Annotated in this window: 50 protein-coding genes; 12 read left to right on the top strand and 38 right to left on the bottom strand. The window is 71.8% G+C overall.

Annotated features, from left to right (window positions below; all coding sequences use genetic code 11):
* Positions 1–64 precede the first annotated feature (64 nt).
* Complete coding sequence (locus KHA85_RS08110) at positions 65–1,261, top strand: glycosyltransferase family 87 protein (protein WP_308936893.1); 1,197 nt, start codon at positions 65–67, stop codon at positions 1,259–1,261.
* A gap of 9 nt (positions 1,262–1,270) precedes the next feature.
* Complete coding sequence (msrB, locus tag KHA85_RS08105; protein WP_061227702.1) at positions 1,271–1,705, top strand: peptide-methionine (R)-S-oxide reductase MsrB; 435 nt, start codon at positions 1,271–1,273, stop codon at positions 1,703–1,705.
* Between the two features lie 82 nt (positions 1,706–1,787).
* Here the strand turns inward: msrB and hemQ are convergent, their stop codons facing one another.
* Genes hemQ through hemE form a run of 3 tightly spaced genes read right to left on the bottom strand, consistent with a single transcriptional unit; the run spans position 1,788 to position 5,017 of the window.
* Positions 1,788–2,483 carry a hydrogen peroxide-dependent heme synthase gene (hemQ, locus tag KHA85_RS08100; RefSeq protein ID WP_063973526.1) on the bottom strand — a complete coding sequence of 232 codons (696 nt, stop codon included), beginning with the start codon at positions 2,481–2,483 and terminating at the stop codon, positions 1,788–1,790.
* Positions 2,484–2,486: 3 nt separating this feature from the next.
* The gene (gene hemG / locus KHA85_RS08095) at positions 2,487–3,878 is read right to left on the bottom strand and encodes a protoporphyrinogen oxidase (RefSeq protein WP_213185409.1); all 1,392 of its coding nucleotides are present in this window, start codon (positions 3,876–3,878) and stop codon (positions 2,487–2,489) included.
* Complete coding sequence (gene hemE, locus KHA85_RS08090; RefSeq protein ID WP_213185408.1) at positions 3,875–5,017, bottom strand: uroporphyrinogen decarboxylase; 1,143 nt, start codon at positions 5,015–5,017, stop codon at positions 3,875–3,877. Before hemE ends, hemG begins: the two co-directional genes overlap by 4 nt.
* 98 nt (positions 5,018–5,115) lie before the next feature.
* Here hemE and KHA85_RS08085 point away from each other — a divergent pair, with 98 nt between their 5' ends.
* Both KHA85_RS08085 and KHA85_RS08080 read left to right on the top strand, forming a co-directional pair.
* A complete protein-coding gene (locus tag KHA85_RS08085) occupies positions 5,116–5,703 on the top strand; it encodes a DUF3000 domain-containing protein (RefSeq protein ID WP_007627671.1) in 588 nt (195 codons plus the stop codon).
* Positions 5,700–6,938: an HRDC domain-containing protein gene (locus KHA85_RS08080; protein ID WP_213185407.1), complete on the top strand. Its 1,239-nt coding sequence runs from the start codon at positions 5,700–5,702 to the stop codon at positions 6,936–6,938. Before KHA85_RS08085 ends, KHA85_RS08080 begins: the two co-directional genes overlap by 4 nt.
* A gap of 90 nt (positions 6,939–7,028) precedes the next feature.
* Here KHA85_RS08080 and dxs read toward each other — a convergent pair whose 3' ends face one another.
* The 3 genes from dxs to KHA85_RS08065 all read right to left on the bottom strand — a co-directional run bounded on the left by dxs (position 7,029) and on the right by KHA85_RS08065 (position 12,365).
* Positions 7,029–8,906, bottom strand: a complete 1,878-nt coding sequence (gene dxs, locus KHA85_RS08075) for a 1-deoxy-D-xylulose-5-phosphate synthase (protein ID WP_213185406.1) — start codon at positions 8,904–8,906, stop codon at positions 7,029–7,031.
* Between the two features lie 118 nt (positions 8,907–9,024).
* Positions 9,025–10,377 (bottom strand): class I SAM-dependent RNA methyltransferase, encoded by a 1,353-nt coding sequence (locus KHA85_RS08070; RefSeq protein WP_213185405.1) that lies wholly within the window; start codon positions 10,375–10,377, stop codon positions 9,025–9,027.
* Complete coding sequence (locus KHA85_RS08065; protein WP_213185412.1) at positions 10,374–12,365, bottom strand: APC family permease; 1,992 nt, start codon at positions 12,363–12,365, stop codon at positions 10,374–10,376. Before KHA85_RS08065 ends, KHA85_RS08070 begins: the two co-directional genes overlap by 4 nt.
* A gap of 113 nt (positions 12,366–12,478) precedes the next feature.
* Between KHA85_RS08065 and KHA85_RS08060 the strand changes: the two genes are divergently transcribed.
* A complete protein-coding gene (locus KHA85_RS08060) occupies positions 12,479–13,141 on the top strand; it encodes a potassium channel family protein (protein WP_213185404.1) in 663 nt (220 codons plus the stop codon).
* 88 nt (positions 13,142–13,229) lie between these two features.
* Complete coding sequence (locus KHA85_RS08055) at positions 13,230–13,889, top strand: potassium channel family protein (RefSeq protein ID WP_213185411.1); 660 nt, start codon at positions 13,230–13,232, stop codon at positions 13,887–13,889.
* Here KHA85_RS08055 and KHA85_RS08050 read toward each other — a convergent pair.
* Positions 13,864–14,625 (bottom strand): hypothetical protein, encoded by a 762-nt coding sequence (locus tag KHA85_RS08050; protein ID WP_213185403.1) that lies wholly within the window; start codon positions 14,623–14,625, stop codon positions 13,864–13,866. The two genes, KHA85_RS08055 and KHA85_RS08050, sit on opposite strands and share 26 nt — an antisense overlap.
* A 49-nt stretch (positions 14,626–14,674) precedes the next feature.
* Here KHA85_RS08050 and KHA85_RS08045 point away from each other — a divergent pair, with 49 nt between their 5' ends.
* Together KHA85_RS08045 and hrpA are read left to right on the top strand one after the other, a co-directional pair.
* Positions 14,675–14,863: a hypothetical protein gene (locus KHA85_RS08045; RefSeq protein ID WP_213185402.1), complete on the top strand. Its 189-nt coding sequence runs from the start codon at positions 14,675–14,677 to the stop codon at positions 14,861–14,863.
* A gap of 69 nt (positions 14,864–14,932) precedes the next feature.
* On the top strand, positions 14,933–18,847 hold the full coding sequence (gene hrpA, locus KHA85_RS08040; RefSeq protein WP_213185401.1) for an ATP-dependent RNA helicase HrpA: 3,915 nt from the start codon (positions 14,933–14,935) through the stop codon (positions 18,845–18,847).
* Between the two features lie 32 nt (positions 18,848–18,879).
* Here the strand turns inward: hrpA and nrdR are convergent, their stop codons facing one another.
* Entirely contained in the window at positions 18,880–19,335 is a 456-nt protein-coding gene (nrdR, locus tag KHA85_RS08035; RefSeq protein ID WP_007626979.1) for a transcriptional regulator NrdR, read from the bottom strand.
* 111 nt (positions 19,336–19,446) lie between these two features.
* Positions 19,447–19,896, bottom strand: coding sequence for a hypothetical protein (locus KHA85_RS08030; RefSeq protein WP_146193821.1), 450 nt, complete (start codon positions 19,894–19,896; stop codon positions 19,447–19,449).
* A 228-nt stretch (positions 19,897–20,124) separates the two neighbouring features.
* Between KHA85_RS08030 and lexA the strand changes: the two genes are divergently transcribed.
* Positions 20,125–20,793 carry a transcriptional repressor LexA gene (lexA, locus tag KHA85_RS08025; protein WP_043566147.1) on the top strand — a complete coding sequence of 223 codons (669 nt, stop codon included), beginning with the start codon at positions 20,125–20,127 and terminating at the stop codon, positions 20,791–20,793.
* A gap of 74 nt (positions 20,794–20,867) precedes the next feature.
* Here the strand turns inward: lexA and hflX are convergent, their stop codons facing one another.
* Positions 20,868–22,319, bottom strand: coding sequence for a GTPase HflX (gene hflX, locus KHA85_RS08020; protein WP_213185400.1), 1,452 nt, complete (start codon positions 22,317–22,319; stop codon positions 20,868–20,870).
* 14 nt (positions 22,320–22,333) lie between these two features.
* Positions 22,334–23,263, bottom strand: a complete 930-nt coding sequence (dapF, locus tag KHA85_RS08015) for a diaminopimelate epimerase (protein WP_213185399.1) — start codon at positions 23,261–23,263, stop codon at positions 22,334–22,336.
* A 118-nt stretch (positions 23,264–23,381) separates the two neighbouring features.
* On the opposite strand from dapF, the gene KHA85_RS08010 reads away from it, so the two are divergent.
* Complete coding sequence (locus KHA85_RS08010; RefSeq protein ID WP_213185398.1) at positions 23,382–25,562, top strand: malate synthase G; 2,181 nt, start codon at positions 23,382–23,384, stop codon at positions 25,560–25,562.
* 115 nt (positions 25,563–25,677) lie between these two features.
* On the opposite strand, the gene KHA85_RS08005 is transcribed toward KHA85_RS08010, so the two are convergent.
* Genes KHA85_RS08005 through KHA85_RS07995 form a run of 3 tightly spaced genes read right to left on the bottom strand, consistent with a single transcriptional unit; the run spans position 25,678 to position 28,027 of the window.
* The gene (locus KHA85_RS08005; protein WP_213185397.1) at positions 25,678–26,424 is read right to left on the bottom strand and encodes an IclR family transcriptional regulator; all 747 of its coding nucleotides are present in this window, start codon (positions 26,422–26,424) and stop codon (positions 25,678–25,680) included.
* Positions 26,421–27,374 carry a tRNA (adenosine(37)-N6)-dimethylallyltransferase MiaA gene (miaA, locus tag KHA85_RS08000; RefSeq protein WP_213185396.1) on the bottom strand — a complete coding sequence of 318 codons (954 nt, stop codon included), beginning with the start codon at positions 27,372–27,374 and terminating at the stop codon, positions 26,421–26,423. Before miaA ends, KHA85_RS08005 begins: the two co-directional genes overlap by 4 nt.
* A complete protein-coding gene (locus tag KHA85_RS07995; RefSeq protein ID WP_213185395.1) occupies positions 27,371–28,027 on the bottom strand; it encodes a class III extradiol ring-cleavage dioxygenase family protein in 657 nt (218 codons plus the stop codon). Before KHA85_RS07995 ends, miaA begins: the two co-directional genes overlap by 4 nt.
* A gap of 222 nt (positions 28,028–28,249) precedes the next feature.
* On the opposite strand from KHA85_RS07995, the gene KHA85_RS07990 reads away from it, so the two are divergent.
* On the top strand, positions 28,250–29,635 hold the full coding sequence (locus KHA85_RS07990; protein WP_213185394.1) for a DUF349 domain-containing protein: 1,386 nt from the start codon (positions 28,250–28,252) through the stop codon (positions 29,633–29,635).
* A 72-nt stretch (positions 29,636–29,707) separates the two neighbouring features.
* Here the strand turns inward: KHA85_RS07990 and KHA85_RS07985 are convergent, their stop codons facing one another.
* The 9 genes from KHA85_RS07985 to pgsA all read right to left on the bottom strand — a co-directional run bounded on the left by KHA85_RS07985 (position 29,708) and on the right by pgsA (position 36,482).
* The gene (locus tag KHA85_RS07985) at positions 29,708–30,292 is read right to left on the bottom strand and encodes an Rv2732c family membrane protein (RefSeq protein ID WP_213185393.1); all 585 of its coding nucleotides are present in this window, start codon (positions 30,290–30,292) and stop codon (positions 29,708–29,710) included.
* A complete protein-coding gene (miaB, locus tag KHA85_RS07980) occupies positions 30,280–31,848 on the bottom strand; it encodes a tRNA (N6-isopentenyl adenosine(37)-C2)-methylthiotransferase MiaB (protein WP_007627538.1) in 1,569 nt (522 codons plus the stop codon). The genes KHA85_RS07985 and miaB overlap by 13 nt, the downstream gene beginning before the upstream one ends.
* Before the next feature lie 26 nt (positions 31,849–31,874).
* Entirely contained in the window at positions 31,875–32,501 is a 627-nt protein-coding gene (locus KHA85_RS07975) for a regulatory protein RecX (RefSeq protein ID WP_204649353.1), read from the bottom strand.
* Complete coding sequence (gene recA, locus KHA85_RS07970; protein WP_007627535.1) at positions 32,501–33,604, bottom strand: recombinase RecA; 1,104 nt, start codon at positions 33,602–33,604, stop codon at positions 32,501–32,503. Before recA ends, KHA85_RS07975 begins: the two co-directional genes overlap by 1 nt.
* Positions 33,605–33,839: 235 nt before the next feature.
* Positions 33,840–34,034: a DUF3046 domain-containing protein gene (locus KHA85_RS07965; RefSeq protein WP_007627533.1), complete on the bottom strand. Its 195-nt coding sequence runs from the start codon at positions 34,032–34,034 to the stop codon at positions 33,840–33,842.
* Positions 34,035–34,101: 67 nt separating this feature from the next.
* A complete protein-coding gene (locus KHA85_RS07960) occupies positions 34,102–34,929 on the bottom strand; it encodes a PspA/IM30 family protein (RefSeq protein WP_213185392.1) in 828 nt (275 codons plus the stop codon).
* Between the two features lie 96 nt (positions 34,930–35,025).
* Positions 35,026–35,340 carry a helix-turn-helix domain-containing protein gene (locus KHA85_RS07955; protein ID WP_213185391.1) on the bottom strand — a complete coding sequence of 105 codons (315 nt, stop codon included), beginning with the start codon at positions 35,338–35,340 and terminating at the stop codon, positions 35,026–35,028.
* Positions 35,341–35,356: 16 nt separating this feature from the next.
* The gene (locus KHA85_RS07950) at positions 35,357–35,887 is read right to left on the bottom strand and encodes a CinA family protein (RefSeq protein WP_213185390.1); all 531 of its coding nucleotides are present in this window, start codon (positions 35,885–35,887) and stop codon (positions 35,357–35,359) included.
* Between the two features lie 7 nt (positions 35,888–35,894).
* On the bottom strand, positions 35,895–36,482 hold the full coding sequence (pgsA, locus tag KHA85_RS07945) for a CDP-diacylglycerol--glycerol-3-phosphate 3-phosphatidyltransferase (RefSeq protein ID WP_213185389.1): 588 nt from the start codon (positions 36,480–36,482) through the stop codon (positions 35,895–35,897).
* An 88-nt stretch (positions 36,483–36,570) separates the two neighbouring features.
* Between pgsA and KHA85_RS07940 the strand changes: the two genes are divergently transcribed.
* Positions 36,571–36,852, top strand: a complete 282-nt coding sequence (locus tag KHA85_RS07940; RefSeq protein WP_213185388.1) for a YciI family protein — start codon at positions 36,571–36,573, stop codon at positions 36,850–36,852.
* A gap of 3 nt (positions 36,853–36,855) precedes the next feature.
* Here the strand turns inward: KHA85_RS07940 and KHA85_RS07935 are convergent, their stop codons facing one another.
* The 15 genes from KHA85_RS07935 to KHA85_RS07865 all read right to left on the bottom strand — a co-directional run bounded on the left by KHA85_RS07935 (position 36,856) and on the right by KHA85_RS07865 (position 54,303).
* Positions 36,856–39,777: a DNA translocase FtsK gene (locus tag KHA85_RS07935; RefSeq protein ID WP_236885358.1), complete on the bottom strand. Its 2,922-nt coding sequence runs from the start codon at positions 39,775–39,777 to the stop codon at positions 36,856–36,858.
* A 61-nt stretch (positions 39,778–39,838) separates the two neighbouring features.
* Complete coding sequence (locus tag KHA85_RS07930) at positions 39,839–40,495, bottom strand: TIGR03085 family metal-binding protein (protein WP_213185386.1); 657 nt, start codon at positions 40,493–40,495, stop codon at positions 39,839–39,841.
* 4 nt (positions 40,496–40,499) lie between these two features.
* Entirely contained in the window at positions 40,500–42,734 is a 2,235-nt protein-coding gene (locus tag KHA85_RS07925; protein ID WP_236885357.1) for a ribonuclease J, read from the bottom strand.
* On the bottom strand, positions 42,731–43,678 hold the full coding sequence (gene dapA / locus KHA85_RS07920; RefSeq protein ID WP_043567479.1) for a 4-hydroxy-tetrahydrodipicolinate synthase: 948 nt from the start codon (positions 43,676–43,678) through the stop codon (positions 42,731–42,733). Before dapA ends, KHA85_RS07925 begins: the two co-directional genes overlap by 4 nt.
* 58 nt (positions 43,679–43,736) lie before the next feature.
* Positions 43,737–44,489 carry an FAD-dependent thymidylate synthase gene (thyX, locus tag KHA85_RS07915; protein WP_007629931.1) on the bottom strand — a complete coding sequence of 251 codons (753 nt, stop codon included), beginning with the start codon at positions 44,487–44,489 and terminating at the stop codon, positions 43,737–43,739.
* Positions 44,490–44,527: 38 nt separating this feature from the next.
* Positions 44,528–44,980 carry a flavodoxin family protein gene (locus KHA85_RS07910; RefSeq protein WP_007629933.1) on the bottom strand — a complete coding sequence of 151 codons (453 nt, stop codon included), beginning with the start codon at positions 44,978–44,980 and terminating at the stop codon, positions 44,528–44,530.
* Entirely contained in the window at positions 44,977–45,456 is a 480-nt protein-coding gene (locus KHA85_RS07905; RefSeq protein ID WP_007629934.1) for a hypothetical protein, read from the bottom strand. Before KHA85_RS07905 ends, KHA85_RS07910 begins: the two co-directional genes overlap by 4 nt.
* A gap of 10 nt (positions 45,457–45,466) precedes the next feature.
* On the bottom strand, positions 45,467–46,216 hold the full coding sequence (dapB, locus tag KHA85_RS07900; protein ID WP_043567482.1) for a 4-hydroxy-tetrahydrodipicolinate reductase: 750 nt from the start codon (positions 46,214–46,216) through the stop codon (positions 45,467–45,469).
* A gap of 34 nt (positions 46,217–46,250) precedes the next feature.
* A complete protein-coding gene (locus KHA85_RS18460) occupies positions 46,251–47,597 on the bottom strand; it encodes a M16 family metallopeptidase (RefSeq protein ID WP_213185385.1) in 1,347 nt (448 codons plus the stop codon).
* Between the two features lie 112 nt (positions 47,598–47,709).
* Positions 47,710–49,971, bottom strand: a complete 2,262-nt coding sequence (locus KHA85_RS07890) for a polyribonucleotide nucleotidyltransferase (RefSeq protein ID WP_213185384.1) — start codon at positions 49,969–49,971, stop codon at positions 47,710–47,712.
* 377 nt (positions 49,972–50,348) lie between these two features.
* Positions 50,349–50,618, bottom strand: coding sequence for a 30S ribosomal protein S15 (gene rpsO, locus KHA85_RS07885; protein ID WP_007632724.1), 270 nt, complete (start codon positions 50,616–50,618; stop codon positions 50,349–50,351).
* A gap of 115 nt (positions 50,619–50,733) precedes the next feature.
* Complete coding sequence (locus KHA85_RS07880) at positions 50,734–51,696, bottom strand: bifunctional riboflavin kinase/FAD synthetase (protein WP_213185383.1); 963 nt, start codon at positions 51,694–51,696, stop codon at positions 50,734–50,736.
* Between the two features lie 23 nt (positions 51,697–51,719).
* Positions 51,720–52,631 carry a tRNA pseudouridine(55) synthase TruB gene (truB, locus tag KHA85_RS07875; RefSeq protein WP_213185382.1) on the bottom strand — a complete coding sequence of 304 codons (912 nt, stop codon included), beginning with the start codon at positions 52,629–52,631 and terminating at the stop codon, positions 51,720–51,722.
* Positions 52,628–53,359, bottom strand: a complete 732-nt coding sequence (locus KHA85_RS07870) for a 4'-phosphopantetheinyl transferase family protein (protein WP_213185381.1) — start codon at positions 53,357–53,359, stop codon at positions 52,628–52,630. The genes truB and KHA85_RS07870 overlap by 4 nt, the downstream gene beginning before the upstream one ends.
* Positions 53,359–54,303 carry a metallophosphoesterase family protein gene (locus tag KHA85_RS07865; RefSeq protein WP_213185380.1) on the bottom strand — a complete coding sequence of 315 codons (945 nt, stop codon included), beginning with the start codon at positions 54,301–54,303 and terminating at the stop codon, positions 53,359–53,361. Before KHA85_RS07865 ends, KHA85_RS07870 begins: the two co-directional genes overlap by 1 nt.
* Between the last annotated feature and the right edge of the window lie 103 nt (positions 54,304–54,406).

Genomic DNA, 54,406 nt, shown 5'->3' with positions numbered 1-54,406 from the left:
GCCCGTCCTGACCGACCGGAGCGCCTCGCCCGACCCCGGACGGCCAGGCGGTACCCTGCGTGACGTGCCGTTGCCCACCCGAAACACGATGACCGTGCCCCGCGTCCTCGCCCACGTGTTGTGGCCGCTGGCGATCATGACCGTCATCCACCGCGTCCTGATCCGGGCCGTCAACGGCTCCATCACCAACGACTTCGGCACGGTCTACGCCGCCACCAGGCGATTCCTCGCCGGCGAGCCGGTGTACGCCGAGAACCTGCTGACCGTCCAGCCGCACTACCTCTACGCGCCCAGCGGGACGTTCATGCTGGCCCCGTTCGGGATGATCGACAACTACACGCTCGCCCGCTGGCTGTTCATCGGCCTCAACACCGCCGCGATCATCGCCGCACTGTGGCTGCTCATGCGGCTGTTCGACCTCGACGTGCGGTCGTTCGCCGCCCCCGCGATCCTGCTGGCCGCGTTCTGCACGGAGGCCGTCACCAACACGCTGGTGTTCACCAACGTCAACGGCGTGATCTTCCTCTGCCAGGTCGCGTTCCTGTACCTCCTGCACCGCCGACGCCTATGGTGGGCCGGCGTGGCCATCGGCCTGTCGCTGGCCGTCAAACCGATGCTCGCGCCCCTGCTCGTGCTGCCGCTCATCCGCAGGCAGTGGCAACCGTTCGTCACGGCCGCCGCGATCCCCGCCGTCGCCATGGCCGCCGGCTGGGCGCTGACCGTCGACGCCCGCAGCTACGTCGACACCACACTGGCCTACATGGGCGAGGTGCGTGACTACTACAACAGCTCGCTCGCCGGGCTCGGGCTGTACTACGGGGTCCCGGAGCCGCTCATCCTGGTCGCGCGGATCCTCGTGGTGGTCGCGACGCTGTCGGCGGTGTGGCTGCTGCTCGAGTACCGCCACAACCACGAGGTCCTGTGGCTCGCCACCACCTCCGGCGTCGTCCTCTCCGGTGTGTTCCTCGTCTCCACCCTCGGCCAGATGTACTACTCCATGATGCTCATCCCCATCATGCTCACGGTGGTGCTCGACAGGTCGCTGGTGCGCAACTGGCCGGCGTGGCTCGCGGCCTACGGCTTCTTCACGCTCGACTTCTGGGAGTCGACGCGCTGGCCGTACTACGGGCGGCTGCTCGAGTTCGCGCACCCGACCCTCGGCTGGCTGCTGCTGCTGGCCACCGTCCTGGTGGTGCTCCTGTGGCGCCGCTCGGACCCCCGCCGCCACGAGCGGATCGCACCGGCCGCCGCGGCGGCGTAGCCTGCGGGCATGAGCAAGCCCACCGACAGCCACACCCCCCAGCCCGACTTCACCCTCGACGACGCCGAGTGGCGCCGCCGCCTCACCCCGGCGGAGTACCAGGTCCTGCGGCAGGCCGGGACCGAGCGGCCCTTCACGGGCGAGTACAACGACACCAAGACCGAGGGCGTGTACCGCTGCCGCGGCTGCGGCGCGGAGCTGTTCCGCAGCGACGCCAAGTTCGAGTCGAACTGCGGCTGGCCCTCGTTCTTCACCCCGCTGGCCGGCGACGCGGTCATCGAGCGCGAGGACACCTCGCTCGGCATGACCCGCACGGAGGTCATCTGCGCCAACTGCCACGGTCACCTGGGCCACGTGTTCGCCGGCGAGGGTTACGGCACGCCCACCGACCTGCGGTACTGCATCAACTCGGTGAGCCTGACGCTCGAGCCCGCCGAGGGCTGAGCACGGCACACGCGCGAAAGGGGCCGACCGGATCCGTTCCGGTCGGCCCCTTCTCCCGCGCGCCATCGGGTGAGCGCGAACCCTACGGCAGGGACGCGGTGAGCTGCGCGGCGGTGACGCGCGGCCCCGTGAAGAACGGGATCTCCTCGCGCACGTGGCGACGGGCCTCGGTCGAGCGCATGATCCGCATGAGATCGACGATGCGGTCGAGCTGCGGCGCCTCGAAGGCGAGGATCCACTCGTAGTCACCGAGCGAGAACGCGGGCACGGTGTTGGCGCGCACGTCCGGGTACTCACGGGCGGCGCGGCCGTGCTCGGCGAGGATCTGGCGCCGCTCCTCGTCGGGCAGCAGGTACCACTCGTAGGAACGCACGAACGGGTACACGGAGATGTACGCGCCCGGCTCCTCCTCGGCGAGGAACGCGGGGATGTGGCTCTTGTTGAACTCGGCGGGCCGGTGCAGGGCGGTGTTGGACCAGTACGCGGTGCTCGCCCGGCCGAGCAGGGTGGTGCGCCGGAACTCGTTGTAGAACCGCTGCAGGTCCTCGATGTGCTCGGCGTGGGTCCAGAACATGAAGTCGGCCTCGGCGCGCAGGCCGGAGACGTCATACAAGCCGCGGACCACGACGTCCGTGCCCTCGTAGCGGGCGAGGAAGGTCTCGAGATCCGCGGCGACCGCGTCCCGGTCCTCGCCGAGCTGCCCGGGCGTCACGGTGAAGACCGAGAACATGAGGTAGCGCAGGGTGGAGTTGAGCTTCTTGTAGTCGAGGCGTGCCATGGCTCAATCCTGCCACTTCGCGGCCAGCCGCCGGGCCGCGGCCCGTGCCGACCCGATGCAGGCGGGCACCCCCACGCCCTCGGTCACCCCGCCGACGAGCCCCACGCCGGGCAGCCGCTCGGCCAGCTCGGCCCGCACCCCGGCGATCCGGGCGTCGTGTCCGGGGCCGATCTCGGCGAGGGCGTCCGTCCAGCGGCGCACCCGCGAGTGCAGGATCGTCGGCACCGACCCGCACAGTTCCCCCAGCGCGGATCCGGCCATCCGGGTGAGGGCGTCGTCGTCGGAGGCGAGCACCTCGTCGTCGTCGAGTCGTCCGAACGACACCCGCACCAGGTGACCGGGGCGGGTGTCGAGGTGGGGCCACTTGTGGCTCGTGAAGGTCATGGCCTTGAACGGCACCGGCTCGTCGGTGGCGACGAGGATCCCGGACCGCTCGGGGAGGTCGACGGAGCGGTCGACCTCGAGCGCGACAACGGCCGAGGAGGCCGTGCGGATCCCGGACAGGGCCCGTTCCCCGGCGTCGAGGCCGCCGGCGGCGGTGAGCAGCGGCGCGGCGTGGGGAACGGGGACGGCGACGACGACGAGGTCTGCGCTCTCGACCCACGACCCGCGGTCACCGACGACCGCCAGCGTGTATTCGTCGCCCTCGCGCCGGAGGGAGGTGCACCTCGCGCCGGTGCGGATCAGCGCGCCGGAGGCGGCGGCGAGTGCGTTGACGAGGACCCGATAGCCGCCGTCGAGGGTGGCGAACACCGGGCCGGGCGTGCGGATCCCGGTGAGCTCGCGGGCGGCGGCGGTGAGGCTGGGCGCGCCACGATCGAGCGCCTCGGCGAGCCCGGGCACGACCTGGCGCAGTCCGAGCCCGCTGCTGGGGGCGGCGTACACCCCGCCGAGCATCGGATCGACGAGCCGGGCGACGACCGCGTGGCCGAACCGCTCGGCGACCAGCGCGCCCAGGGACACGTCAGAGCCCGGTTCCCAGGCGAGCGGCAGGTCCGCCTCGCGCGCGGCGACCGCCCGCTCGGCGGGGTCGAGCACCTCCGACAAGGCGTCGACGTCCGACGGCAGGCCCATGAGGGTCCCGCGCGGCATGGGGACCGCGCGCCCGCCGGTGAGGATCGCCGGCCCGAGGGCGCCCGGGTGACGCAGCGAGTCGGTGAGGCCTAGCTCGGCGACGAGCTGTGAGGCCTCCGGGCGGCGGGCGATGAACGCCTCCGCGCCGAGCTCCATGGGCCCCGACGGGAAGTCGACCGTGTGCAGCGCTCCCCCGGGCGCCGCCGACGCCTCGAGGACGGTCACGTGGGCGTCGGGGAGGTCCAGGGAGAGCTGGTAGGCGGCCGTCAGCCCGCTGAGGCCGCCCCCCACCACGACGACGCGCGGTGACGTCTCCGTCACTTGCCGGTGAGCTCGTGGACGAGGTCCACCACGTGGGTCACGGCGCCCGCGTCGGTCGCGGGCAGGACCCCGTGGCCGAGGTTGAACACGTGCCCGGCGGCGCCGGCCTCGCGGGCACGGCGGCCCTCCTCGAGAATGCGCCGGACCTCGCCGTCCAGGGCCGAGCGGTCGGCGAAGAGCATCGCCGGGTCGAGGTTGCCCTGCAGGACCTTCCCGGGCACCCGGGTGGCGGCGTCGTCGAGCGGGATGCGCCAGTCCACGCCCACCACCTCGGGGCCGGCCTCACCCATGGCGCCTAGCAGCTCGCCCGTGCCCACGCCGAAATGGGTGCGCGGTACCGAGGAGATGACCTCGTCGGAGAAGATCCGCGTGGAATGCGGCAGGACCAGGGAGCGGTAGTCCCGCTCGGTCAGCGCCCCGGCCCACGAGTCGAAGAGCTGGATCGCGTCGACGCCGGCCCCGACCTGCGCGCGGAGGAACACGGTCGTGAGGTCGGCGAGCTTGGCCATCAGCTCGTTCCACACCTCGGGCCGCGAGTACATGAGCGACTTGGTGTGCTCGTGGTTGCGGCTGGGGCCGCCCTCGATGAGGTAGGACGCCAGGGTGAAGGGCGCGCCCGCGAAGCCGATGAGCGCCACGGCCGGGTCGAGCTCGGCCGTGATGAGCCGGACCGCCTCCTCGATGGCCTCCAGGCGGTCCGGGGTGAGCTCGGGCAACGCGGCCACGTCGGATTCGTCGCGGATCGGCTCGGCCACCACGGGGCCGGTCCCCGGGACGATGTCGATGTCCACGCCGGCCGCGGCCAGCGGGATGACGATGTCGGAGAAGAAGATCGCCGCGTCCACGCCGTGACGGCGCACCGGCTGCAGCGTGATCTCGCAGGTCATCTCCGGGTCGAAGCACGCCTCGAGCATGGTCGAGTCGCCCCGGACCTCCTTGTACTCGGGCAGCGACCGTCCCGCCTGGCGCATGAACCACACCGGCGTGTGCGAACCGCCCCTGCCCGTCACCTCGTCGAGGTAGGGGCCGGTGCCGGCGCGACGGCCCGGGGCCGCGGCCACCCTCTCGGTGGTTCCGGCACCGGAGGCGCCGCCGGGAAGGGGGGACGAGGACGCATCAGAGTTCAACACGCCCCCCATCGTCCCATGAAGTGGCCGCCGGGGCCGGTCAGCCCACCCGGCCAGGTGACGGCGCGCCTCTTCCACGCACGTGGCGGTGGTCGCTAGCGTGACGACCTGTGAGCACATCGGTCAATGACGGCGAGCCCGAGGTCTTCCGGGCGGCGGTCGAGTCGCTGTCGCGGCTCGAGGTCCGCCCCGAGATCTCGGTCGGCCCGATCCGCCCGCCGCAGCGACTGGCGCCCTACAGTCACGCCCTCGGTGTGGAGATACTTCCGCCCCGGGGCGACGACGTGCCGGAGTTCTCCGACGGCGACGCGTTCGGCCGCCTTATCCTGCTGCACGACCCGTCCGGGGACGACGCCTGGAACGGCACCCTGCGGTTGGTCGCGTACATCCAGGCGGACATGGAGGCCTCGTTGGCGGGCGATCCGCTCCTGCCGCAGGTGGCGTGGAGCTGGCTGACCGAGGCGCTCGACGAGGAGGCCGGCCCGTACACGGCCCTCGGCGGCACCGTCACCAGCACGGCCTCCGTCCGCTACGGCGACATCGCCGGGCCACCGCAGGCCCATCAGCTGGAGCTGCGCGCGTCGTGGACGGCCCTCGAGCCGGACCTCACCGGCCATGCGTCGGCGTTCTGCAAGACCCTGGCGCAGGCCGCCGGCCTGCCGCCCGTCGGGGTCACGTCCCTTCACGGACGGGCGTGAGCGGGCGCCGCCGCGGCGAGACCCCGCCCGGGGCGGCGCCTCCCCCTGCCGAGTACGAGTTCGTCGACGACCTCGCCGGGATCGGTGCGGCCGTCGACGCCCTGGACGCGTCTTCAGAGCCGATCGCGGTGGACGTCGAACGCGCCTCCGGGATCCGCTACTCCGAGCGCGCCTTCCTCCTCCAGCTCCGCGTCCCCGGCGAGCCCGCCCTGCTCGTGGACCCGGAGACCCCGGGCCGCACCGTCGGACCGCTCGCCACCGTCCTCTCGCAGCGGCCGCTGCTGTTCCACGCCGCGAGCCAGGACCTGCCGTCCCTACGGGAGCTCGGCATCCGGCCCACCGCGCTGGTGGACACCGAGCTCGCCGGGCGGTTTCTCGGGATCGAGCGGGTGAACCTCGGCGCCATGATCTCCGAGCACCTCGGGATCGGGCTGGCCAAGGCGCACTCGGCCGCGGACTGGTCCCGCCGGCCCCTGCCCGCCGCGTGGCTCGACTACGCGGCCTACGACGTGCTGTTCCTCCACGAGCTGGCGGACGAGGTGCTCCCCCGGCTCGATGCCCTCGGCCGCCGTGAGTGGTTCGAGGCGGAGTGTCGCCACCTCGTCGACTCCGTCCCGGCCCCGGCCGCCGCCGACCCCTGGCGACGTCTGTCTCGCCTGTCGAGCCTGCGCGACGGCCGGCAGCTGGCCCGCGCGCGAGAACTGTGGATGGCCCGCGACCGCGTGGCCGCCGAGCGGGACATCGCCCCCAAGCGACTACTGGCCGACGCCGCCGTCGTCGAGGCCGCACGGGTCGGCCCGACCAGTCGATCCGCGCTACTGGCGATCGACGGTTTCGACGGCCCGCAACGCAGACGCCTGGTCGGCGAATGGCTGGCCGCACTGGAATGGGCCGACGGGCTCGGCCGCGAGGACCTGCCGTCACGTCAGGGGCCGCCCGCCGAGCATCCCCCGCACGCGTCCTGGAAGCGCAACGAGCCGGAGGCCGCCGCGCTCCTGGACGTCGCTCGGGAGGCGATCTCCGCTCTCGCCGACGACCTGGGCATCGACCAGGGGCTGCTCCTCAAGCCGTCGACACTGCGGCTGTGGGTCTGGCGTGCGGCAACCACCACTCCCGCCGACGACGCCGAACTGCTCCATGAGGTTCTGCGTGAGGAAGAAGCACGCGAGTGGCAGATCGAGTTGACGACCGGTCCCCTGCTCGAGGCGGTTCACCGGTTCCGGGCGGAGAGCTGACCCGCCGGGGCGGCCGGCGACGCGACCGCGTCTGTAGGTGACGAGGTCACGCCCGTATGCGACACGCCGGGTCGGCTCGAGGTGCGCGGTCTACAGTGCCAGGCGGGTCCTGATGCTCTCGGCGATCCCCTCCGCGGTCAGCCCGGCCTCGGCGAGGATCTCGCCGCGGGAGCCGTGGTCGAGGAACTCCTGCGGGATGCCCAGTGCGATGCGGTCGCCCCGCACGGCGGCAGCGTCCAGGCAGGCCGAGACCGCGGAACCGACTCCGCCGTGCAGGCCGTTGTCCTCGACCGTCACCACCAGGCGGCGCCCACGGGCGGACTCGACGATCGACGCCGGCACGGGGTAGACCCACCTCGGGTCGACCACGTCCACGGAGATCCCCTCCGCCTCGAGCGCGTGGGCCGCGGCCGCGGCGGGCGCGACCATGGGGCCCACGGCCACCACCAGCACCTCGGCATCACCCGGGCCGTGGACCCGGTCCACGCCGTCCTCGGAGGTGTCCAGTGCCGGGACGGGCTCGCCCACGGAGCCCTTGGGGAAGCGCACGACGGTGGGGCCGTCGTCGACGGCCACGGCCTCGCGGAGCTCCTGGCGCAGGGTCAGCGCGTCGCGCGGCGCGGCCACCCGCACGCCGGGGACGATGCCGGTGAGCGACAGATCCCACATCCCGTTGTGGCTGGCGCCGTCGGGGCCCGTCACCCCGGAACGGTCCAGCACCAGGGTCACGGGCTGACGGAGGAGGGCGACGTCCATGAGGAGCTGGTCGAAGGCCCGGTTGAGGAAGGTCGAGTAGACGGCCACCACGGGATGCATCCCGCCTAGGGCCAGCCCGGACGCGGAGGCCACGGCGTGCTGCTCGGCGATGCCGACGTCGAACATCCGGTCGGGGAACCGCTCGCCGAACGCCGCGAGCCCGGTGGGCCCGGCCATCGCGGCGGTGATCGCCACGACGTCGTCACGCTCGGTGCCGATCGCGCAGAGCTCCTCGGAGAACACCGAGGTCCAGTCGACGGACGACGAGGTCGACAGCGGCTTGCCCGTCTCGGGGTCGATCACCCCGGTGGCGTGCATCTGATCGGCCTCGTTGTTCTCCGCGTGGACGTAGCCCATGCCCTTGCGGGTGACCACGTGGACCACCACGGGGCCCCCGAAGTCTTTGGCGAGCCGGAGCGCCGCCTCGGTGGCGGCGAGGTTGTGCCCGTCGACCGGGCCCATGTATTTGAGGCCGAGGTCGGCGAACAGTTCCTGCGGCGACACGACGTCCTTGACGCCGGCCTTGATCCCGTGCAGTACCGAGTAGACCGCCTTGCCGACGACGTCCCTGCGAGCGGTCAGGGCGCTCTTCGTCCGGTCCATCGCCTTCTCGTACGCGGGCTGCAGACGCAGCGCGCCCAGCCGCTCGGCGAGACCGCCGATCGTCGGCGAGTACGAGCGGCCGTTGTCGTTGACGACGATCACCATTGGCCGGTCCTTCGCGGCCGCGATGTTGTTGAGCGCCTCCCACGCCATACCGCCGGTCATCGCCCCGTCACCGATCACGGTGACGACGGTCCGGTCGCGCTCGCCACGGAGCGCGAAGGCCTTGGCGAGCCCGTCCGCGTACGACAGCGACGCGGTGGCGTGCGAGGACTCGACGATGTCGTGCTCGCTCTCCGCCCGGCACGGGTATCCGGATAGGCCGCCGCGGGTGCGCAGCCCGTCGAAGCGGTCCCGCCGCCCCGTGAGCATCTTGTGGACGTACGACTGGTGTCCGGTGTCGAAGACGATCGGGTCACGCGGCGAGTCGAACACGCGGTGCAGGGCGACCGTCAGCTCGACGACGCCCAGGTTGGGTCCGAGGTGCCCGCCCGTGGCCGCGACCTTGCGGATGAGGAACTCACGGATCTCGCCGCACAACCGGCCCAACTCGTCGGGTCCGAGCCCCCTGAGGTCGGAGGGGCCGTTCACCTGATCGAGCACGCTCATTGCTGTCGACTGCCCCTTCCCTGTCCGACACCCCGATGGGTCGAATCGCCAGTCTACGGGCTGAGGGCCCGCGGGCTCGCCCTCGGTCGGTGGGTCGGCCGCCGACCAGCGTGGCGGTTCAGCGTCCGCCCGGGGCATCCAGCACCGCGATCCCCTCGACATGGTGAGTACCGGGGAACGCGGCGACGCCCCGCAGGTCCGTCAGCGTCCACCCGGCCGCCACGAGCGCGCCGACGTCCCGGGCCAGACTCGCGGCGTCGCAGCCGACGTGGACGATCCGCGACCGGGTCACCTCCGCCAGGCGCTGCATCACCGGGACGCCGGCCCCCCCGCGCGGCGGGTCGAGCACCACGACGTCGGGGGCCGGGTGGGCGGCGGCGTCCGCCGCGTGGTCCTCGAGGAACGTCTCCACCCTCGAGCGCACCGTGTGCACTCGAGGGGCGGGCGCCGACCCAGGGTCCGGGTCGCCGGATCCGGGGATGGTCGACACCGCCCCCAGCGACGCCGAGGACGACTCCACCACCGTCACCCGCGCGCCCGGAACGGCCTCCCGCACGGCAGCGGCGAACAGTCCGGCGCCCCCGTAGAGGTCCCAGACGACGGGCTCGTCCGGAAGCCCCGGGGCCTGCGCCACCACCGTGCGGACCGCCGACGCGTAGTGGGTCGCCGCGCTGCGGTGGGCCTGCCAGAACGCCTCGGGGGGCAACCGCCACTCCCGCTCCCCCACGCGCCGCACGACGTCGGGTCCCCCGGCGACGAACTCCCAGCCCGCCGCCCGGGAGTGCCGAGCCCGCGCCCGCGTCGCCGCGGAGCGCCGCGCGCGCGAGCCCTGCCCGCGGGGCGCGTCACGCACAGCCGGCCGGTGGGCGACGTGGACGGTCGCGTCGTCACCGAGCAGCCCGAGGACCTCTCGTCCGGGGCCCACGTCCGCGGCGGTCACCGCGGAGAGGATGCGCGGATCGGGCTGGACGCAGGGCTCGGTCACGAGGTCCCGGGACCGCGCTCGGCGCACACCGGGGCGGCCGTCCGGGCCGGTGACCCACCGGGCGACCGTGCGCCAGCCGGCCGCCGCGGCGTCGCCGGCGGGGACCTCGACAGGGACCGCGTCGGTGCGCGTGTCGATCCGGCCGATCCTGGCGGCCTGCTCTGCGAGGATCCGGCCCGCGAAACCGCGGGCGGCGGCGGGCGCGATGTGGCTCCAGTCGCAGCACCCGGCTCCGGCGGCGGCCGCGGGACAGGCGGTCTCCACCCGGTCCGGGGACGCGACGATCACCGACTGCACGGTGCCGCGGCAGAATGCGCGGCCCGGATCGTCCTCGACCAGGACGTCGACCGTTTCCCCGGTGATCCCGCCGCGGCAGAACACCACTCGTCCCTCGTGCCGGGCGACGAACTCACCGCCGTGTGCCGGGCCGGCCACCTCCAGCCGCAGGACGCGGCCCGTCCAGTCGGTCGTGTGCTCGTGTGTCATCTCGCCTCCGGTCCGCCCAAACGCCCGACGATCGGTTCGTCGCGGGCCTGCTCCGCCCGGCCGCGCGAGGACGACAGCTGCCACGGCACGCTCGTGACCATGACCCCCCGCTCGTAGAGCAGGCGTGTCTTGAGGCGCAGCGCGCTCTGGTTGTGCAGCAGCTGCTCCCACCAGTGGCCCACCACGTACTCCGGGATGTATACGATCACCACGTCCCGCGGTGACTGGTCCCGCAGCCGCTTGACGTAGTCCACGACCGGGCGGTTGATCTCACGGTACGGGGACTCGACGACCTTGAGCGGAACGGAGATGCTCCGGCTCTCCCATTCCCTGACGAGTGCGCGGGTCTCGGCGGTGTCGATGTTCACCGTCAGGGCCTCGATGGTGTCCGGGCGGGTCGCCCTCGCGTACGCGAGGGCCCGCAGGGTCGGCAGGTGCAGCTTGGAGACCAGGACGAGGCAGTGGGTCCGGCTGGGCAGCACCACCTCGCGAGAGGAGTCGTCCAGTTCACGCGCCACCGCGTCGTAGTGCCGGTGGATGAGCCTCATCACGCCGAAGACCGCCACCATCGCCAGGACGGCGATATAGGCGCCGGAGAAGAACTTGGTGGCCATCACGATGATCAGGACACCCGAGGTGAGGGCGAACCCGACCGCGTTGACCGCCCGCGACCGGCGAGCCCGACGACGCACCGCAGGGATCTCCTCGTGCCGCAGCCGCCGTGTCCAGTGGCGGACCATCCCGAGCTGGCCCAGCGTGAACGCCACGAAGACGCCCACGATGTACAGCTGGATGAGGACCGTTACCTGGGCGTCGAACGCGATCACCAGCGCGATCGCCGCGATCGCCAGGAGCACGATGCCGTTGGAGAACGCGAGTCGGTCGCCGCGGGTGGCGAGCTGACGGGGCAGGTACTTGTCACGGGCGAGCACAGACGCCAGCACGGGGAAGCCGTTGAACGCGGTGTTGGCCGCCAGCACGAGGATGGTCGCGGTCACGACCATGACGACGTAGAAGACGATCGGCAGCCCGGCGAAGACGGGCTCCGCGAGCTGCGCGATCATCGTCTTCTGCTGGTATCCCTCCGGGGCGCCGACGAGCTGGGTGGCCGGGTTCTCCGCGATCCGGACCCCGAGCCTGCGCGCCAGCGCGATGAGGCCCAGCAGGAACGACACCGAGAGCACGCCCAGGATCGCGAGGGTGATCGCCGCGTTGCGGGCGCGGGGCTTGCGGAAGGCCGGGACCCCGTTGTGGATGGCCTCGACGCCGGTGAGCGCGGCGCACCCCGAGGCGAAGGACTTGGCCACCACGAACGCCAGCGCCAGGCCGGTCACCTCCGCGCCCTCCGCGGGGGCGAGGTCGAACTCCGCCGACTCCGCGGACAGGTCCCGGCCGAGTACCTCGACCTGCAGCAGGCCCCACACGATGAGGGCGATCATGGACGCGAGGAACGCGTAGACGGGCACCGCGAACATCGCCCCGGACTCCCGGATCCCCCGGAGGTTGACCGCGGCGAGTCCGGCGATCGCGAGTACGGCGAAGAAGACGGCGTGGGACTGCACGAACGGGATGGCGGAGCCGATGTTCGCCGCCGCGGCGGAGATGGAGACGGCAACAGTGAGGACGTAGTCGATGAGCAGCGCCGCGCCCACCCCGAGGCCGGCGCGGGGGCCGAGGTTGACCGTCGCCACCTCGTAGTCACCGCCACCCGACGGGTAGGCGTGGACGTTCTGCCGGTAACAGGCGATGACGACGACCATGACGAACGCGACCGCCACCCCGACCCACGGGGTGAGCGCGATCGCCGACATCCCGGCGATCGACAGCACGAGGAAGATCTCCTGCGGGGCGTAGGCCACCGACGACAGCGCGTCGGAGGCGAACACCGGCAGGGCTATCCGTTTGCGCAGGCGCGTGGCGCCGATGGTGTCGCTGCGGAACGGGCGCCCCACCAACAGGCGCTTGGCTCCCACGGAGACCCTGGAGATCCTGGACACCGACACATCGTAGGACCCGCGCGCCGCGGCGGACAGCATCCGCGGATGTGAGTAGCGTGACGTCCCTGGGGTACGAGCGTGCGCCGGGAGGAGTGGGACTCGCGATGAGGGTCGTCGTCATGGGCTGTGGCCGTGTCGGGGCGGCGTTGTCCGCCGAGCTCGACGCCGCCGGCCACGCGGTGGTGGTGATCGACCGCGACTCCGCGGCCTTCGCCCGGCTGCCCGAGGGGTTCGGCGGTGAAACCGTCACCGGCCAGGGGTTCGACCGGGCGGTGCTCACCGACGCCGGGCTGGTGGGCGCCGACGCGTTCGCCGCCGTGTCCTCGGGGGACAACTCCAACATCATCGCGGCCAGGGTGGCCCGCGAGACCTTCGGTGTCGAGCGCGTGATCGCCCGCATCTACGACGCCGGCCGGGCCGAGGTCTACGAGCGTCTGGGTATCCCGACCGTCACCACCGTCCCCTGGGCGACCGGCCGGCTCGTCCGGTACATCACCGCCGCGACGAGTCCGGTGGAGTGGAGGGACCAGACCGACACGGTCTCCCTGGTGGCACTCGACGCCCCGCCAGGATGGGTGGGCCTGCCCGTCGACCGGCTCGCCGCGGAGGTCGGTGGCCGCGCCGCCGCGGTCACCCGCTTCGGCGAGTGCCGCATCCCGGACCGGAACACGCTCGTCCAGTCCGACGACGTCCTCCACCTCGCCGTGCCCTCGGAGGCGGTGCGCGGCCTGGAGGACCTGCTGCAGCGAGGATCCTCCGATGCCTGACCCGACTCCCGACCCCTCGGTCGACGACTACGCCGACGGCTCCGGCCTGCTCGCCGAGGCCCCGTCCCGGGCGTTCCGGACCAGTTCGATGCGGGTCGTCGTGGCCGGTGCCGGGGTCGTCGGACGGTCCATCGCGCGGGAGTTGCTCGCGGGCGGCCACACGGTGACCCTGATCGACAAGCGTTCCAGCGTGTTCTCCGCCGACCCGCTCGAGGACGCCGACCAGCAGGTCGGGGACGCGTGCGAGCTCAGCGTCCTCGAGCGGCTCCGCATCGAGGAGGCCGACGTCGTCGTCGCCGCGACCGGGGACGACAAGGCCAATCTGGTGGTGAGCCTGCTCGCCAAGACCGAGTTCGCCGTCGCCCGCGTCGTGGCCCGGGTCAACGACCCCCGCAACGAGTGGCTCTTCGACGACCGCTGGGGGGTCGACGTGGCGGTCTCCACCCCCCGACTGATCGTCTCGGTCGTCGAGGAGGCGGTGTCCGTCGGCGACGTCGTCCGGCTCATGACGCTGCGTCGCGGCGGCGCGAACCTCGTCAGCGTGACGCTGCCCCCGCAGACCCCGCTGGCCGGACGCCCCGTGTCCCGAGTGCGGATACCTCGCGACGCCGCCCTCGTGGCGATCCTGCGCGGCGGGCGGGTGATCGTCCCCGAACCCGACGTGCCGTTCGAGCCCGGTGACGAACTGCTCGTGGTGGCCCCCGAGGCGGTCGAGGCCGACGTCAGCGAGGCGATCCTGGGGGGTTGACCGTCACGGCGATCTCCCGTCCGTAGTCCCAGCCCGGCGCGAGGGGCAGGTCGTCCCCGCTCCAGAACCTCCCCGGGTCGTACCAACTGGCGTCGCCGGCGGGCCGGAGCACGCCCATCGCCTCCAGGGTCAGGCCCACGACCTCCGCGCAGTATGCCGCCTCCATGCGCATCGCGGGACCGGGCGAGACCCGCCCGCGCCGCGGGACCAGGCCCCGGAGCCGGCCGCCGCCCACCTCGTCGTCGTCCCCCGACACCACGCGCGGCCTCCCGGTCGCGACCCCGCCCGACGACCGTCGGCCCCGCGACGCCCAGCGTCCCCGCGCCCACCGCGCGGTGAGGCGCCCCGCCGACGGGAACGACACGCCGTCCAGGCGCGCGATCATCTCCAACAGCGCCTCCTCCTGCACCGTGCCGACCTCCGGCGAGATCTGCCGGAACCACGCCCGCTGCCCGTACGGGCCCGTCCACTGACGCACCGCGGCCTCGAGGTCGTGCAACTGCACCCCCCGCTGGCGGCGGCCCGTCCACACGTCCGGCAGCGCCCTGCCCATCTCCGCGTGCCACATCAGGGGCGGCATGTCCTCGAGCACCACCGCGACCCCCACGTGGTTGACCGGCGCGTTGGTCAGCGTCTGGATGAGCCGGTCCGCCGTCGTCCGGCCGCGGAACAGCCACAGGTCCCCGGTGCGTGTACGGTCGGCCGCCGCGGCCAGGGGCACGGTGTCGATGTCCATGGGGCGATCCTGCCAGGGCGGCCGGGCCGGTCGGCCTAGGCTCGACCACATGGCTCCCCGGGGACGACAGTGGCTCAAGATGATCGGTGCGGCCGGACTGGCGGGTGTCGCCGCCTCCGGGATCCTCGCCGCCCGGTCCGAACGACGCCGCCGCTCCTATGAGCCGGACGAGATCCGCGAACGACTCCACGAGCGCTACACGCGTATCCAGGCCCGGCGCGACGCCCCCGGCGGCTGACGACGCCGCCGACGACTGCCGACGCCGTCCGGCCGACGCGGCCCGTGTGCCGATATCCTGGCGGGCACCATGCCCTCGTCCACCTCAGCCCCACCCGAGCTCCGCCGGGCCCGCCACGATCTGCTCGTCCGGCTCGACGAGGTCGGCACTCTCGACGCGCACCGGCTCCGCTCCCGGATCCGCCGGGCCCGCGCCGACCAGCTCGACGACCTCACCCGCCGCGTCGACGAGGCCGCCGAGCGCGTCCGGCGGCGCGCCGAGGCGATCCCCGCCCCCGAGTACCCCGAACAGCTCCCCGTCAGCGCGCGGAAGGACGAGATCGCGGAGGCCATCCGCGAGAACCAGGTGGTCGTGATCGCCGGTGAGACCGGCTCGGGCAAGACCACCCAGATCCCCAAGATCTGCCTCGAACTCGGGCGCGGCGTGCGCGGGATGATCGGCCACACCCAACCGCGGCGCCTCGCCGCCCGGTCCGTGGCCGAGAGGATCGCGGACGAACTCGGCGTGGAGATCGGCGGCCCCGTCGGCTCCGCCGTGCGCTTCGACGACCGCACCGGACCCGACACCTCGGTCAAGCTCATGACCGACGGCGTCCTGCTCGCGGAGATCCGCCGCGACCGGCTGCTCCGCGCCTACGACACGATCATCATCGACGAGGCCCACGAACGCAGCCTCAACATCGACTTCCTCCTGGGTTACCTCAAGCAGATCCTCCCGAGGCGCCCGGACCTCAAGCTCGTCATCACCTCCGCGACCATCGACCCCGAACGGTTCGCCCGGCACTTCGCGGGACCCGACGGTCGCCCCGCCCCGGTCATCGAGGTCTCCGGACGCACCTACCCCGTGGAGATCCGGTACCGACCGCTCCAGGTCGAGCACGGGGACCGGGTGATCGACCTGGACCCCCTCGACGCGCTCGCCGACGCCGTGGCCGAACTGCTGCGCGAGGACGACGGCGACGTCCTGGTGTTCCTGTCCGGCGAGCGCGAGATCCGCGACGCGGAGGAGGTGCTGCGCGGTCGGAAGTTCCCGCGCACCGAGATCTTCCCGCTGTTCGCCCGCCTCACCGCCGCCGAACAGCAGCGCGCCTTCCGCGCCCACTCCACCCGGCGCGTGGTGCTGTCGACCAACATCGCCGAGACGTCGGTGACCGTCCCCGGCATCCGCTACGTGGTGGACACCGGCCTGGCGCGCATCTCGCGGTACTCCACCCGCACCAAGGTCCAGCGGCTGCCGATCGAGCCGGTCTCGCAGGCCTCCGCCGCGCAGCGGGCCGGGCGATGCGGTCGCGTGGCCGACGGCATCTGCATCCGCCTGTACTCGGAGGAGGACTTCGAGGCACGACCGGAGTTCACCGACCCCGAGATCCTGCGCACCAACCTCGCCTCGGTGATCCTGTCGATGGCGGATCTCGACCTCGGTCCCGTCGACGACTTCCCCTTCGTCGAGCCGCCGGACCGCAAGGCGGTCCGCGACGGCATGACCCTGCTCACCGAGCTGGGGGCGTTGACGGTCGACGACGACGAGCGCCCGCGCCTGACCGAGGTGGGCCGCGACATGGCCGCGCTCCCCCTCGACCCACGACTGGCCCGGATGGTCGTGGAGGGCCACCGCAACGGGGCGCTGGGGGACGTGCTCGTGGTGGTCGCCGCCCTCACCGTGCAGGACGTCCGGGAGCGGCCCGCGGAGGAGCGGGACAAGGCCGACCAGTTCCACCGGCGCTTCACCGACAAGACCTCCGACTTCCTAGGATACCTCAACCTCTGGCGCTACATCACCGAGCAGCGCCGCGAGCTCTCCGGCAGTGCGTTCCGCAAGATGTGCAAGGCGGAGTACCTGCACTGGCTGCGCATCCGCGAGTGGCAGGACCTCAACGCCCAGCTGCGGAGCATGTGTCGCGAACGCGGCTGGCACCCGCCGTCGGGCCAGGCCTCCGAGGACGACCTGCACAAGGCGATCCTCACGGGCCTGCTCACCAACGTCGGCATGCGCGAGGAGGACGCCCGCGAGTTCCGGGGCACGCGCGGCATCCGCTTCCAGATCTTCCCCGGCTCGGACCTGGCCCGTAAGCCACCGCGGTGGGTCATGGCGTCCGAGCTCGTGGAGACCTCACGGCTGTGGGCCCGCGACGTGGCGCGCATCGACCCAGCGTGGATCGAGCAGCTCGGCGGCCACCTCACCCGCACGCAGTACTCCGAGCCGCACTGGTCGGACGCCCGCGGCGCCGCCATGGCCTACGAGAAGGTGCTCCTGCTGGGGCTGACGGTCGTGGAGGCACGCCGCGTGCTGCTGTCCCGGGTGGACGCTCCCCTGGCGCGGGAGATGCTCGTCCGCCACGGGATCGTCGAGGGCCGCCTCGACACGCGCGTGCCGGTCATCCGTGAGAACGCCGAGGCCGTGGCGCAGGCGAGGGAGCTGGAGACCCGCAGCCGTCGCCGTGACCTGGTGATCGACGACGAGGCCCTGGTGGCGTTCTACCTCGAGCGGCTCCCCGGCGACATCACCTCCGGCCGTCACCTCGAGTCGTGGTGGAAGAAGCGCGGCCACCGCGATCCGGACTCGATCCGGCTGACCCCCGCCGACATCCGCACCTCGGAGGCCGCCCCCGACGCCGGCGACTTCCCGCCGTTCTGGCAGCAGGGCGACCGCCGATTCGAGTTGCGCTACGAGTTCGATCCGGGCGTCGACGCCGACGGCATCACCGTCCGCATCCCGCTACCCCAGCTGTCCTCGGTGACCACCGCCGGTTTCGAGTGGCTGGTCCCCGGTCTCCGCGAAGAGCTCTACACGGAGATGCTGCGTACCCTTCCCAAGTACCTCCGGCGGCTCTGCTCGCCGCCCGCGGAATACGCCGCCCTGCTCGCCCGGGACGTCACCCCGCGCTCCGCTCCTCTGCCGGTGGCCCTGGCACAGGCGCTGTCCGCGCGGATCGGGACGACGGTCGACCCGCGGGAGTTCGACCCCACGCAGCTCCCCGATCATCTGCGGGTGCGGTTCGAGGTGGTCGACGGCGAGAAGGTCGTCGCGTCCGGAACGGATTTGGCGGCGCTGCGGACGCGTTTGCAGGACAAGGTGCGCGACACCCTCAACACCCGGCTCGTGCCCGACGACGGGCCGTTCCGCCAGTGGAGTGCCGACACCATCGGAGATCTCGCCCCGTCGGTCACCGGCACGGTGGACGGTGTGGAGGTGACGGTCTACCCCGCCCTGCGCGTCGACGCGGACGGCATCCACCGGGTCGCGTGCGCGACGGAGGAGGAACGCCGGACCAGGCAGGCGTCGGCCGTGCTCACGCTCATATCGTCCGACCTCGTCTCCGCCTCCTCGATCCTGCGAGGCCGCCCGGTCGAGCAGCGACTGGCCCTGACCCAGTACCCGCACGGGGGCGTCGAGGCACTGGTCTCGGACGCCGCCCTGGCGGCGTGCGGCAGTATCATCGCCCGACGAAAGGGTGTGCCGGTGCTGACGGTGGCGGAGTTCACCGAGCTGCGGGACGCCGCCAGGGCGGAGGTGCCGGGGGCTGTGGCGTCGGCGATCTCGACGGTCGTGCCGGCGTTGGTGGCGGCGCAGGAGGTGTCCGTGCGTGTGGCGGAGGCCCCTGCCGAGGTCGCCGAGGCGGTCGTCCCATCACTGGAGTTCCTCGTGGGTAAGGGTTTCCTGGCGCGTCATCCGGTCGACGTGCTGCCGCACCTGGAGCGGCACGTGAAGGCGGTCGGTGTGCGACTCGACCTGGCGGAGAAGTCCCCCGCGCGGCATCGGGAGCTGACAGCCCGGTTGGCGCGGTCGGAGGCAAGCGTCGAGGAGGCGTGCGCGGCTCTGCGTCGTCGGCCCGGCGGCGCGCGCTCGTCGCGCGAGCTGCGGTGGTTGCTGGCCGAGTACAGGGTGGGGCTGTTCGCCCAGTCTCTCGGAACGGCCCGTCCGGTCTCGGCCGAGCGCATCGACAAGGCGGTCGCGAACGCGCTCGCTCCCCGCGCCCGGCGTTGAGCGCCCGGCGGGTCAGACGTTCGCGCGGCGGCTCAGCGGCTCGCGCGGCGGTCTCTGAGTGCGATGATCTCGCGTTCGAAATCGTCGGCCGAGCTGAACTGCTTGTAAACGGAGGCGAAGCGTAGGTAGCCCACCTCGTCGAGGTCCTGGAGGGGGCCGAGGATCGCGAGACCGATCTCGTGGGCGGGCACCTCGGACGCGCCACGTGCGCGGACTGTGTCCTCGACCTGCTGGGCGAGGCGCCGCAGGGCGTCCTCATCAATGGACCGGCCTTGGCAGGCGCGGCGAACTCCCCGGACCACCTTGTCGCGACTGAAGGCCTCGGTGACACCGTTGCGTTTGAGGACCGTCAGCAGTGGCGTCTCGAGCGTCGTGAACCGGTGCCCGCACTCCGGGCACTCCCGGCGGCGCCGGATGGCCTGACCCTCGTCGACCGATCGTGAGTCGATCACCCGGGAGTCCTCGTTGTGGCATGTAGGGCAGTACATTCCCGTGTGGCCCTTCGTCGACCGGACTTCACGCCTCCCGGGACGTGGACCACGGGACGCGGGGACGATTGACCACCGTCCCCGACTCATTCTAGGAGGCAGGTGCGCCGGTCACGCGTAGGCGGGCCCGCCGAGGAACGCCACGGCCAGGAGCATGAGTATCCCGAAGGCGATGCCGCAGGCCAAGAGTGCCCAGGCGGGCACGTCATCGACGACACGGGTCGGAGCCGACGACTCGACGCGGCAGGCGCGCACACTGTCGGACGCCACCGGGCGGGCCTGGACGATCCGCCGCGGAGCCGGTGTGCGGGAGGGCGCCGGTGCGAGGGTCGCGACCCGGTCGGCGGAGGCGCCGCGGTTGGGCGAGGCGGAGTCGCGACGGCCCACCGGCCGCGCGCCGGGTCGGGTCCCGGTACGCCCACGGGCCTGACGCTCACCGGACCGGTCGGGATCCCGGCGGACACCGTCCGCGCTCGGTGCGGGAGCGCGGTGTTCTGCCGCGCAGATCTCCGTCCAGCGCGCGGTGGAGTCGGTGTGCGAGTGCATCTCCAGAATGGTCATGTCCACTCCCTGCTCGATAAGATGTGCGAAGCGGATTCGCACAACCGTATGGATTTCTGTGTACGTCTGTTCGAATCCCGATACGCCTAGAGTTGTATCACGCGACTCCGACAAGGTCACCATTCCGCGACGAAAAACTTCGAACGTGTGTGTGGCGCTCCCCGCTGAGGGGCGATAGGGTGTACACAGATGACGACGTCGAACATCCATTCGCCGAAGGGACCCGAGATGCCGAAGCCCGACTTCGACTCACTGACAGACCGACAGAAGAGCGTGCTGCTGCACATCCACGACACGGTCAAGGAGCGCGGCTATCCGCCGAGCATCCGCGAGATCGGGGACGCGGTGGGCCTGCAATCGACGTCGTCGGTAGCGCATCAGCTGCGGACCCTGGAGAAGAAGGGGTTCCTGACCCGGGATCCGCACAAGCCGCGGGCTGTCGACGTCCACGGGGTGCCCGGGCAGAAGGCCCGGGGTCGCCGGTCGCCGACCAGCGAGGTCCGTCGTCCGAGCGGAGCGGTCGAGCCCGTCTACGTCCCGGTCCTCGGCCGGATTGCTGCGGGTGGCCCCATCCTGGCCGAGCAGGCCGTGGAGGAGGTCTTCCCCCTCCCGACCGACCTCGTCGGGTCCGGGGACCTGTTCATGCTCAGGGTGGTCGGTGAGTCGATGATCGACGCGGCGATCTGCGACGGTGACTACGTCGTGGTGCGGCGGCAGAACGTAGCGGACAACGGCGATATCGTCGCCGCGATGATCGACGGTGAGGCGACCGTGAAGACCTTCCGCAAGGACTCCACGGGGGTCTGGCTCCTGCCCCACAACCCGTCCTTCAGTCCCATCCCGGGCGAGCACGCCACAATCCTGGGCAAGGTCGTCACGGTGTTCCGCAAGCTCTGAGCACCGCACTGAGACGAGGACGCCGCCTGCCCGGGATCGATCGGGTCAGGCGGCGTCGTCGTCGCAGGGGCCGGTCAGGCGGCCCCGTCGCGCGTACTGCTGTCCGAGACGAATTCGCCGAGCTCACCGGCCACCGAGGCGGGCAGCCGCACGACCAGGCGAGTGCCACGGTCGGTGTGCTCCTCCCCGACGACCGCACCCTCGGTGTGGACCCGTGCGACCACGTCACCCCGCGTGTACGGGACCTCTAGAGTCATCTCCATGTCACCGGAGGCCACGATCTGCATGATCCGTTCGAGCAGCTCGTCGACACCCTGCCCCGTGGCCGCCGAGACGAATACCGCGTCCGGCAGGGCGTGGTGCAGCTCGGTGAGCACCACCGGGTCGGCCGCGTCGATCTTGTTGATGACCACCAACTCGCGGGGGCGCTCGGCGTTCTGCTCCTCCACCACCTCGTTGATCACCTTTCGGACCGCCTCGATCTGACGAAGGGGGAACGCGTCCGAACCGTCCACGACGTGGAGTAGCAGCTCGGAGTCGACCACCTCCTCCAGCGTGGACCGGAACGCCTCGACCAACTGCGTGGGCAGATGCCGGACGAAGCCGACCGTGTCGGTGAACACGACCGATCGCCCGTCGGGGAGGTCGGCGCGGCGGGTGGTGGGATCGAGAGTGGCGAACAGCGCGTTCTGTACGAGGACGCCGGCGTCGGTGATCCGGTTCAGCAGGCTCGACTTGCCGGCGTTGGTGTATCCGGCGATAGCGATCGACGGAACGGGCGTGGCACGCCTGCGGTAGCGCTTGGTGTCGCGGGACTGCTTCATGCCCTTGATCTCGCGACGCAGCTTCGCCATCCGCTCGCGGATGCGGCGCCTGTCCGTCTCGATCTTCGTCTCACCGGGGCCACGGAGGCCGACGCCACCGTTGCTGCCGGCCCGGCCACCCGCCTGGCGGGAGAGCGACTCACCCCACCCGCGGAGACGAGGGAGCATGTATTCCATCTGCGCCAGCGAGACCTGCGCCTTGCCCTCGCGACTGGTCGCGTGCTGGGCGAAGATGTCGAGGATCAGCGCCGTCCGGTCGATGACCTTGACGTTGACCGCCTTCTCCAGCGCCAGGAGCTGACCCGGGGTGAGCTCACCGTCGCAGATGACGGTGTCGGCACCCGTCGCGGCGATGACGTCCTTGAGAACGCTCACCTTTCCCGAACCGATGAAGGTCGCCGCGTCCGGCTTGTCGCGGCGCTGAATGAGAGCGTCGCAGACCTCGGAGCCCGCCGTCTCGGCGAGCTGGGCGAGCTCCGCCATCGCGGCGTCCGCCTGGGCTGCGGACCCCTCGGTCCACACGCCGACCAGTACGACCCGCTCCAGTCGGAGCTGGCGGTACTCGGCGTCGTTGACGTCCTGGAGTTCGGTTGACAGACCCGCCACCCGGCGCAGCGAGGATCTCTCCTCGAGCTGCAGTTCGCCGATGGATGGATCGAGGTCGCGTGTCGGCCGCTCAACGGCCGTGTGATCAATAGTCATTCCCCAGCATCATCTCACATCGGGCCCGCGTGTGTCGCGTATGCGGGCGTGTGATACGCACCGCCGTGGAACCGGCCGCTGGCGACGAGCGCGGACGGACCGGTGAGAGTCGAACCGCCGTCGGCCAGGTGGACCTCGACCTCCCCGCCCGGTACCGCCACGACGACGTCTCCGCTGCCACGTCCGGCGTCGGCCAGTGCGGCGACCGCCGTCGCCACGATGCCGGTCCCGCATGACATCGTCTCCCCCGCTCCCCGTTCGTGCACGCGCATGGTCACCCGGCCCCTGGTCAGGGGCGTGGCGATCTCCACGTTGACACCGTGTGGGAAGAAGTCGCGATCGAAGGTCGGGGGGTCGGCGACCGGCAGGGCGGCCAGAGCCGCGGCGTCCAGCCCGGGCACGACGCAGGCCAGGTGGGGGTTACCCATGTCGACGGCCACGCCCGCGAAGGTGCGGCCGCCGAGTTCTGCCGAGGAGAGTCCGAGCAGTCGCGGCTCGCCCATGTCGACCCGGACCGTGGCGTCGTCGCCGGAGTGGGACACGATCGTCGCGGGCCGCGGCCCCGAACGCGTGCCGATGGCGATCGTTCCGATGTCGGCCCGGTGCGTGGCCACCAGAGCGTGGGCGAACACCCGGACTCCGTTGCCGCACATCTCGGCGATCGAACCGTCCGCGTTGCGGTAGTCCATGAACCAGTCCGCCGGGTCGACCCCGTCCGGTAGCCCGGGAAGGACCCCGCGATCAACGAGGGTACCGGCGGTGGCGATACGGAGGACCCCGTCGGCACCGATCCCGCCGCGTCGATCGCAGAGCGCGCGGACCAGCGTCTCATCGAGGTCGAGCTCGGCGTGGTCATCGGGCAGGATCACGAAATCGTTGAGTGTGCCGTGGCCCTTGAGGAAGGCGATGCCGTCGGTGGCCGTCAGCGTGTGGTCCGGAGTCATGTCGTGATCGTACTCGCGGCCGACCGGCATTCCGCACTGCGGAAATAGCGGATGAAGCGCCACGACGAGGACATTAGAGTCGGTCGGGAGAACGATCCCCTACCTGAGGAGAGCATCGATGTCCGAACGCATCACCGTCGGCGGTATCCAGGTCGACGAGGTCCTCTACGACTTCGTCAACACCCAGGCGATCCCGGGCACCGGGGTCGACCCCGACGCGTTCTGGGCCGGTGCCTCCGAGATCTTCGCCGACCTCGCCCCCCGGAACCGCGAGCTGCTCGCGGTGCGGGACGAGCTGCAGTCGAAGATCGACGCGTGGCACCACGAGAACCCGGCGCCGATCGACCAGGCGGCGTACAAGGAGTTCCTCCGGGAGATCGGCTACCTCGTGCCCGAGCCCGAGTCGGTCTCGGTCACCACGGAGAACGTCGACGCGGAAATCGCGACCGTCGCCGGTCCGCAGCTGGTGGTGCCGGTCACCAACGCGCGGTTCGCCATCAACGCCGGCAACGCCCGCTGGGGTTCGCTCTATGACGCCCTCTACGGCACCGACGCCATCCCCGAGACCGACGGCGCCGAACAGGGCGACTCCTACAACAAGGTCCGTGGCGACAAGGTGATCGAGTGGGCACGTGAGTTCCTCGACGACGCGGCGCCGTTGGCCTCCGGCAGCCACGTGGGGACCACCGGGTACGCGGTCGTGGACGGCGCGCTGCAGGTCACGCTCGCGGACGGCGCGACCACCGGGCTGGCCGACCCGGAGAAGTTCGTGGGCTACCTCGGGGACACCGCCAGCCCCTCCTCGGTGCTGCTGCGCAACAACGGCCTGCACATCGACATCCAGATCGACCCGGACTCCCCCATCGGCTCGACGGACGCGGCCGGCGTCAAGGACGTGGTCCTCGAGTCCGCCGTCACGACGATCATGGACTTCGAGGACTCCGTCGCCGCTGTCGACGCCGAGGACAAGACGCTCGGCTACCGCAACTGGCTCGGCCTGATGAAGGGTGACCTCTCCGAGGAGATCAGCAAGGGCGGCAAGACGTTCACCCGCGTCCTCAACGACGACCGCGTCTACACCTCTCCGGACGGCTCCGGGGAGGTCCGCCTCCACGGGCGCTCGATGCTGTTCGTCCGCAACGTCGGCCATCTCATGACGAACCCCGCGGTCCTGGACGCCGAGGGCAACGAGCTCCCCGAGGGGATCCTCGACGCGCTGATCACCGCGCTGGCGGGCATGCACGGGATCGCGGAGGGCAACGAGCGCGGCAACAGCCGCAGCGGGTCGATCTACATCGTCAAGCCCAAGCAGCACGGGCCCGACGAGGTCGCGTTCACCACCGAGCTGTTCGGCCGCGTCGAGAAGCTCCTCGGCCTGCCGACCAACACTCTCAAGGTCGGCATCATGGACGAGGAGCGCCGCACGTCGGTGAATCTCGCCGCCTGCATCGCGGAGGCGACGGAGCGTGTCGTGTTCATCAACACCGGGTTCCTCGACCGCACCGGCGACGAGATCCACACCTCCATGGAAGCCGGGCCGATGATCCGCAAGGGCGAGATGAAGTCCGCGCGCTGGATGAACGCCTACGAGGACTTCAACGTCGACACCGGCCTGGCGTGTGGTCTGCGGGGCCGCGCGCAGATCGGCAAGGGCATGTGGGCGAAGACCGACCTCATGGCGGAGATGCTCGCCGAGAAGATCGGCCAGCCGCAGGCCGGCGCCAACACCGCCTGGGTCCCGTCGCCGACCGGTGCGACCCTCCACGCGACCCACTACCACCGCGTCGACGTCCTGGCCCGCCAGGAGGAGCTCCTCGCCGGCGGTCGTCGCGCGAGCGTCGACGACATCCTCACGGTGCCGCTCGCCCCGAACACCGACTGGTCGGACGAGGAGAAGAAGGAGGAGGTCGACAACTCCTGCCAGACCATCCTGGGTTACGTCGTCCGCTGGGTCGAGCAGGGTATCGGCGTCTCGAAGGTGCCGGACATCCACGACGTGAACCTCATGGAGGACCGAGCCACCCTGCGGATCTCCTCGCAGCTGTTGGCCAACTGGATCCGCCACGGCATCGTCACGGCCGAGTTCGTGGAGGATTCGCTGCGCCGTATGGCCGAGGTCGTCGACAAGCAGAACGCGGGCGACGACGCCTACCGGAACATGGCGCCGGACGTCGAGTCCTCGATCGCTTGGCAGGCGGCCCGCGAGCTGATTCTCGAGGGCACCACGCAGCCGTCGGGCTACACCGAGCCGATCCTGCACCGCCGTCGCCGCGAGTTCAAGGCCGCCAACGGGCTCTGACCCCTGCGGGAATCCGCTACTCCCCCTCGGCATCCGCTACCCCTGCAGAGGTAGCGAATCCGGGCCGGGGGTAGCGGATTTCCTGTATCGGGACGGCGCCACGCCGCACGGTCGGTCAGCCGAGGAGCCCCTCCACCGCGGCCCTCAGGACGTCGACGGCGGCGTCCCTGCGGTCGCGGGTGAACCGCGCCTCGGGCCCGGAGGCGGAGATCGCGAACGCGGCGTCGCCGGTGCCCACGGCGATGGCCACGCACCGCACCCCTTCCTCCTGCTCGGACTCGTCGGTGGCGAAGCCCCGGCGTCGGACCTCGTGGATCTGCTCGATCAGCGCACCGACCTCGACGAGGGTCGAGTCGGTGTAGCGGCGCATGCCGGCCCGTTCCAGCATGGCGCGGATATCGGCGTCGTCATCGCCCGCCACGAGGGCCTTGCCCACCGCCGTGCAGTGGACCTCGACGCGCCGCCCCACCTCCGTGAACATCCGCATCGAGTGGGGCGAGGGCACCTGGGCGAGGTAGACAACACCGTCGCCCTCCCGGACGGCGAGGTTGGCGGTCTCCCCGGTGCCCTCGACGACGGCCCGCAGCACGGGCTCCGCCCACGAGACGGTCGCGCGCTCGGCCGCGTCCCCGATCCGTTGGAGGCGGGGGCCGAGGAGGTAGCCGCGGCCGGCGTCACGGCGGAGGTGTCCGCTCTCGGCGAGGGTGCCGCAGAGCCGGTGGACGGTCGCGGCGGCAAGACCGGTGTCGGCGACCAGTTCGCCGAGGCTGGCGCGCCCGCCGCGGCGGGACAGGGCGTCGAGCAGCGAGAACGCGCGGTCGACGGACTGGACGCGGGACCGCCCGGCGCCGGGTGCGGTCATCGGGTCCCCTCCCCCAGGATCCGCAGCGCCTCGTCCAGCGGGCGCGGGGCGTCGTCGGCCCGGTCGCGGGTGTCGGTGTCTATCCAGCGGATCCGGTGGTCGCGTCCGAACCACGACCGTTGACGGCGGACGTAGCGGCGGGTGCCGATGACCGTCCGTTCCTCCGCACGGGCCAGCCCGTCGTCGTCTATCCGCAGGGCGTCGTCCATCTCGTCGAGGACCTGGGCGTAGCCGATCGCCCGGCGGGCCGTGACGCCCTCGAGGAGCCCGACTCCGACGAGGCCCCGCACCTCCTCGACGAGCCCGTCGGCGAACATCGTCGAGGTCCGGGCGGCCAGCCGGTCGTCGAGCTCGGGCAGCGCGCACCGCAGGCCGATCAGACGGGTGCCGAATCGCGGCTCGCCGATGGTCGGTCGGGACGCGGAGAACGGCCGCCCCGTGAGCTCGACGACCTCCAGTGCGCGGACGGTGCGCCGTGGGTCGGTGGGCAGGATGGTCCGCGCCGCCTCGGGGTCGACCCGCGCGAGTTCGGCGTGCAGGGCGCGGACGCCGATCTCCTCCAGCCGCCGCTCGTAGCGGGCACGCACCTCCGGATCGGTGTCGGGGATGCTCCACCCGTCCACGAGCGCCTGGATGTACATCATCGACCCACCGCACAGGATAGGCACGTGCCCCCGGTCGCGGATCCCGGCGATCTCCCGCTCGGCCTCGTCGCGGAAGTCGGCGACGCTCGCGGTGTCGGTGACATCGAGGACGTCGAGTCGGTGATGCGGGATGCCGCGACGCTCCTCGGGCCTGAGCTTGGCGGTGCCGATGTCCATGCCGCGGTACTGCTGCATCGCGTCGCAGTTGACGACTTCGCCGCCGAGGCGCTCGGCCAGATCCAGCGCGAGCTCCGATTTGCCGGTGCCCGTGGGACCGATCACAGCGACGGGGGCCGGGCCGGTCATGACCACCACCCGCAGTGGTAGCCGACTCCGAACGGTGCCCAGGACAGCCGTTCGCGCGCGGCGCGCCCGTCTACGAGGTCGGCGAGGACGAGCCACGCGGGACGGCTCCACCACCCGATCTCCTCGGCGACGGCCGCCCCGGGGTCGGGAAGCTCGCCGGGGTCTCGGAGCCATCGGCCGAGCCGAACGTCCAGGTCGACGCCGCGCGGGTCCTCGGGGACGGGGGCGCGCGGCGCGAGGGAGGCGGGTCCGTCGGCGACGACGACGACGAGGTCGTCCTCCCCGACCTGCGGCGTGGTGGGCGACGGCCCGGTCACGCCGGTGAAGCCCCTGGTCAGGTCGATCTGCGCGCGGTCCAGCAGCCACCACGCGATCAGCGCGGCATCGGGGACCGCCTCGTGCGGCGCGGGCGGGGCACCGGGCCGTCCGACCGGCACGTCGGCCCCCCACCGGGCGAGCGTCGAGCGGACGTCGCCCAGTGAGCGTCCGCCGCTGTCCGCGCCCACGACCCTGACCGCGGTCGCGTCCTCCGCGGCACGCCGGAGCACGCGGACCATCTCCTCCACCTGGTGTGCGGAGTCGGCGGCCGCGGTCCCGGAGAGCTCGGGCACGAGCGCGGGTGCACCGGGGACGAGGACGACTGACGTGTTCACACCTCGAGACCCTACTGACCGCCTACGACACCGTCGCAGGACGCTGCCCCGTGACGTCGGGTGGGCTCGGTGGGGCGTAGCCGGGGATACGGCGGACACCCGCGCGGCGGTTGGTACACACTAGGAGGGTGCCGCGCCGGTCCGAACCGGGGCGGCGAGGCGACGACCGGTGCGATCCCGGCGACGGTGCCGTGACACGCGGCAGAGGGAAACGAGGACGAGATGACCGAGCAGTCACCCACCGCCACGGGCGGAGCGAACGACGGCGGGGCCACCCCGACACCGGGTCCGCGGCCCGGGCCACGGCCGGGCGGGCCGTCGCCCGCGGCGCTGGCCCGGAAGGTGGCTCCGCGGCCGACCCCTGCGGCCGACCCACGGGTCGCGCGCGGGTCCGACCCGTCGCAGTGGGGTCGGGTCGACGAGACGGGCGCGGTGTTCGTGCGCACCGGTGACGGCGAGCGTCAGGTGGGCTCCTGGCAGGCGGGCGCACCCGAGGAGGGACTGGCGCACTTCGGGCTCCGCTTCGACGATCTGGCGGCCGAGGTGGCTCTGCTGGAGACACGGTTGGAGTCGCACCCTCAGGACGCGCGCAAGACCCGCGTCTCGGCCGAGGCGCTCGCGGAGCAGATCCCGACCGCCGCGGCCGTGGGCGATCTGGATTCGCTCGCGGCGCGTCTGGCCGCGGTGATCGAACGGTCCGCGGAGGTCGAGGCGACGGCCCGTCAGCGCAAGGACGAGCAGCGTGCGGCCGCGATCGCCCGCAAGGAGGCCCTGGCGTCCGAGGCCGAGGAGATCGGCGCGTCCTCGACCCAGTGGAAGGCCGCGGGCGACCGTCTCCGGGACATCCTCGAGGAGTGGAAGACGATCCGCGGGATCGACCGCAAGACGGACGACGCGCTGTGGAAGCGCTTCTCCAAGGCACGCGAGGCGTTCAACCGCCGGCGCGGCTCGCACTTCGCGGAGCTGGATCGCAACCGGGCGTCGGTGAAGCGGATCAAGGAGGAACTCGTCGAGCGCGCGGAGGCGCTGTCCGGGTCGACCGACTGGAACGACACGGCGACGGCCTTCCGCAAGCTGATGGACGAGTGGAAGGCCGCGGGCCGGGCGCCGCGAGAGGCGGACGACGCGCTGTGGAAGCGGTTCAAGGCCGCCCAGGACTCCTTCTTCGACGCGCGGCATGCGGCGGCCGCCGAGCGGGACGCGGAGTTCGAGGCGAACGCCGAGGCCAAGGAGGCTCTGCTCGCCGAGTTCGAGGGCCGGATCGACCCGGCCGCCGATCTGGCCGCCGCCCGGTCCGCGCTGCGGGACCTGCAGGCCCGGTGGGAGGAGATCGGCAAGGTCCCGCGCGACAAGATGGGTCGCCTCGAGGGTCGTATCCGTGCGCTGGAGAAGGCGGTCGCGGACGCGGCGGACACCGAGTGGCGCCGCACGGATCCGGAGGCCAAGGCGCGTGCCGGCCAGTTCTGGGACCGGGTCCGCGACTTCGAGGAGCAGGCCGCCAAGGCGGACGCCGCGGGCAAGGCCAGGGACGCCGAGAGTGCGCGTGCGCAGGCCGCGCAGTGGCGTGAGTGGGCCGAGGCCGCGGAGAAGGCGGTCGACACCCGCTGACGGTGGCACGAACAGACGCCGGGAGCCCGGCCGGTGACCCCGGCCGGGCTCCCGGCGTCTACGCGGGTGTGGTCAGGCCCCGTCGCCGTGCCGCGCGTCCTCTTCCAGCTGGCGCTGCTCGGGAGTCCGCGACCACAGCACCGCGGCGAGGGTGGCGACCAGCGCCAGCACGAGCAGTTCGCTGAGGTAGAGGCCGAAGCCCGGCCCGCCGAAGTCCTGGAAGTCCGGGTCGGGCCCGCGGCCGGACTGGCGCAGCCAGATCGCCAGCACGCCGTACACGGCGGCCACACAGGCCGTGCTCCACGCGATGCCGGCGGCCCACCACTTCTGCGTCAGGATCATCACGGCGCCGAAGACGATGGTGCCCACCGAGTACAGGAGGACGAACAGGTGGGACGGTAGCGACGTGTACTGCTCGCGGGCCACGTCGGTGAAGAACAGGACGTCGAATCCGCGGACGCCGTCGCTGTGCGGGAGCGCGAGCGCTGCGGCGAGCAGCACGATCAGGACGGCCGAGGCGAGGTAGGCCCGGCCGATCACGAGCGTGCGTCCGAGGATGCGGTCCTTCGAGCGCAGTTCCGATTCCGCGTTGCGGGTGACCTCCATGATCCCTGCGATAGGGTCGCGTCGGTCGTCGTCGGTGCTCACGTGGGGCATCCCTTCTCGATGGTGGCGGCGGGGGCGGTCTCGCGGCGCAGGGTGGGCAGCCCGAGCCCCACGCCGATCGGTGGCGTCTCGGGCTTGCGGCCCTCCTCGTGGCGGTCCCCGGCGCGCGTGGCGCGGTAGCTGAGGACACCGTCGTCGGCGAGCAGGTGGTGCGGGGCGGCGGCGGTGACGCGGGTGGTGACGACGTCGCCGGGGCGCACCCGGTCGGCGGCTTCTCCGACGGGCGCGAAGTGCACGAGGCGACCGTCGCGGGCACGGCCGGTCATGCGGGCGGTGGCGGCGTCCTTGCGGCCCTCGTCGGCGGTGACGAGCAGTTCGACGACGCGCCCGACCTGCGCCTGGTTCTCCTCCAGGGTGATCCGCTCCTGGAGGGCGATGAGCCGTTCGTACCGCTCCTGGACCACGGCCTTGGGAATCTGGTCCTCCATCGTGGCCGCCGGGGTGCCGGGGCGGGGCGAGTACTGGAAGGTGAAGGCACTGGAGAACCGGGCCTTCTCGACGACGTCGAGGGTCGCCTGGAAGTCCTCCTCGGTCTCACCGGGGAAGCCGACGATGATGTCGGTCGTGATGGCGGCGTGCGGCATGGCCGCGCGGACGCGGTCGATGATGCCGAGGAAGCGCTCGGAGCGGTAGGAGCGCCGCATGGCGCGCAGGACGCGGTCGGAGCCGGACTGCAGCGGCATGTGCAGTTGCGGGCAGACGGTCGGGGTGGAGGCCATGGCCTCGATGACGTCGTCGGTGAACTCGGCGGGGTGGGGCGAGGTGAAGCGGATCCGCTCGATGCCCTCGATCCGGCCGGCCGCGCGGAGGAGTTTGGCGAACGCGCCCTTGTCGGACGGCTCGTCGGGGTCGTGGAACGACCGTCCGTAGGCGTTGACGTTCTGGCCGAGCAGCGTCACCTCGAGTACGCCCTCGTCGGCGAGGGCCTGCATCTCCGCGAGGACCTCGCCGGGGCGGCGGTCCACCTCCTTGCCGCGCAGGGACGGCACGATGCAGAACGTGCAGGTGTTGTTGCAGCCGACGGAGACGGAGACCCAGCCGGCGTAGGCGGAGTCACGGGTCGCCGGCAGGGTCGAGGGGAAGTGCTGCAGGGAGTCGGCGATCTCCACCTCGGCCCGCTCGTTGTGCCGGGAGCGGTCGAGGAGGGTCGGCAGGTGCCCGAGGTTGTGGGTGCCGAACACGACATCGACCCACGGCGCCCGCGAGACGACGGCGTCCTTGTCCTTCTGCGCCAGGCATCCGCCGACGGCGATCTGTAGTCGGGGGTTGGCGTCCTTCCACGGCCGCAGATGGCCGAGGGTGCCGTAGAGCCGGTTGTCGGCGTTCTCACGGACCGCGCAAGTGTTGAACACAACGAGGTCCGGCAGGCTGCCGGTGGCCGGGTCGGCGTCGCCCTCGAAGGGCACGTAGCCGGCGGCGTCGAGCACCCCGGAGAGCCGTTCGGAGTCATGGACGTTCATCTGGCATCCGAAGGTGCGCACCTGGTAGGTGCGGCGGTCCACGCCCTCGGCGGGGGCGTTCTCCGCCGCCGGATGCAGGTCGGTCACGAGAGAATCCACGCAGGCCAGGGTACTCAGGGCGAGGCGTGGGCCGCCAATTCGGCGTCCACGACGGACATCGCCAACCCCGTGGGATAACCCCGCCGGGCGAGGAATGCGACGAGCCGCCGCCGCTCGCCCTGCGCCTCGGGCCCGGAGAGCGCGGCGGCCGGGCGTCTGCCGAGCCGGGCGCGCACGAGTTCAGTCGCCTGCCGACGCTCGTCGGACTCGTCGATATCGGCCACCGCGTTCGCGATGTGTCCCTCGGCCACGCCCTTGTCGCGCAGCTCCCGCTCGAGCGCCCCGCGCGAGCGGCCGCGGCGGCGCCGGCGTCCGCGGACCCACTCGGCGGCGAACTCGGCGTCGTCGAGCAGGCCCCACGCACGGACGCGATCGAGCGCCTCGTCGACGGCCGGCGGCGCGAACTCCTTGGCGATCAACCGCTGACGGAGTTCGTGCTCACTGCGCGGCCGATGTCGCAGCAGCCGCAGGGCGGACGTGGCGGCTTCGTGCGCCTCCGGTGCCAAGGGGGGAAGGTCCGCGGTGCTCGAGGGCCGCGACTCCACGGCGGCGATGGCGGCGCGCAACCCGTCCGCGTCGATGCCCCCGCCGGCCGGGCCCGGCCCGCCGGACCGGCCCGACCGCGTGGAGCGGCCCGGCATCAGAAGTCGACGGGCACCACGTCGATCGGAGCGTCCTCATCGGACTCCGCCTCGATCTCCGCGATCTCCGCGCCCGCACCGATGTTGAGCTTGTCGAGGATCTTCCGCTCGATCTCGTCCCGCACCGACGGGTTGTCCTTGAGGTAGCGGCGAGCGTTCTCCTTACCCTGGCCCAGCTGGTCCTGACCGTAGGTGAACCAGGAGCCGGACTTCTTGATGAAGCCGTTGTCCACACCCATGTCGATGAGCGAGCCCTCGCGGCTGATGCCCTCGCCGTACAGGATGTCGAACTCGGCGATCTTGAACGGCGGTGCGACCTTGTTCTTGACGACCTTGACCTTGGTGCGGTTACCGACCGCGTCGGCGCCGTCCTTGAGGGTCTCGATGCGGCGGACGTCCAGGCGGACGGACGCGTAGAACTTGAGGGCCTTACCGCCAGTGGTGGTCTCCGGCGAACCGAACATCACGCCGATCTTCTCGCGCAGCTGGTTGATGAAGATCGCGGTGGTGCCGGTGTTGTGCAGCGCGCCGGTCATCTTGCGCAGCGCCTGGCTCATGAGCCGGGCCTGCAGGCCGACGTGGCTGTCGCCCATCTCGCCCTCGATCTCCGCACGCGGCACCAGCGCCGCCACGGAGTCGATCACGAGGATGTCGATCGCGCCGGACTTGACCAGCATGTCCGCGATCTCCAGCGCCTGCTCACCGGTGTCGGGCTGGGAGACGATGAGATTGTCCGTGTCCACACCCAGCTTGCGGGCGTACTCCGGGTCGAGCGCGTGCTCCGCGTCGATGAACGCCGCGATGCCTCCGGCCGCCTGGGCGTTGGCCACGGCGTGCAACGCGACCGTGGTCTTACCCGAGGACTCCGGGCCGTAGATCTCCACGACGCGGCCCCGGGGGAACCCGCCCACGCCCAGCGCCACGTCGAGCGACAGCGCGCCGGACGGGATGACCTGGACCGGCGGCCGGGTGTCATCGCCCAGCCGCATGACGGAGCCCTTGCCGTAGGCCTTGTCGATCTGCGCCAGAGCCAGCTCCAGCGCCTGCTCGCGGTTCTGGGCGGCTCCGGGCTTGCTCGAGCCCGCCTTGGCCTTGCCTGCCATCTCATGCTCCGTTCTCGGTCCGACCCCCGGCCTCCGGCCGATCGGTCTGTGTGGTCTTCACTCGCGGACGTTAGCTGCCGGGTACGACACGAACCCCTCGCGCCGTATCCGGCGACCTCCCCCTGTGGAGGAGGCACGCCCTGTGGATCCCTGTGGACGGTGGACCCGCCATCACATACCCTTGAGCGTAGCCGAACGGGTGTTCGAGGTCGAGGGACACGCCGGGCGGACCCGCCTAGCGCAGGTGCTCGGGCACCTCGAACTCGTCGCACAACGCGAGCCACACCCGCTTGACGGACTCCCCCGCGTCGATGGCCTCGTGCGCGGTCCGACCGCCGCACGCCGCCAGGTGGTGCGAGCGGACCAGATGGTCGGCACGCAGCTCACCGAACGCCTCGACCGTGCGTGCATGGAACTCGGTCAGCGTCACGTCTCACCCTCCCCTGCGGACGACGACGGGCCGCCGGCATGCTCGCCGACGGCCCGTGGCCGCGAGATCACTGCTGTTCGGTCCGCGCCTGCTGCTGCTGCGGCGTGGCCGGCTGGGACTGGCCCTGGCCGATCTGGCCGGCGGCACCGGAGCCCTGGCCCAGCTGACCGCCCTCGGCCTTCATCGACGCCCGGATCTGCTCGAGCCGGCTGTGCCCGGCCATCTGGGTGGAGGCCTGCTCCACCTCGAGCATCCGGCCCTGCACGGAGTTCTGCGCGAGCTCGGCGGAGCCGAGGGCGTTGGCGTAGCGACGCTCGATCTTGTCGCGGACCTGGTCGAGGTTCGGGGTGTTGCCGCCCGAGGACAGCTCCGACATCGACTGCAGGGAGGCGCTGACCTGCTCCTGCATCTTGGCCTGCTCGAGCTGGCTGAGCAGCTTGGTGCGCTCGGCCACCTTCTGCTGCAGGACCATGGCGTTCTGCTCGACGGCCTTCTTGGCCTGCGCTGCGGCCTGGAGCGACTGGTCGTGCAGCCCCTTGAGGTCCTCGACGTTCTGCTCGGCGGTCACGAGCTGCGCGGCGAACGCCTCCGCGGCGTTCTCGTACTCGGTGGCCTTCTGCATGTCGCCGTTGTTGCGGGCCTGCTCGGACATCTGCAACGCCTGGCGGGTCGACCCCTGCAGTTTCTCGATGTCCGCGAGCTGGCGGTTGAGCTTCATCTCCAGCTGACGCTGGTTGCCGATCACCGCCGCGGCCTGCTGCGAGAGCTGCTGGTGCTGGCGCTGCGCGTCGGCGATCGCCTGCTGGATCTGGACCTTGGGGTCAGCATTCTCGTCGATCTTCGAATCGAACAACGCCATGAGGTAGCGCCATGCCTTGGTGAACGGATTGGCCATCGCTGCGTAGTGTCCTTCTGCCGATTCGGACGACGGGTCTGTTCCACGGTACCGAACGACGCCCGTGTGCGACCACCGGGCGACGCGGCGGCGGTGTCAGGCCGCGAGTACGGGTTCCGCGACGGTCCCGGGAGTCGAGACCTCGAGCGCGGCGCGGATGAGGATCTCGCCCAGGGACACCTCGAGCGCGCCGGAGATGGAGGCGAGCAGCTCGCTCGAGGCCTCCTTCCGGCCGCGCTCGATCTCGGAGAGATAGCCGGGGCTGACCCGGGCGGCGTCGGCCACGTCACGCAGGGTCCGACCCGACTCCCCGCGGAGCCCGCGCAGGACGGTACCCAGGGTCTCGCGCAGCAGCGGAGTCGCTCCGGGCTGGTCCGGTCGGGGCAGTGTGGTCATCTGGATGTTCGGCATCACCGGGTATAACGCGTCAGTTCCCGGATTCGTTCCCGTCGTCGTCGTCGACCTCGGCGTCCCGACCGGCCGCGGCGACGACCAGCCCCAACGCCGCCTCGCACGCCGCGCGGCGGATGGCGGCCCTGTCGCCCGACAGGGACAGCGGAACGGACCACGCCGCCCGGTCCGGCGTGGACAGGCCCACGAACACGGTCCCCACCGGCCTGCCCTCCTGGGTGTCCGGGCCGGCGACGCCGGTCAGCCCCACGCCCACCTCGGCGCCGCAGCGTCGCGCCGCCCCGGTCGCGAGAGCGCGTGCGGTCTCGGGGGACACCGCGCCGTGGCGCTCGAGGACGTCGGCGGGCACGTCGGCGAGCTCGTGCTTGAGGGGGGTCGCGTAGACGACCAGTCCCCCGCGCAGCACGGCACTCGCGCCGGGCACCTCGGCGACGGTCGCGGCGAGCAACCCGGCGGTGAGTGATTCGGCCGTACCCAGGGTCCACCCGCGGTCGCGCAGCGCGGCGACGGCAGCCGCGGCGCCCGGTGACGGCGGTACGGCGTCCATACCCGTCTCAGCTCCGCACGAGCGCGGCCCGCCTGGCCTTGACCAGGTAGTCCACGCCCGTGTACACGGTCAGCGCCACGGCGATCCCCATGACGACCCACTCGGCGGGCCACACCCAGTGCGGCAGCGGCAGGATGAGCATTCCCACGCCGAGGGTCTGGGTCACGGTCTTGAGTTTGCCGCCCTTGCTGGCGGCCACCACGTAGTCGACACCGAACAGGCGCCAGAGCGTGATCCCCACCTCGCGGACGAGGATCACGACGGTCACCACCCAGAACAGCTCGCCCACGAGGGACAGCGAGATGAGTGCGGCGGAGATGAGCGCCTTGTCCGCGATCGGGTCGGCGATCTTGCCGAAGTCGGTCACCAGGCAGAGCCGCCGCGCGAGGTAGCCGTCCACGTAGTCGGTGAGCATGGCCACGGCGAAGACGACGAACGCGCCCACCCGCCACCACGGCTCCTGGGCCCCCGCGACGAAGAACATCACGACGAAGACGGGCACGAGGAGGATCCGCAGCACGGTGAGGACGTTCGCGATGTTGAGAACGGGGACGTCGGCGGCCGGGCGGCCGTCCTCGCGCGTGGAAGCAGTCACCCCCACACCTTAGCGAAACACCGACGAATACCCTTGGTCGCGGGCGCACCCCCGCCCGTCACCGCCGACCCCCGAGGGAGAGCTCCCCATGCCGCTGTTCGCCGTCACCTACCGCTACGAGGCAGCCCAGAGTGAGGAGCGCGAGGTCAACAAGCCCGCCCACCGTGAGTGGCTGGACGCGCAGGTCACCGCCGGCGTCATCCGGTCCGTGGGACCGTTCGTCGACGGTTCCGGCGCGTTACTGCTCGTGGAGACCGACGACGACGAGGCCGCGCGCTCCCTCGTGAACGACGACCCCCACTGCCTGCGCGGGTTGGTCTCGGAGATCATCGTGCGGGAATGGAAGCCCGTGTTCGGCGCCTTCTCCTGACCGCTATCCGACCGGCGTCTCGGCCGGCGCGTCGAGTTCGGCGGGCTGCTCGCCGGGATCGTCCTCGGGCGGGGTCCCGCCCTTGATCATCCACAGCACCGAGGCCAGCTCCTCGGGCTTGACCAGGACCTCGCGCGCCTTGGACCCTTCGGAGGGGCCGACGATGTCGCGGGACTCCATGAGATCCATGAGGCGGCCCGCCTTGGCGAACCCCACGCGCAACTTGCGCTGGAGCATCGAGGTGGAGCCGAACTGGCTCGAGACCACGAGCTCGACCGCGGCGAGCAGGTCGTCGAGGTCGTCCCCGATGTCGGAGTCGATGTCCTTCTTGCCGTCGTCCTTCGCGGCGGTGATGGACTCGTCGTACTCCGGCTCGGCCTGGTTCTTGGCGTAGTCGACGACCTCGTGGATCTCCTCGTCGGTGATGAACGCGCCCTGCATACGGATCGGGCGGGACGCGCCCATCGGGATGAACAGGCCGTCACCCATACCGATGAGCTTCTCGGCGCCCGCCTGGTCGAGGATGACGCGCGAGTCCGTCAGCGACGAGGTGGCGAACGCAAGCCGCGACGGCACGTTGGTCTTGATCAGACCCGTGACGACGTCGACCGACGGTCGCTGCGTGGCCAGCACGAGGTGGATGCCGGCGGCGCGCGCCTTCTGGGTGATGCGGACGATCGCGTCTTCGATGTCGCGAGGGGCGGTCATCATGAGGTCGGCGAGCTCGTCGACGACGGCCACGATGTACGGGTACGGGCGGTAGACCCGCTCGCTGCCGGGCGGCGCGGTGATGGCGCCGGACTTCACCCGCTCGTTGAAGTCGGTGATGTGCCGCACCCGCGTCGACTTCATGTCCTGGTAGCGCTGCTCCATCTCCTCGACGAGCCATGCCAGGGCCGCGGCCGCCTTCTTGGGCTGCGTGATGATCGGCGTGATGAGGTGCGGGATGCCCTCGTACGGCGTGAGCTCGACCATCTTGGGGTCGATGAGGATGAGGCGGACCTCGTCCGGGGTGGCGCGCGTGAGCAGCGACACGAGCATCGAGTTGACGAAGCTCGACTTACCGGAGCCGGTCGAGCCGGCCACCAGCAGGTGCGGCATCTTGGCGAGGTCGGCGGTGACGAAGTCGCCCTCGATGTCCTTGCCCAGACCGATGAGCATGGGGTTGTGCTTGCTCGCGGTCTTGGGGTCGGTGAGGACGTCGGCGAGCCGGACGAGTTCGCGGTCGAGGTTGGGCACCTCGATACCGACGGCGGACTTGCCGGGGATCGGCGCGAGCAGTCGCACGTTGTCCGTCGCCACCGCGTACGCGATGTTGCGGTGCAGTGCGGTGATCTTCTCGACCTTGACGCCCGGTCCGAGCTCCACCTCGTAGCGGGTGACCGTCGGGCCGCGGGTGAAACCGGTGACGGCGGCGTCGATCTTGAATTGCTCGAGAACGCCCTGGATGGCCTCGATCATCTGGTCGTTGGACTCGCTGCGCGCCTTGGGCGGGTCGCCGGCGGTGAGCAGGCTGACCGGCGGCAGCGCGTAGTCGATGCCGCTGAGGAGCTGGGTCTGCGAGGAGAGCCGCTCCGTGTCGCTCTCGGCGGCCGTGTGCGTCGACGGCGTGTTGGTCTGCGGCACGGCCGAGGTGTCCACGGCGGGCGTCACCGGGGCGGGCGCGGACGCACGCGCCGCGGGCGTGGGTGCGGAGGTCCGCGGTGATGCCACTCGGGTGGGGGCCTCCTCCGCCGCGGCACGGGCCGCGGGGTCGGCCGCCGACGTGGGGTCGGCCGCCGGGTCCTCGCCGGCCGGCAGGACCTCGGTCCGGCGCGGGGCGCGCCGGGTGCGGGTCGGCGCCGGGGTCTCGTCATCGAGCGCCGCGCCGACGCCGGGGACGTCCGGGTCCGACGTGTCCCGTGCCTGTGCGCCGGCGCGTGAGGCCCGCGGCATCTCCACGGTCTCGCCCGTGGTGGGGGTGTCCGACCAGGCCGCCACGCGGCGCCGAGAGCTGCGCCGGGACGCCGCACGCCCGGAGTCCTCGCGCCCTGTGGTCTCGGCGATCGGGTACGCGGTGGTCGCTTCGTCGTCCCAGTCGTCGCCCTCTGCGTCGTCATAGTCCTGGTCGACGATGTCGCCGCTGCCGTCCCAGCCGAAGAAGCCGCGGACGATGCCGGGGATCTCGCGAGCGGGCCTGCCCACGATCACGAGGAGACCGAACGCCACCAGCAGCACGAGTAGCGGGACGGCGACGAACACCGACAAGCCGGCCTCGAGCGTGCCCCCGACGATCCGGCCGAGGACGCCGGCACCGGATCGCACTCCGCTCGGATCGGTGGGCGAGCCGGAGCCGAGGTGCCACAGGCCCAGGACGCCGAGGGCGGTGACGGTGGCGCCGACCAGCCAGCGCGAGTGCACGTCCGGTCGCGGCTCACGCGCCATGACGAGCACGCCCCACCCGCCCAACAGCAGGGGTAGCAACGCGCCGGGGGTGCCGACGATCGTGCGGATCCCGGTGTCGATCCAGTCCCCGACGGGCCCGGCGGCGCCGAACCAGACGGCTCCGGCGAAGACGATGGCGACGCCGATGAGGACGAGCCCGAGACCGTCCCGGCGGTGCGGAGGGATCACCTTGTCGTCGTCGTCCCCTCCCCCGAGGCCACGGACACCGTGCCCGACCCCCTTGGCCACCGCCGACCATCCCCCGCGCAGGCCGCGGCCGACAGCGCCGAACGCACCGGAGGTCCGCTCGGGGGCGGGCGACGCCGTCCTCGCGCCGCCGCGCGTGCCCTTCTTGGGGGTGGAGACCACCGCTCCACGCCGGGAACCGCCACCCCGTGACGACGACGAGGTGGACGTGGTCGATCGCTTCGCTCCCGATGTCGGAGCCGGACGTCGGCCGCCGGGGGCACGGGAGGATCGCGTGCTCGAGGTGGATGCCATGACCGTCACTCTATCGTCTCAGGCACCACCGGTAACAGCAGCCACACGCGCGGGGGATGTTCTACAGACCTCGCGGAACGGCCTGTAGGGCGTCGATCCCCCGCTGCGCTCCGGAGATGTCTATCTCGACCTCGTCGCGACCGAACGCCCACAGCAGGAGCTCCACCGGATCGGCGGAGACGCTCACCAAGGGCGCCAGGGCCGCTCCCGTCGAGACCGGCGAGATCTTCCCGGAGCCGATGTCGGAGGGGGCACGCAGCTCCACCCGGGCGTCGACCTTGCGCAGGAAGGTCCGCGCCACGGTGGTGGCGAGTGTCCAGACCCGCTCAAGATCCTCGACCTCGAAGCCGCGCCTGGTCCACCCCGGGGCGCCGCGACGCACGTCCTCGTGATGGACGAGGTACTCGGCCGTGTTGGCCACACGGTCCGCGTAGCGCAGCGGCGAGTACCACGGCGCGCCCGCGGCGATCGCGGCCAGGAGGTCCTCCCACGGTCGCTCGGCCTCGCGGAGCCGGATCTGCTCGAGCCGGTCCGCGAACGCGGGGACCACGACCCCGGCCGCCGCGTCGGGCCGCCCCTCCCGCACGACGAGATGGGCGGCCAGGTCCCGGGTCGTCCACCCCTCACACAGCGTGGGGGCGTCCGGCCCCGCGGCGCGCATCGTCTCCACGAGAGCGCTCCGCTCCCGCTGGGCCAGGCTCGGACGATCGGGACTCACGGTCCTACACCTCGGCGACGGCGGAGGTGATGACGGTCGGCACGATCATGGGCTTGCGGCGCCACTTCTCCGAGACCCAGCGGCCGACGGTGCGACGGACGGCCTGGGCGATCCGGTACGGGTCCGTCTCGCCCTCGCCGGCGAGGTCCCACAGCGCGTTCTCCACCAGCTCAACCACCGGGGCGAGCGCGCCGGGCTCGTCGGTGAAGCCCTTGCCGATGATCTGCGGCTTGCTCACGGGTCGTCCCGTGCGCGGGTCCACCACGACGGTGGCGACGATGAAGCCGTCCTCGCTCAGGGCCGTGCGATCCGCCAGCACGGTGTCCCCGATGTCGCCGGTGGACAGGCCGTCTACGTACAGGTTGCCGACCGGCACCTGGCCCACCACGGAGGCCTTGCCGTCGACGAGGTCCACCACCACGCCGTTCTGGGCGAGGACGACGTTCTCCTCGGCCACGCCGGTGGCGATCGCCAGCGCCTTGTTGGCCCGCAGGTGCCGCCACTCGCCGTGCACGGGCATGGCGTTCTTCGGGCGAACGGCGTTGTAGATGAACAGCAGCTCGCCGGAGTACCCGTGGCCGGACACGTGGATGTCCGCCTCGCGGCTGGTGACCACGTTCACGCCCATCTGCGACAGTCCGTTCTGGACGCCGAAGACGGACTCCTCGTTGCCCGGGACGATCGACGAGGAGAACAGGACGGTATCACCCTCGGACAGGTTGATCTGCCGGTGCTCGCGGCGGGCCATCCGCGAGAGTCCGGCCATGGCCTCACCCTGCGTACCGGTGGTCATCACGAGGACCTTCTCGGAGGGCAGCTTGGCGGCGGTGTCCATGTCCACCAGAACCCTGTCCGGATCCGTGAGGAGCCCCATCTCGAGCGCGATCTCCATGTTCCGGAGCATCGACCGACCGGTCAGGGCGACCTTGCGTCCGGTGGCGGCGGCGGCGTCGACGACGGACTGGACGCGGTAGACGTTGGAGGCGAAGCAGGCCACCACCACGAGCTGGCGCGCGTCGGCGATGAGCCGCTGCAGGGCGGGCCGGACTCCGGACTCCGAGGGGCTGATGCCCGGCGTGGTCGCGTTGGTGGAGTCCAGGAGCAGCAGGTCGACACCCTCGTCGCCGAACCGCGACATCTTGGGCAGGTCGGTGGGGCGCTTGTCGGTGGGCAGCTGGTCGAGCTTGATGTCGCCGGACATCATCACCGTGTTGTCGCCGGCCTTGATGACCACGCCCAGGCACTCGGGGATCGAGTGGTTGACGTCGAAGTACCGGACCTGGAACTTGCCGAGGTCACTGACGCTGGACTCGTCGACCGTGCGGAACACCGGCTTGATGCGGTGCTCCTGGCACTTGGCCGCCACCAGCGCGAGGGTGAACTTGGAGCCCACCACGGGGATGTCCGGGCGGAGCTTGAGCAGGAACGGGATCGCCCCGATGTGGTCTTCATGGGCGTGGGTGAGGACCAGCGCCTCGACCTGGTCCAGGCGGTCCTCGATGTGCCCGAAGTCCGGGAGGATGAGGTCGACTCCGGGCTCGGTCGAGCTCGGGAACAGGACGCCGCAGTCCACGATGAGCAGCTTCGAGTCGTACTCGAAGACCGTCATGTTCCGGCCGATCTCGGAGATGCCGCCGAGCGCGACGATCCGCAGGGCACCCTTGCGGGGCTTCGGCGGGCTGGGCAGACGGACCGTCATGTCCCCGCCCTGCATGGTCTTGACGCCACCGAACTCGGCCGTCGAAGTCTCGCCGCGTCCGCGACCCCGGCTGCGGCCGCCGCGACCGCGTCCGCCGTTCTGACCGCCGGAGTCCTGGTTGCCGCCGTTCTGACCGCCGGACTTCTGGCCGCCCGACTTCTGACCGCCACCCTCCTGACCGCCGGAGGCGGAACCGCGACCGCGACCCCGTGAGCCGCCCCTGGACGAGTCCTGCTGGGTCCTGCCCTGGTCGGCCTTGCTCTGGCCGCCCTTGTCCTGCTCGCCCTTGTTCTGGCCGCCGTTGCCCTGGTCGGACCTGCCCTGCTGGCCGCCGCGCTGGCCCTTGTCCTGCTGGGTCTTGTCCTGCTGAGCCTTGTCCCTGCCGGAGCGGGTCGGCGCCGACTCGGCGGCAGGGGTGTCCGCGGCCGGGATCGGCTCGGTGAACTGCACCGCCGTGGTGGGCGCCGGCTCGCCCGAGGGGCGGCCCGCGGCGCGTCGGGTACGGCCGCGTCCGCGGCCGGTGGAGGAACTTTCCGTCATCTGGTGACTCCTGCTCTGAGCAGCAGTGCCTCGAGGGCCCCTCGCTGCTCGTCGGTGGGTGGTAACTGCGGGAGTCGCGGCACACCGGCCGGGATCCCGAGAAGTTCTAGTGCTGCTTTGGACATCGACACGCCCCCGAGCGCCCGCTGGGCGTCGAAGAGCGGGAGGAGTCCGAGGTTGATCCGGCGGGCCGTCTCGATGTCTCCGGACAGGAACGCGCGGCGCAGCTCGACCAGACGCGGCGCGGCCACGTGGCCGATCACGCTGACGAAACCGCTCGCTCCGACGGCGAGCCACGGGAGGTTGAGTTGATCGTCCCCCGAGTAATAGATGAGGTCGGAGTGCGACATGACGGTGACCGCGTCGTGGAAGTCACCCTTCGCGTCCTTGACGGCCACGATGTTCGGGTGTGCGGACAGACCGATCAGCGTCTCCGCCTGGATCGGGACGACCGACCGTGGGGGGATGTCGTAGAGCATCACCGGCCGGTCGGTCGCGTCGGCGACGGTGCGGAAATGGGCGTCCAGGCCCGCCTGGGTGGGCTTGGAGTAGTACGGGGTCACGACGAGCAGTCCGTGCGCCCCGGAGGCCGCGGCCTGTCGGGCCGCGTGCACGGAGTGCGCGGTGTCGTAGGTCCCGACGCCCGCGACGATCGTCGCCCTGTCCCCGACAGTGGCGAGGACGGTCTCGAGGACCGCGATCTTCTCCGCGTCGGTGGTGGTGGGCGACTCGCCCGTGGTCCCCGACACGACGAGGCCGTCGCATCCGGAGTCCACGAGATGTCGCGCGACACGTGCGACGGCCTTGAGATCGACGTAGCCGTCGGCCCCGAACGGGGTCACCATCGCCGTGACGACCGTGCCGAACGGCGCCGGGCGCCCTGTCTCGGCGGGGGCCCGGCCACTACCGGCCGGTGTCGGCCCCCCGGTGGTCACGTGTGTCATGGTCTCCCAGGGTACCCGCAGCCTGGTCCGGATCCCGATTCCGACCCAGCGGGTGTGCTCATCCCTCGAGCACGTACGGGCTGACCGCGATCTCCGATCCGTCCTCGAGGGTGGCGATCTCGAAGTCCGAGAACACGGCCGGCGCGGCCTCGCGCAGCTGCCGCAGGACGTCGATCGCGAGGCCCCGGATCTCGGTGTCGGCGTGCTCGGTGGCGCGCATCCCGATGAAGTGCCGCCACGAGCGGTAGTTGCCGGTCACGACGATGCGGGTCTCGGTGGCGTTCGGCAACACCGACCGGGCCGCCTGCCGGGCCTGCTTGTGCCGCAACATCGGGTTGGGCACGTCCGCGAACCTCTCCTCGAGCCTCGCGAGCATCTCCGCGTAGGCGTCGCGTGAGGCGTCGGTGGCCCGGCGGAAGATCTCGACCAATTCCGGGTCGTCGGCGATCGCCGGGGGCGGGACGACCTTCGAGTCGTGCTCCGGGACGAACCGCTGGGAGAGCTGGCTGTAGGAGAAGTGTCGGTGCCGGATCAGCTCGTGGGTACAGGATCGTGAGATACCGGTGATGTAGAAGGTCACGCTGGCGTGCTCGAACACCGACAGGTGCCCCACCTCGAGGATGTGACGGAGGTACCCCGCGTTGGTCGCGGTGCGCGGGTTGGGCTTGTCCCAGCTCTGGTAGCACGCCCGGCCGGCGAACTCCGCGAGCGCGGACCCCCCTTCCGCGTCGGTCTCCCAGCCGACCTCGTCGGGTGGGAGGAACTCGGTGTGCGCGACCATGCGGACCTGCCGCCGGACGAGCTCGGACATGATGGGTCTCCTCGTGGTGACGTGGTGCGCCCGGCGGTTCAGCCGAGCAGGTGTGCGGCGACCGTGGCCGCGACCTCGGCGACGGCGTCGAGGTCCTCGCGTGTGGGTTCGCCCGTGAGCTGTGCGGCCGGGCCCACGGCCCGTAGGCCCCAGCCGGTCGTGATGCGTTCGACGGAGGTGACCGCACCCGCTGTGTCGTTGTCGCCGTGCACGCACAACGCGTAGGGGCGGCCGGAGACCGCGCCCTCGCAGGTGTAATAGGTGCGGTCGAAGAAGTGCTTGAGCGCACCGGACATGTACCCGAAGTTCGCCGGGGTAAGCAGGACGTAGCCGTCGGCTCGCAGGACGTGGTCGTCGGTGGTGGCCAGGGCGGGTACCGACTCCACCGCGATGCCCTCCAGCTCCGGGTGGGCGAGCCCGGTCTCGAGGGCCTCCAGGATGCGACGCAGCCGCGGCGACGGCGCGTGGTGGACGAGCAACACGGTGCTCATCGCGGGTCCCCTCCCGGCGCCGATTCGGCCTCGTGCAGCGAGATGGCCGTGCGCATCATATCCCGCGCCCGGACGCGGTCACCGGCATGGTCGTAGGCGCGCGCGAGACGGTAGGTGGACCGCCAGTCGTCCGGCGCCGCCTGGTACTCGGCGCTGACGCGGTCGAACAGCTCGTCGGCCGCGTGACGCTCGAGACGGCCGGAGGGGCGCCGGTCCAGCCCGGTGAGGTCCAGCTCCACGCCCTCGGCGGCGGCCGCGGCCGAGATCTTCTGTAGTTCGAGCCCGTTGCGCACGATCGCCCAGGTGGCCCACGCCCCGACGACGGCGAGCAGGAGGATCCCCACCCCGAGACCACGGACGGACAGGTGCTCCGAGGCGCGGAACATCGACCACCCCAGGTAGAGCAGGTAGAGGAAGGCCACGACAAGGCCCGCCGCGGTGAGGGCCATGACCAGGGGTTTGACGACTCTGTCCACTGTGGGCGACCTACAGATCCATGAAGTCGTCGAGTCCCACGGTCAGCCCCGGGGCTCCGGCGATCGAGCGGACACCCAGCAGGACGCCGGGGGCGAACGAGGACCGGTCCAGCGAGTCGTGACGGATCGTCAGGGTCTCCCCCTGCGTCCCGAGGAGCACCTCCTGGTGCGCGACCAGGCCGGTCAGCCGGACGGAGTGGACGCGGACGCCGTCGACGTCGGCTCCCCGGGCGCCGTCGAGCGCGGTGGAGGTGGCGTCCGGCGACGGACCGAGCCCCGCCTCGGCGCGCGCGGCGCCCATCATGGCGGCGGTGCGGTGCGCGGTCCCGGACGGCGCGTCCGCCTTGTTCGGGTGATGGAGCTCGATGATCTCGGCGGACGGGAAGTACTTCGCCGCCTGCACGGCGAACCTCATCATGAGGATCGCGCCGATCGCGAAGTTGGGTGCGACCAACACCCCGGTGTCCGGACTGTCGGCGAGCCAGCCGCGAAGCATTTCGAGGCGCTCGTCGGTGAACCCGGTCGTGCCGACCACGGCGTGGATGCCGTTGGCGACGCAGAATTCCAGGTTGCCCATGACCACATCGGGATGGGTGAAATCGACCACGACCTCGGCCCCCGCGTCGACGAGCGCGCTGAGCGGGTCGCCCTGGTCGACCTCGGCGACGAGCTCCAGGTCCTCGGCCGCGCGAACGGCCTCGCAGATCGCCGAACCCACCTTGCCGCGTGCCCCGAGCACCCCGACCTTCGTCACCGTCATCGTCTCCTCCGTGGTCATCGTCGTACTCTCCAGACTATCCGCCGACGCGCGCGAGCAAGCCCGCCGTGCCGTCGTCCGGCATGCCGGGTCCGACGGCGGCCAGGCACCAGGGTGCGGACTCGGCGCCCCAGTAGTCGGCGACCTCACCGGCGGTGACCCGCCGCAGCCGGGCCACGGAGTCCTCGACCGTCACGACCCGGTCGCGGTCGAGGAGGTGTCGTCCGATCCGCGTCATCCGGGACAGGGGGTCGTCCAGGCCGAGCCTGATGGAGCCCGTGAGGTGCCCGATCGCACGGTCGACCTCGTCGGACGAGGGCGGCGCCGCGCGCATCCCGTCGACGACCTCGCCGAGTTCCCCGAGCAGGGATCCGACGCGGTCGACGGGGCAGCCGGCGACCACGGTGAGCAGCCCGGTCGGGTGGAACTGGTCCATGCCGGCGTAGACCGTATAGGCCAGGCCGAGCTCCTCCCGGATCCGTTGGAACAGGCGTGAGCTCAGCCCGCCGCCCAGGACGGCGGTGCCGATCTGGGCGGCCGCTCGGTCACCGTGTCCCCGCGCGGGGGTACGACGGGCCAGGGCGAGCAGTGCCTGCTCGGAGTCCTCGTCCTCGCCGACCAACACCGGAGCGGTCGCCCAGCCGGGGTCGGCGCCGTCGACGGCGAGCCGCCCGCGAGCCGTGACGAGGGACCGCGGGCTCCCGCCCGGCCGGGCGGGAGCATCCGCGCCGGGGAGACTCCGCGCCACCGCCACGGGCAGCGGTCCGCAGGCGATCCGGGCGACGAGCGCGTCGTGGTCGATGCGGCCCGCGGCCGCCACCACGACGTCCCCGGAGCCGAGGATGCGCTGGTGGAACGCCTTCAGGGTGTCGGCGTCCAGCGCCTCGACCGACTCCTCGGTGCCGATCACCGGGCGGGCGAGCGGGTCGCGCCCCAGCGCCGCGGTGGCCACGAGCTCGCACGCGAGGTCCTCCGGGTCGTCCGCCCGACCGGCCAACTCGTCGAGGACCACGTCGCGCTCCACCTCGACGTCCTCCGGGTCGCAGGACCCGTTGGCCACCACGTCCACCAGGACGTCGACGGCGGTGTCCAGCCCCTCGGCGGGGACCTGGACGTGGTAGCACGTGTGCTCGCGCCCGGTGTAGGCGTTGAGGTCGCCCCCGAGCAGGTCGATCCGCTCGGACAGCTCGCGCCCGGACGCGGTGGTCGTGCGTTTGAACAGGACGTGCTCGAGGAAGTGGGCCGCGCCGTGCTCGTCGGGGCCCTCGTCCGCCGACCCGGCGCCTATCCAGATGCCGACCGCGGCGGTGTGGCACCACGGGAGCTCCTCGGTCACCACTCTGACGCCGGGGATCGTCCGGTCCACGCGGATCTCTGGGTTCACGGCCCTCCATCGTCGGTCTGCTTCTCGCGGCTCGAACGAACGAGGCACGCACCCCGCGCGGGGTGCGTGCCTCGGATGTGCCCGGGCCCCTCCGGGGGCGCCGGGCACGGGATCAGTCGTCGCCGCCGGCGTCCGCGTCGGAGCCGTTGTCGGAGTCCTCGCCCACGGGCACGAGGCTGATCTTGCCGCGGTTGTCGATGTCGGCGATCTCGACCTGCATCTTGTCGCCGACGTTCACCACGTCCTCGACCTTGCCGACGCGCTTGCCGCCGCCGAGCTTCGAGATGTGGACCAGGCCGTCACGGCCCGGCAGCAGCGACAGGAACGCGCCGAAGGGCGCGGTCTTGACCACGGTGCCGAGGAACCGCTCGCCGACCTTGGGCAGCTGCGGGTTGGCGATGGCGTTGATCTTGTCGATCGCGGCCTGCGCCGACTCGCCGTCGGTGGCGCCGATGTACACGGTGCCGTCGTCCTCGATCGAGACGGACGCGCCGGTCTCCTCGGTGATCGAGTTGATCATCTTGCCCTTGGGCCCGATGACCTCGCCGATCTTGTCGACGGGGACCTTGATCGCGATGATGCGCGGCGCGAACGGGCTCAGCTCGTCCGGCTCGTCGATCGCCTCGGCCATCACGTCAAGGATGGTCAGGCGGGCCTCACGGGCCTGCGTGAGCGCACCGGCCAGGACCTCTGACGGGATGCCGTCGAGCTTCGTGTCCAGCTGCAGCGCGGTGACGAACATCCCCGTGCCGGCGACCTTGAAGTCCATGTCGCCGAACGCGTCCTCGGCACCGAGGATGTCGGTGAGGGCAACGTAGCGGGTCTCGCCGTCGACCTCGTCGGAGACGAGGCCCATCGCGATGCCGGCGACGGGCGCCTTGAGCGGCACGCCGGCGTTGAGCAGCGACAGCGTCGACGCACACACCGAGCCCATGGAGGTGGAACCGTTGGACCCGAGCGCCTCGGAGACCTGGCGGATGGCGTAGGGGAACTCCTCGACGCTGGGCAGCACCGGCACGAGGGCACGCTCGGCGAGCGCGCCGTGGCCGATCTCGCGACGCTTGGGCGAGCCCACGCGGCCGGTCTCACCGGTGGAGTACGGCGGGAAGTTGTAGTGGTGCATGTAGCGCTTGCTGGTCTCGGGCCCGAGCGAATCGATCTGCTGGGCCATCTTGACCATGTCGAGCGTCGTGACGCCCATGATCTGGGTCTCGCCGCGCTCGAACAGCGCGGATCCGTGGGCGCGCGGGATGACCTCGACCTCGGCGGACAGCGCGCGGATGTCGCGCACGCCGCGGCCGTCGATCCGGAAGTGGTCGGTGAGGATCCGCTGGCGGACGATCTTCTTGGTCAGCGACTTGAACGCGGCACCGATCTCGCCGAGGCGGTCGGCGAAGCGGTCGGCGAGCTCGTCGAGCACGGACGCCTTGAGCTCGTCGGTCGCGACCTCGCGCTCCTGCTTGTCCGCGATGCGCATGATCTCGGCGAGCTTGGTCTCCGCGACCTCGGCGACGGCGGCGTACGCGTCGTCCGCGTACGGCGGGAACAGCGGGAACTCGCGCGGCGTCCCGGGCGCGGCGGTGGCCAGTGCCTGCTGGGCGGCGCACAGCTCCGCGATGAACGGCTTGGCGGCCTCGAGCCCCTGGGCGACGACCTCCTCGGTGGGCGCCTGTGCGCCGCCGGCGATCTTCTCGATGACGTTGTCGGTGGCCTCGGCCTCGACCATCATGATCGCGACGTCCGCGTCGTCACCCGAGCCGACGACGCGGCCGGCGACGACCATGTCGAACACGGCCCCCTCGAGCTGCTCGGAGGTCGGGAACGCGACCCACTGGCCGGCCGGGTCGGCGGCCGTGGGGATGAGAGCGACGCGCACGCCGCCGACGGGACCCGAGAAGGGCAGCCCGGACAGCTGGGTGGACGCGGAGGCGGCATTGATGGCCACCACGTCGTAGAGGTCCTTGGGATCGAGGCTCATGACGGTCACGACGACCTGGACCTCGTTGCGGACACCGTCCGCGAAGGTCGGGCGCAGCGGCCGGTCGATGAGACGGCAGGTGAGGATCGCGTCGGTGCTGGGGCGACCCTCACGACGGAAGAAGGAGCCGGGGATGCGGCCGGCGGCGTACATCCGCTCCTCGACGTCCACCGTCAGGGGGAAGAAGTCGAAGTGGTCCTTGGGGTGCTTGCCCGCGGTGGTGGCGGACAGCAGCATCGTGTCGTCGTCGAGGTAGGCGACGACCGAGCCGGCGGCCTGCTTGGCCAGCCGGCCGGTCTCGAAACGGACCTCGCGGCGGCCGAAGTCGCCGTTGTCGATGGTCGCGACGGATTCGAAGACGCCGTCCTCGATCTCGACGGCCGTGATCTGTGACATGTGTTTCCTGTCGTATCGGGGGTGGTGGAGCCTCGCGGCGGATCCGGGTCCGCCGGGGCCGCCGGTCACGTGTCAAGGGGGTCCCGGTACGACCTCGGTCTTCGATCGAAGCGGCCGGAACGGCACTCACGCGGCTCTCAACGACCCCGCGTGCGTCGGGTTCCGGCGGCCACTACCGAGGACCGCCAATCGGACCTGTCGACCACCCCGGCACGTGCGCACCGGCTGCACCTGAGGTTATCAGGGATAAACGCCCGGGTCACCGGGGCGCGCGGGCACCGCCCCCCGACGCGAGGGAGACCGCGCCGCCCGGATGCGGACGATCCCCGCCCTCACGTTGAGGGCGGGGATCGTCGACGGGTCCGGGCGGGCCGGTGTCAGCGGCGCAGACCGAGGCGCTCGATCAGCGAGCGGTAGCGCGCGATGTCGACCTTGGCGATGTACTTGAGCAGCCGACGACGACGGCCGACCAGCAGCAGCAGGCCACGACGCGAGTGGTGGTCGTGCTGGTGGGTCTTGAGGTGCTCGGTGAGCTGCTGGATGCGACGGGTGAGCAGCGCGACCTGGGCCTCGGGGGACCCGGTGTCGGTCTCGTGGACCCCGTACTCGGCCAGAACGGCCTTCTTCTCTTCGGTGCTCAGCGCCATGATGACTCCTGGTTGTTCCAGTCCGCGAAAATGTGAGGCCACCGCCGCCGCGGACCGCAGCAGGGCCGACCGGCTACGTTACCAGCCGGGGGCGGCGGTCCCAATTCGGGCGCGGTCAGGCCCCGAGCACGGTGCGGGTGCGTCGGACGTCGCGGTCCATCGCCACGAGCAACTCGTCCACGGAGGAGAACTTCTCCATGTCGCGCACGTGGTCGACAAAGTCGACGGCCGCCGTCCGGCCGTACAGGTCGGCGGACTCGTCCAGCACGAACGCCTCGACACTGCGCGCGGCGTCCCCGAACGTCGGGTTGGTGCCGACGGAGATCGCGGACGCGTACGGGCGCCCCGGGACGATCGACCCGTCCACCGGGCCGTCGTCGAGGACGGTGAACCAGCCCGCGTACACGCCGTCGGCGGGGACCGCGGTGTGCTCGGGCAGGTCGAGATTGGCGGTCGGGTAGCCCAGGTCCCGGCCCCCGCGCCCGGCGCCGTGCACGACGACGCCCGAGACGCGGTGGGGGCGGCCGAGGATCTCCGCGGCGGCGGCGACGTCGGACTCCGACAGCAGGCGCCGGATCCGACTCGAGGAGACGGTCTCGCCGCCGGACTCCAGCAGGTCGACCACCTCGCACGCGATCCCCCGCTCCGCGCACAGGGCTCGCATCGTCTCGGGGGTGCCGGCGGCGCGGCGACCGAACGTGAAGTTGCGTCCGACGGTGACGGCGCGGGCGTGGAGCCCGGAGACGAGGACGCGGTCCACGAACTCGTCGGGCTCCCACGAGGCCATCTCGCGGTCGAAGGGCAGCGCGAACACGGCCTCCACGCCGAATCCCCCGGCGAGCTCGGCACGCCGGGGAAGGGGGGTGAGCACGGACGGGTGCGTGCCCGGCCGGACGACCTCGACGGGATGGGGGTCGAAGGTCACCAGCACCGGGCTGGCACCGAGTTCGCGACCCGCGCCGACCGCGCGGTCCACGAGGGCGCGGTGCCCCCGGTGGAGTCCGTCGAACACCCCGAGGGCGACGGAGGTCCCGCCGTCGGGGATCACGATCTCGTCGAACGTCCGCCACAGCTGCACGGCGCCCACCTTACGCGCGGGGTTCACAGCCCCGCCGGGCGCATGACCACGACCGGAGCGGCGCGGCGTCCGGACTCCGAGACCAGCGCCGCGACACGGCCGTCCGGGCCCACGGCGGCGACGACTCCGGTGTCACCCCGGGCCTCGAGCCACCGTCCGTGGCGGAGCCCCTCGGCGGCGTCCGCGTCGATGTCGCGGCGGGGGAACGCGGCCAGGGCGGCCGCGTCGAGGTCGAGGGACAGGGTCGGATCGGTCTCCAGCTCGTCGAGCGTGCGGGCGACGTCGAGCCCGAACGGTCCGACCCGGGTCCGACGCAGGGCCGTGAGATGACCGCCGACGCCGAGCGCGGCGCCGAGGTCACGGGCGAGCGCGCGGATGTAGGTCCCCGTGGAGCAGTCGACGACGACGACGAGGTCGATCACCGCCCCGGCGCGGACCCGCTCGAGCACGTCGAACCGGGAGACGGTGACCCGCCGGGACCGGAGCTCGACCTCCTCCCCCGCCCGCACCCTGTCGTAGGCCCGCCTCCCGTCGACCTTGATCGCGCTGACCGCCGACGGCACCTGGTCGATCTCCCCCGTCAGGTCGGCCACGGCCGCGTCGATCGCGGTGTCGCTCACCGCGGAGGCGTCCACGGTCGCGGTGGTCTCCCCCTGGGCGTCGTCGGTGGTCGTGGTCTCGCCGAGGCGGATGGTCGCCTCGTAGGACTTGGTCTCCAGCGCGAGCATGCCGAGCACCTTGGTGGCGCGTTCGATGCCCACGACGAGCACACCCGTGGCCATGGGGTCGAGTGTGCCGGCGTGTCCGACCTTGCGGGTGCCGAAGAACCTGCGCAGTCGCGCCACCACGTCGTGGCTGCTCATCCCCCCGGGCTTGTCCACGACCACCAGGCCGGGTTCGGGGGCGGGACGGGGGTCGGGTCTACGCGGCGTCACGGCCCCACGCTATCGACACCCGCGGGCCGCAGCACGATCGCCGAGGCCACGTGGCCGCCCCGGACGGCCCAGCGGCCGTGGAACTCGGTCGCGTCCGGGCCGCCGTCCACCGTCTGCGCGTCGACGAGGATCCGCGAGACGAGCGTGCCCCGGACCACCTCGTCGTCGTCCCCGTCGGGTACCAGGGTGATGTGCGCGTCGGCGAACCCCAACCACCGGTGGGTGAGCGGGAACCACGCCTTGTACGTGGCCTCCTTCGCGGTGAACAGCAGCGCGTCCCACGCCACCGACGGCATCTCCGTGCGCGCGGCACGCACCCACGCCGCCTCCTCCGGCAGCGACACCGCCTCGAGCACCCCGTCGGCGAGCGGTTCGTGCCGTTCGACGTCCAGTCCCACCGATCGCACCCGACCGGCCCGGGCCAGCGCGGCCGCGCGCAGACCGTCGGTGTGCGTCAGCGTGCCCACGAGCCCCGCGGGCCACACCGGCACGCCCCGCGCGCCCCGCAGCACCGGGCCGGGAGGCACCCCGAGCCGCGTCATGGCCTCGCGCGCGCAGGCCCGCGCCCCGGCGAAGTCGACCCTGCGCCGCTCCACCGCCGCACGGATTTGCTCGACCTCCACGGGGTACAACGACGCCAGCAGGGCGGCGTCGTCCATGCCGAGCTCCGTGTCGGTCACCACTGCCACGTCGTCGGGGAACAGGTCACCGCGGAACGAATCGGCCATCACCGCTCCTCCTCGAGCTCCGGAGCGCTCTCCCCGGGCCGGGCGAGCCGCGGCATGCCGTCGCCGCCGCGCACCCACCGCACCTGCGGCGCGTCCGGGGCGGGCAGGATCTGGCGTGTCAGCGGCTCCGGACGCCCACGGGCCCCCCACTCCCGCGGGTAGCCCAGCGAGACCTCCTCGAAGCGCACGCCGTCGTGCACGGTCGTGCGCGGGATGTGCAGGTGCCCGTAGACACACGCGGTCGCCCGGTAGCGGCGGTGCCAGTCGGCCGTCTGCTCGGTCCCGCACCACAGCGCGAAGTCGGGGTGGCGTAGTACGCGCGTGGGCTCGCGCAACAGCGGCCAGTGGTTGATCAGCACGGTCGGATGGGCGGGGTCGAGGCGCGCCAGCCGGGTCGTGGTGGCCACGAGACGCTCCCGGCACCACGCCACGGCGTCGCCGAACGGGCCCGGGTCGATGAGGAACTCGTCGGACGCCACCACCCGGCGTTCGCGCGCCCGGGCCAGGGCCTCCGCGCGGGCCTGCCCCGCCACGGGGGTCCAGCTGTAGTCGTAGAACAGGAACATCGGCACCACCCACGCCGGCCCGCCGGGGCCGGTCCACAGGGGGTAGGGGTCCTCGGGGGTGTCCACGCCGATCGCCCGGCACGCCTCCACCAGCCGGTCGTACTTCGTGGTGGAGGTCATCCCCTCGTCGTCGCGCCCGATCCACAACTCGTGGTTGCCGGGCACCCAGATCACGCGCTCGAACCGGGCCGCCAGACGCTCCAGGGCGTCCACCACGTGGCCGGTCTTCTCCGCGACGTCTCCGGCCACGATCAGCCAGTCGCCCGGGTGGCCGGGCTGGAGGTCGTCCACCACGTCGGCGTTCCCGCGGTGCCCCACGTGCAGATCGGACACCGCCCGCAGCGACGGTCCCGCCTCCGCGCCGGTACCCGCGGTCATCCGGCGGCCTCCGCGCCGGCTCCGGCGGCCCCCGGGGTGCGCGCGCCGAGGACCACCCACCGGTCACCGCGCACCCGCATCCCCACGGCGACGAGGCGAATCC

Source organism: Dietzia massiliensis (assembly GCF_018390595.1).
GTDB lineage: Bacteria > Actinomycetota > Actinomycetes > Mycobacteriales > Mycobacteriaceae > Dietzia > Dietzia massiliensis.
This window is presented reverse-complemented; position numbering and strand designations above follow the sequence as displayed.

Coding starts and splice junctions, on each gene's coding strand:
- KHA85_RS08050 (WP_213185403.1), bottom strand. CDS start 14,625: ATGGACATCGACACCGTGCCCCTGGCCGCGGCGGCCGACCGTACACGC.
- KHA85_RS07950 (WP_213185390.1), bottom strand. CDS start 35,887: ATGGACGCCGTACCGCCGTCACCGGGCGCCGCGGCTGCCGTCGCCGCG.
- KHA85_RS07870 (WP_213185381.1), bottom strand. CDS start 53,359: ATGGCCGATTCGTTCCGCGGTGACCTGTTCCCCGACGACGTGGCAGTG.
- KHA85_RS08005 (WP_213185397.1), bottom strand. CDS start 26,424: ATGACCGCACCCGGCGCCGGGCGGTCCCGCGTCCAGTCCGTCGACCGC.
- miaA (WP_213185396.1), bottom strand. CDS start 27,374: ATGACCGGCCCGGCCCCCGTCGCTGTGATCGGTCCCACGGGCACCGGC.
- KHA85_RS08060 (WP_213185404.1), top strand. CDS start 12,479: ATGAGGGTCGTCGTCATGGGCTGTGGCCGTGTCGGGGCGGCGTTGTCC.
- hemQ (WP_063973526.1), bottom strand. CDS start 2,483: ATGGCACGCCTCGACTACAAGAAGCTCAACTCCACCCTGCGCTACCTC.
- KHA85_RS08045 (WP_213185402.1), top strand. CDS start 14,675: ATGGCTCCCCGGGGACGACAGTGGCTCAAGATGATCGGTGCGGCCGGA.
- KHA85_RS07975 (WP_204649353.1), bottom strand. CDS start 32,501: ATGCCGGGCCGCTCCACGCGGTCGGGCCGGTCCGGCGGGCCGGGCCCG.
- msrB (WP_061227702.1), top strand. CDS start 1,271: ATGAGCAAGCCCACCGACAGCCACACCCCCCAGCCCGACTTCACCCTC.
- KHA85_RS08055 (WP_213185411.1), top strand. CDS start 13,230: ATGCGGGTCGTCGTGGCCGGTGCCGGGGTCGTCGGACGGTCCATCGCG.
- rpsO (WP_007632724.1), bottom strand. CDS start 50,618: ATGGCGCTGAGCACCGAAGAGAAGAAGGCCGTTCTGGCCGAGTACGGG.
- dapF (WP_213185399.1), bottom strand. CDS start 23,263: ATGACTCCGGACCACACGCTGACGGCCACCGACGGCATCGCCTTCCTC.
- lexA (WP_043566147.1), top strand. CDS start 20,125: ATGCCGAAGCCCGACTTCGACTCACTGACAGACCGACAGAAGAGCGTG.
- KHA85_RS07940 (WP_213185388.1), top strand. CDS start 36,571: ATGCCGCTGTTCGCCGTCACCTACCGCTACGAGGCAGCCCAGAGTGAG.
- hflX (WP_213185400.1), bottom strand. CDS start 22,319: ATGACTATTGATCACACGGCCGTTGAGCGGCCGACACGCGACCTCGAT.
- KHA85_RS08070 (WP_213185405.1), bottom strand. CDS start 10,377: ATGACACACGAGCACACGACCGACTGGACGGGCCGCGTCCTGCGGCTG.
- KHA85_RS07990 (WP_213185394.1), top strand. CDS start 28,250: ATGACCGAGCAGTCACCCACCGCCACGGGCGGAGCGAACGACGGCGGG.
- KHA85_RS07865 (WP_213185380.1), bottom strand. CDS start 54,303: ATGACCGCGGGTACCGGCGCGGAGGCGGGACCGTCGCTGCGGGCGGTG.
- KHA85_RS07910 (WP_007629933.1), bottom strand. CDS start 44,980: ATGAGCACCGTGTTGCTCGTCCACCACGCGCCGTCGCCGCGGCTGCGT.
- KHA85_RS07985 (WP_213185393.1), bottom strand. CDS start 30,292: ATGCCCCACGTGAGCACCGACGACGACCGACGCGACCCTATCGCAGGG.
- KHA85_RS07955 (WP_213185391.1), bottom strand. CDS start 35,340: ATGCCGAACATCCAGATGACCACACTGCCCCGACCGGACCAGCCCGGA.
- dxs (WP_213185406.1), bottom strand. CDS start 8,906: ATGAGCGTGCTCGATCAGGTGAACGGCCCCTCCGACCTCAGGGGGCTC.
- hrpA (WP_213185401.1), top strand. CDS start 14,933: ATGCCCTCGTCCACCTCAGCCCCACCCGAGCTCCGCCGGGCCCGCCAC.
- recA (WP_007627535.1), bottom strand. CDS start 33,604: ATGGCAGGCAAGGCCAAGGCGGGCTCGAGCAAGCCCGGAGCCGCCCAG.
- KHA85_RS07960 (WP_213185392.1), bottom strand. CDS start 34,929: ATGGCCAATCCGTTCACCAAGGCATGGCGCTACCTCATGGCGTTGTTC.
- KHA85_RS08010 (WP_213185398.1), top strand. CDS start 23,382: ATGTCCGAACGCATCACCGTCGGCGGTATCCAGGTCGACGAGGTCCTC.
- hemE (WP_213185408.1), bottom strand. CDS start 5,017: ATGGGGGGCGTGTTGAACTCTGATGCGTCCTCGTCCCCCCTTCCCGGC.
- KHA85_RS07925 (WP_236885357.1), bottom strand. CDS start 42,734: ATGACGGAAAGTTCCTCCACCGGCCGCGGACGCGGCCGTACCCGACGC.
- thyX (WP_007629931.1), bottom strand. CDS start 44,489: ATGTCCGAGCTCGTCCGGCGGCAGGTCCGCATGGTCGCGCACACCGAG.
- KHA85_RS08030 (WP_146193821.1), bottom strand. CDS start 19,896: ATGACCATTCTGGAGATGCACTCGCACACCGACTCCACCGCGCGCTGG.
- dapB (WP_043567482.1), bottom strand. CDS start 46,216: ATGACGGTGACGAAGGTCGGGGTGCTCGGGGCACGCGGCAAGGTGGGT.
- dapA (WP_043567479.1), bottom strand. CDS start 43,678: ATGACACACGTGACCACCGGGGGGCCGACACCGGCCGGTAGTGGCCGG.
- KHA85_RS07890 (WP_213185384.1), bottom strand. CDS start 49,971: ATGTCACAGATCACGGCCGTCGAGATCGAGGACGGCGTCTTCGAATCC.
- KHA85_RS07935 (WP_236885358.1), bottom strand. CDS start 39,777: ATGGCATCCACCTCGAGCACGCGATCCTCCCGTGCCCCCGGCGGCCGA.
- nrdR (WP_007626979.1), bottom strand. CDS start 19,335: ATGTACTGCCCTACATGCCACAACGAGGACTCCCGGGTGATCGACTCA.